Consider the following 43705-nt stretch of genomic DNA (forward strand, 5'->3'; position numbering starts at 1 on the left):
ATTGCGGAAGTAGCTCAGTTGATAGAGCATTAGCCTTCCAAGCTGAGGGTCGCGGGTTTGAGCCCCGTCTTCCGCTCTAGAAAAAGAGGAAAATCAAAAGATTTTCCTCTTTTTTTATATCCTCATGATATCATATACCCGGGAATAATGTCTATTTTAGCCTCCAATACTACAACTACAAATAACAAAAAGAGAGGTGAAAATGGTGAAAGGGATATACGTGTTGCTGACAACGTTCTTATTGATGGGGTGTGCCACAGTAATGAACCCTTATAAAATGGATAACCGGATGCATAAGATAGAGCTAGGTATGACCAAGCAGAAGGTGATATCGATACTAGGAAAGGATTTTGAGTCGGCTGGCGCACGGATAACCCCAGACGGCCCCATAGAAAGTATCAGTTATAAAACAGTAACCATGACGATCGCCGATTACTCAGAAGGCTACTACATCCTAAGTTTCAAGAATGGGATACTAGTGGAGTGGTTCAAGGAGAAAACACCGATCAACAATCATACAGTGAATTAGGGATTCCCCTTTAGGCTGCTAAAAACAAATAAGGCAGATGCCTCTGGGCATCTGCCTTCATTCTTTTACGATTATAAACTTTCTTCGATACATGAATCCGGTTATGACTAACCGGTCTGCCGTGGTTTTCTAACTCGGCCTCACGGCTACCTTTCCTATTAGCCTTTATATACTCGACTAACGAATCTTGGTTTTTTCTCTTTGTCTTCATCGCATTATCGCTTTTACGAAGGCAAAGATACAAAAAGAATTATTTCACCTCGCTATCGTCCCAAGGGTATTTTCTTTTCGGATTCCGAGGGAACCAGCCTTTCTGCACGCGTTCCTCCTGCTCGAAGATCTCCTTGATCGTCCAGAACGATGAGAAGGCGAATACACCGCAAATAGCGGACACAAACACGCTGTCTATAAACAAGGAGGCTATCACTCCTAAAATTCCCAAGATTAGGAATATCCACCAACATTTCGTCCCCCAATAATACTCGGCCTTCACGACTATCGGATGAAACAAGCCGATAATCAAAAATGTAACGATACCAATCAACAAGCCATCAAAATTTATCATATCCATATCTGAGTGTTTATATTCTTACTACTATATACAACAAATGTACGAACAATATTCCATCCAACTAATCATTTCTTTCTATGAAGAAATAAGAAACGTCTATTCATAATAACGGTTCCATATGTATAAAAAGCTTTTTTCATCCTGTGTAATACAGTCTCTTCACTTACAAGAAAAGATTGAGGTACACAGGTACTTTCACTTGCACAAAAAAAGCCATATCCAATTGTTACTGGACATGGCCTCTATATTGTCTTCAAGTAAGATCTTATTTGTTATTTTCCTCTGCCGGAGCAGTCGCAGGAGTTTCCTCTGCCGGAACAGCCGGTTGTTGCGCAGTACCAAAGTCCGGTGCGATTGTACTTGGATCGATAGAGATCGCCTCATTCACTTGTTGTCTGATCTCTGATTGAGTGGATTGTTCAGATCTGGGGATAAACGCAGTTATCACGATACTCAATACGATTACGGCGCCAGCCAAACTCCAAGTTGCTTTCTCCAAAAAGTCTGTGGTCTTACGTACACCCATGATTTGGTTAGAAGAAGAGAATCCCGAAGCTAACCCCCCACCTTTCGAATTCTGGATCAGCACGATCAAGATTAATAGTATAGCGGCGATCAGGATTAAGATAGAAATAAATACGTACATCTTAGTTTTATTTTTTAGTGTTAATAATCAACTTTTCCAAAAATCTAATTTGGTCTGCAAAGTAAACATTTTTTTCTGGATATTTCAAGCTTAAGTTTTTAATAATTTGCAAAGCCTTATCATATCGTTTCTGTTTTATATAAATCCGAGCTAAAGTTTCCGTAAGGCACGAGTCTTCCAGCGACTTGGAACGCTCATCGTTCAATTCTCTCACCGATTCGGGAGTCTCTGCCCGACTGGTTTCCTCATAAATCTCCAATCCACTACCTGGTGTACGTTGCCGATCATTTTTAATGAATGAATCAATCAGGTCATGATGTCGAAGCTTGTTCTCCGTATCCTCGGGCTGCCCCTCATTCCCCCCTCTCGATAAAGACCAAGATATGTAATCTGATGATGCCGATGGCTGAAACAGGAGCGGAGTTTCCTTCCTTGGCTCCGTTTCCTCATTACGGTCGGAAAGGAACGCATCTATCAAGGAAAAAGAATCCTTTTTCCGTATATCCGACTCATGCTCTACAGAAGCAGGGCAAGTATTCAGATCATACTTCTCTCCTTCTATTAACCGAAACAGTTTTTTTCGGTCAGGCAAGAATATTGCCATTTTCTCCAACTCCGAAGCGAAACTCATATCATTTAATACGGCAAGATTCTTCAGATAAAGCATCCGTACCACTTGAAAATACGGGTATTCCTCCACGATACGCCGCAATTCAAGAAGAGTACCCTCGGTCAATCCCGAAGGTTCTTCCATCAAACGATATAAATCCTCTGCCTTCATCCTACCAATTGGCAACCGTAGCATTATAGATTTGGTCAACTATCTCCTCGGTAATCTCCTCGCACAAGGAGCTTTCTACCTGCTGCGGCATCAAGTTACTGTCGAATTCACGGTAAGCGGAGAACGACTGCTCGAAATCTTCATCCGGATTAACCCGGTTTGAGTAACGAACCCGGACCGTGATCGTCAGCCTTGTCTGTGAAGCGATAGCGTCTTCCTTCACGGCCATCGGAGCAAAATCGTAACCGGTTATCTCCCCCTCCAGCTCCAGGTCTCCATTGTCTGAAACCAATTGCAACCGGGTCTGACGGATATAGATATCCTTCAAGTCTTCTGTAAACTCCGGAGCGAGAGTCGGGTTTACATAAGGCGCCTGGTTCGTGAAATCACGGATCGTAATGGTTTTTACCTTCGTATAATCGATAGAAGCACCATTAAACTTATAGGAAATAGAACAAGCCGTTACTAATACTGTCAAAAATGAAAGTATAAGCCAATTGGCTGCCGATAAACGTATATTGACAATCTTCTTTAGCATAACTTATATTATTCCAAATTATATTCTTTGATTTTCCGATATAATGTACGCTCCGATATCTTCAAATCGGCCGCAGCATTTTTCCTTCGTCCATTATGCTTCTCCAACGCTTTGCGGATCATTTCTTTTTCTACCTCTTCCAAGGATAAGGTCTCTTCTTCTACATCCTCGGCATCCTGGATCGTCGGGCGCATGGCGTGAACCGTTGCCGGATGAATCGGATGCGCATAGGGAGAGTCGTCTGTCATCGCAGGCATCTGGATATTCCCTCCCATGATATCATGCACTAATTTCTTTAACTCGTTCACGTCCTTCTTCATATCAAACAACACTTGATAAAGAATCTCCCGCTCACTGTTAAAGATCTTCTGATCTGGATCTTGCTTCACCAATACCGGATATTTCTCCACGTTCAAATCCGGCAGATAAAGACGCAAGACATCTGCTGTTATATCCCGTTTCTCCTCGATCACGGAAATACGCTCCGTAATGTTTTTCAATTCACGTACATTTCCCGGCCAACGGTAAGAGACTAATAATTGACGAGCCTCATCATCCAAGCGGATCGGAGGCATCCGATATTTTTCGGCGCAATCGCTGGCAAACTTACGAAACAATAAAATGATATCTTCCGGACGTTCCCGCAAAGGAGGTACCTGAATGGGTACCGTATTTAAACGATAGTACAAATCCTCACGGAATTTACCTTCCGATACCGCCTGCACTAAATTCACGTTCGTGGCGGCAACAATCCGGACGTTTGTTTTCTGCACCTTAGAGGAACCGACCTTGATAAACTCACCCGTCTCAAGCACACGAAGCAAACGTGCTTGCGTAGGGGTAGGCAGTTCTCCTACCTCATCCAAGAATATCGTTCCACCATCAGCCACTTCGAAATATCCTTTACGATCGGCCAAGGCTCCGGTAAAAGAGCCTTTCTCGTGCCCGAAAAGTTCTGAATCTATTGTCCCTTCCGGGATAGCGCCACAGTTTACAGCTATATATTGTCCATGTTTACGCTGGCTGTTCTGATGAATAATTTGCGGAAAAGTCTCCTTTCCCACACCGCTTTCTCCTGTAATAAGAACAGATAAGTCGGTTGGCGCTACTTGGAGCGCAACATCGATCGCACGATTCAAACCCGGATTATTACCGATAATTCCAAAACGCTGTTTTATCTGTTGTACATCAACCTTCATCGCTCTTTCTCTTTATTAGATCTGTAATTATTTCAGTTACTCTGCCAAAATTACAAATCTTAATTCAAACTTCCATTATTGATAACAGATTCTATCAGTCGTTTCTTATTTTTTAGCACCATACGTACATTTATACAAAAACTCAGCAAGATCCTTGTCTTCCGGGATAGAAGCAATCTTTTCCGGCGAGATAGGCTCACCAATGTATACATCCACTTTCTTTCCACGTTTATTGAAAGCCTCGGCAGGGATACGCAGGGTACGTATTTGCCAACTGATATTCCCTAGCCAATAGAAGAAATGGGTATTCTGAAAATCAAAGTAAACAGGATATACAGGTGCTTTCGCCTTACGAACCAAGCGGATCACGCTATGCGCCCACGATAAATCCCGTATCTGTCTGTCTGTCTTATTGTAAAACGAGATTGCCCCGGCAGGAAAGAAACCCATCGGATGCCCCTCTTTCAAGCGTTGCAGAGAAAGTCGTACTCCATTGACATTCGCCGGATTCGCCCCCCGTTTATGGGAATCGGGTACCACGGATATAAAATTATCCTCCATCGCTCCGATTTTTGTCAAAATACCGTTTACCATCACTTTAAAGTCCGGACGGCGAGAAGCGAAAATATCAATCAATATAATCCCATCCAACGATCCGATCGGATGGTTGGAAACGGTAACAAAAGCCCCCTCCGGCAAGTAGTCCAGAATTTCCTTATTATGAATCTCATAGCGGAGATCAATAAAGGGGTCGCGCAATAAAGCAGAAGTAAACTCAGCACCCCGTAAATGACAATTCCGGGCATGCACCTTATTTACCAGATCCACACGCAGGCACTTTATCAGTGATTTCCCTAACCATGTCCCTACCCTTCCCTTAAAGAAAGGCACCATCTCTTGCAAGTCGTAAATGTCAATTACACTCTTCTTCATACTTTATCTTAAAAAAACGAGGCACACATCTTCTCATGTTTCCTCATCACGACCGCCAATACGATATTCAACACGATGATCTCGTATAGGTAATAAGCCCAGACCTGCCCTGTCAATACAATTACAAACATAACCATCGTCCGGCCATTAAAGGTCAACAAGTCTATGTAACGCATTAAATGACAACTTTGCTTACGGAAATCCACCCGAATATTCTCTGGGATATCATCTCCATACCTCGCATGTAAATCTCGTAACATTTTCTGCAAAGTAGGCGTAGCTTTCACTTGCAACATCGTATACCAACGATACAAGAAATAAAAGAACTTGTTAACACCATACTTCATTTCCTTATGTTTCGCTTCTACTTGCTCCAAAGACTGGAACTCGGCTCCTTTATCCTTGCTAATAAAATAAAGGTGAAGTGTCTTATAATAATCCGTGATATTCGCCTGGACTAAGTGAGACAGGCCGGATAAGACCGCCAAAGCAAAAAACCAATCCGTACCATAATTATGCGAAAGGCGAAGGGCGAATCCGATGTAGATCGAAGCGAACCAAATATCTCCGGCAAAACCGTCCAAGATACGTCCGATAGCGGACTTGATCCCTGTAAGACGTGCCAACTGCCCATCCACGCAATCGAGGATATTAGCAAATACCAACAGCAATATACCACAAATATTATATGTCAGATTATCATGATAAAACATAAATCCGACCGCCGCTCCCACGAAGATTGAGATAACTGTAATCATATTTGGGGTAACTCCCGTGCCTCGCAGCATACGAGCAATGCGAAATCCAATCGGACGGTAAAAAATCCGATCTATCTTATTTTCTGTCTCTATTGATTTTAACGATGCCTCGTATTCCTTATCCAACTCACTCATTTGTTTTTTCATTTATACGAGTAACCGCCATCCACAACGACTACCTCGCCATTAAAATAACTATTCTCTATCAACATTTTGTAAACCTCCGCTAATTCGTCCGGATCGCAGAAACGTCCTAAAGAGACTTTATTTTCTATATTTCGACGAATCTCAGCGGGCTTTGTCTTCTGCCATTCCGTATCGACAAAACCTGGGGCCACAGCATTCACACGCAACTCATAAGGAACTAAGAATTTCACCATATTTTTGACTAGCGCATGAACCGCGCTTTTCGTCACTCCATATGCCAAGGATACAGAATGAGGCTGTATCCCCATCAAGGAACCTGTAAATACCACGCTTCCCCCTTTATCGATCCGTCCGACAATCTTCTGTAAAAGGAAAACAGGAAAATGAACATTAGCAAAAAAAACCCGCTCCCAGTCCTCAAATGAAAGCTTCTCAAAAGGATCGCGGCAGGTCATCCCTGCGTTAAACACGAGTCCATCCAGACGTACCCCCTTCTCTTCCAAAAAGGAATCAATAACCCCGATCGTATCTCGATCCGAGATATCGGCCCGTAAAATAAAAACCTGTATATCGAAGAGATCCATCAATTCGCCGCGTACCTCTTCGGCTACAAACGGATCGGAAGCATAAGTTAATATAAGGTTATATCCAGCTTTTCCTAGGCAGAACGCAATCGACTTTCCTATTCCTTTCGTTCCACCGGTAATTAAAATAAATTTATCCATGAAACCAATCGTTATTTAACGGAGAACCCTTTCACCGTATCCGGCTTCGCCTGGCGTTGAGTCGTCAGGTTCGCCTCATAAGAATCATGTATCGTTTTTTTCAGGTTTGAGGAGGAAACCCCTGTTCCATAAGGGAAATAAAATACCTGAACGCCTAAATCCTTTAAATAATCATACTTCCCGAACCAGTCGTCTCCTACCACGAAAGCATCAATATTCAGTTTCTTCACGATTTCCGTGTGGTCCAAGGAATGTTGTGGTATAACAATATCGGGAGTCTTCAATGCCTCTATAATTTGCAAACGCTCATGGAAAGGAATAATCGGTTTCGCCTTATAAGAAGATACTAACTCGTCCGTGCTAACTCCAACAATCAATATATCTGCCAAACTACGGGCATAATTGATCATCCGAAGATGATTATAATGGAACATATCAAACGTCCCGGATGTATATACTATCGTTTTGTCTTTAAACATAACCGTAATTTTCGTTTTAAACCGCAAACTTACGCAAACTTTTCCTATCTTAAAAGTTTAAGGCCAAAAAGCGTTCCACGCTTGATACAAAAATGTCATGTCAATAACATCCATTCGTTATTAACATGACATTTTATGTATTTATCGAAACTCGTCCGGATAAATTCACTATAATCCGGACGTATCGTCGTCTTTCGTCAAGTCTAATTTCTCATTATCTCCTCCTTTATCGAAATATTGCTTGCGCAATGGATTTGCGGTAGCCTCCTGATACCGCAACCGGTTACGATAGATATCCAATGCCGTATATAAAGCCTGACGGAAAGACTCTTCCGAGGCCACGTTTTGTCCGGCGATATCATAAGCCGTTCCATGCGCCGGAGACGTACGTACGATCGGCAATCCTGCCGTATAGTTCACCCCGTCATCCATCGCCAATGTCTTGAAAGGAGCCAACCCCTGATCATGATACATCGCCAAGACTCCATCAAACTTATCATACATCCGAGAACCAAAGAAACCGTCAGCCGCATAAGGGCCAAAGGACATAACTCCTTTCTTCTCGGCCTCTTGCATCGCCGGAATGATGATTGTCTCCTCCTCCTTCCCTAGCAACCCGGCATCACCCGCATGAGGGTTCAAGGAAAGAACCGCTATACGCGGTTTCACGATTCCGAAGTCTTGCTTCAACGATTGGTTGAAAACACGCAACTTACTCACGATATCGCCCACATTGATGGAAGAGGCAACTTCCGACAATGGGATATGCCCTGTTACCAACGCTACACGAAGATCATCTTTCATCAAGATCATCAAGGCTTTTTTATCTGAATTACCAAAACATTTTTCCAAATATTCAGTATGTCCGGGAAAATGGAAATCCTCGTTCTGGATATTGTGCTTATTGATCGGGGCAGTAAGCAATACATCTATGACTCCCCGCTTAATATCCGTAACCGCCGCTTCCAAGGCTTTGAATGCTGCCTCACCGGCAACCGGTGTAGATTTCGATAGCTCCACCTTGGTCTCATCCTCCACACAATTAATAACGTTCACACGGTTTATCCCGGCATCCTCCGCATGCGAAATAATACTCATATTGATGGGAGGAAGTTCCAACGCCTTCCGATGGTAAGCAGCTATCTTGGATGAGCCATAAATAATCGGCGTACAAAGCTCTGCCATGCGAGTATCGGAAAAGGTCTTTAATATCACCTCATAACCGATACCATTTATATCTCCGTGGGTAATCCCCACCTTAATCAGTCGTTCTTCCATATATTTTGTTTGTTTATTACTTTTTTTCTTTCGGGATATCCAATGTCTCTGTCACCGGCTCATCAAATTCTCCCGGTAAACGCAATGTAAACAAGGCGGCTTCCATCCTACGAATAAAATTACGCTTATCAGTCTCCGGAGCATATACAAATCCCTCAGCCACAACCACACGATTGTTCTTTTCATCCAAGCGGGTATGACTAACGAACGGACCTCCCATCATATCTCCTTCCATTCTCCACAAACCGCGCATCACGCCGCAATATTTACCGTTCAACGTTATCGGCGTATACTCCACTCCCGCACGCTTTTCCGTTTGCATATAAGAGCCAGGGAAAGAACCCGGCAAATTCGCCTTCAATACAGAATCACGTTTCGCAACCAGATATTCTTCCGTAAACGTATCTGGATCGATATAAGGGAATGTATATACAATCAAGTCCATACGGCCTGTGTTAGCATTATTGGAAGACCAAAAGAAATCGGTCGTATCCTTATAGTACGTGAAATTAGCCGGAGCGTTTAACATTACGTTAAAGTCGTTTTTCAGGTTATCCATAACCACCATGCTATATTCCTTTTGCAATTGCTCTATCGCACGGTTCATCTCCATTTTCACGAAGAAATTGACCAACGCTTTCTCATGGCTCTTTGAGTATTCAACGATAGATTCCGTGTCGGGCGCTTTCAACGAAACAACGACTTGTCCCCTAGCCCAGACATTATTCTCGTAACTTACAGAAACTTTCGTATAAATAGCAGGATCTATCGTAACCACCAATATATTTCTGACATAGCGTAGCAAACCTGTAAAATCCTTCGGTTGTACATAAGTTATCTTCAATGAAGGCTCGGCTTGCGGCAATCCGGGCACCGAAGAGGCCAACTCAGACTTTACCGCCTCCCCCGCAGGACCTTTCCAGTCCTTTTGATCCATAACCACGACAACCTCATAAGCGAAGCCTGTAGCCTGAGTCATCACAGAACCTGAATTACATGCTCCCATCAAAATAAGAAGCAGCAACATACTGATGAATAAAGAACGTGTTTTCATACCTGTGTGTTTTATATTATACAAATGTAATATTTTTTGCGGTAGAAAGCATTCCACACGCTGCGAAAATATCCTCTCCTCGCGATGCTCTTATCGTGCATACAATCCCTTTAGTATTTAAGAAATCCCGAAACATTTCCATCTTCGCGATGTCAGAAGTCTCCAAAGGCACATTCGGTATCGCATGAAAACGAATCAAGTTTACCCGGCAAGGAATTCCTCTCAATAAACAGCTCAATGCCTCAGCATGTTTCAAGCTATCGTTTAAATCTTTAAAAACGATATACTCAAAAGAGACTCGCCGTTGATGTGAGAAATCATATTGTTTGATTAAATCAATCACCTCTCTCGCCGGGAATGGCTTTTCGACCGGCATCAATGAAAGGCGTTCTTCCGGATAGGGAGAATGCAAGCTTACAGCCAAATGGCATTCACTCTCCTCCAAGAAACGTCGCAAACCTTTCATCACACCGATGGTTGAAACCGTAATACGTTTCGGGCTCCACGCATACCCATACGAAGCCGTAAGTATTTCCAATACCTTAAAAAGCTCATCCGCGTTATCTAACGGCTCTCCCATTCCCATGAATACGATATTTGTCAACGAATCATTTTCCGGCAAGGACTGAATCTGATTCAATATCTGGTTTGCCGTCAGGTTTGCCGTGAAGCCTTGTTTTCCCGTCATGCAAAACAGGCAATTCATCTTACATCCGACTTGCGAAGAGACACAGAGAGTAGCCCGGTCATCCGTTGGTATATAAACAGACTCCACAAAGTGCCCGGGGCCTGCGGCATATAGATATTTGATCGTACCATCTTTTGATTTTTGATATTCAGACGGTGGATAAGTACCGATCTCGAATGAATCCTCCAATAAGGAACGTTTGGCTACCGCTATATTCGTCATATCGGAAATCCGGGTTATTTTCTTCTTATAAATCCAATCGGCCATTTGCTTGGCCGCATACGCAGGAAGCCCCACCTCGGACGCGACATCTTTCAGTTCAGCCAAAGTCATTCCTAATAATTGCCTTTTATCACTCATGCTATCGATATTTTCTTATTTACAAAAATACGAGAAATATTCCACAAAATAAAAATCCCCTCTTTCGCCGTCGATATGGATTTATACAGACAACGAAAAAGAGGATCTATCTTTAATAAAAATACTCCCTATTAATAGAAGCGGATACGATTATCTTCTACGTCCGCGCTGTTGATCAAGGATTGAATAGCTTGGAAACCTACACGATATGCGTTCGAAGCATCCAACGCACGGATTTCCTCGGCCTCGTTAAACTCCTTACCGTCTTTATTCCTTGCGTACACCTTGAATACATACACACCATTGTTACCCTTAACCGGAGCGCTTACTTGGTCTACTTGGGCCATAGAAATCATAGCGTTCAAATTCGGTTCGATACCGATTCCCGCAATACGGCGGGTACCAAAATTCACGAACTTAACAGAGTCTACCGAAGCACCCATCGCCTCAGCGTATGCCTCAACAGATGTCAAGTTCTTAGCAGCCAATTCTTGAGCGATCTTATCTCCTTTCTTCTGAGCGGCCAATTCAGCCCTCAAAGCCGGAGCGACCATATCAACCGGACGATAGCCTTCAGAAATACTTCCCTCTACTGCGGCCACGACAAACTTATCACTACACTCAAATATCTCAGAGATAGCCCCCTTATCATTTTGGAATGCCCAACGGATCACCGGACGCGAATTCTTAATAGAACCTAACAATTGATCATCCGTAGTAACCGTAGCACCCGAAATCAAGTTATAACCAGCCTCCTTTGCGTTCTCCTCCAATTTAGTCATAGAGTTATTTTTAGAGACGAACTGGTTCAACTCGTTATAAATATTACTATATGTCTTAGAGCTAGGAGATACAGTCATATCAATATCCGCAATCTTATATTTTTCTACGTTTCCTGTTTTCTCCGTTACTTTTATAAGGTGAGTACCATACAAAGACTTCACGGTCACAACCTCATTCAATGGGGTTGAGAAAACCGCCTTCTTAAAATCCTCATTCACACCTCTTAATGCGGTAACTTCTGTAAACCAACCAAGTTCACCACCATTCTCTGCAGCTTGGTCCGCAGAATATTTTTTAGCTAATTCAGCAAAATCAGCACCACCTTTCAATGCGCCCATCAAACTATCGGCCAAAGCTTTTGTCTCAGCCTCAGACTTTCCGGCTAACATGATGTGGCTAACTTTTACAGAATCCGGCGCGACAGTTTTATCCACAAGCTTAAACATTCTGTATTTGTCATTATCGAATACAGGACCATAAACAGCGCCTACCTCTGAAGTCGTCGCAAATTGCTTCATCTCCGGATCCAAAGCCTTCTCCGTAAAGAAAGCATCAACATAAGGAATCTCGGAATTCTCGTTTACGATATCGGCCACTCTTTCAGATGTAGCCAATTCCTCTTTCAGACTCTCGATATCAGCCTGTGCCTTATCATAATCCTCTTTACTTGGACGGATATCTACCGCAATGTATTTTATCACCTTAGATTCCTTTTGCTTGTAAAGCTCTTTACGTTGATTATACAACTTCTCTATCTCGCTCTTGCTTACTTCGATCGTTGAATCCGGAATTGTAGCGTACGATTGCATAGCATAAACAATATCCGAGTTCTCGGCATTGCCATTATAAGCTTCCTTCGCATCCAAAGAATTCGCAGAAATAGCCTTGCTCAATAAAGTCGTATACTTCTGCTCCAAACGTTGACGCTTGATATTCTTCTCCCAGAACAACCAGAAATTCTGAGCCTGAATCAATTGCGCTTGTTGATCTGCCGGGTAACTGGCGATATTATCAGAATCGATTTGCTTCAAGAAATTCAACAGTGCCGCCTTATCAAAAGCACCGGTCTGAGGATTTGTAAACATTTGCATTTGTTGAATCAACGGAGAGATATTCTCACCTTGAACCATATCAAACAATTCTTCCGGGCTTACTCCCATACCTAATTTAGCGGTGGCCTCGTCCAACACAACCTCTTGCACCATCTCATCAAATACAGACTGGCGAATCTGTGTCATATATTCCTCGGGCAGGCTGGTTGAACCGGATTGCATCTTATACATCTCGGTCATCTCATCAACACGACCTTGATAATCTTGAATTTTCACGACCTCTCCATTGATCTCCGCGATCCGCTCTTGCGATTGTCTAAAATAGGTAGAACCTGAATTTAAAAAGTCTCCAATGATAAAAGCGAACAATGCTAAACCCACTACGAGTACTAACAGTCCTGCTTTGCTTCTAATTTTTTCCAGCGTAGCCATTTATCTTTATTATTTTTTTAAGTTTATTATTTCACATTTTAAGGGCACAAAGATATGAAAAAAAGGAAATTCCACAGCATATAATCTTTTTTTTTATCAAATCCCTATTTTCATACGTACGAGTTCGATCTTTGTAGCCGTTACTTTGATTATTTTAAACGAATATTTATCGACTTGGATTGTCTCGTTCAATTTAGGGAATTTTTGATAGAAGTGTAAGATGAAACCAGCGATAGTGACATAATCGTCCGACTCCGGAAGATCTAACCCAAACATCTCATTCAAGGTATCAATCTCTATCCTACCAGACAACAAATACTCATTCTCTGAGACTTTTTTGGCCACATGCGACTTCATATCATGCTCATCCTCAATCTCTCCAAAAATCTCCTCCACCAAATCTTCCAATGTCACGATACCCGATGTACCGCCAAACTCATCCACAACAACAGCCAAGCTCTTCTTCTCTTGCATCAGCAGTTTCATCAGTTTATTCGCCGCCATTGTCTCCGGTACGATCGATACACTGCGGATATGCTGAGTCCAATCTTCCGGGTTCTTGAAAAGTTCAGATGAATGAAGATACCCGATAATATCGTCAATATTCTCATTATACACCAGTATCTTAGATAGTCCGGTCTCAATAAACCGAGTACGCAGTTCCTCTACCGTTGCCGAAGTATCACAGGCCACGATTTCTGTCCTGGGTACGATACAATCTCTCAACCGGACATTCGAGAAATCTAAGGCATTCTGGAAAATCTTCACCTCAGTGTCCATATCCGAATTTTGCGGAGCGTCTTCTAGACTTTGCTGTATAAAATAGTCTAAGTCTACCTTCCCTAATACTTGCGGCGAATATTTCAGGTTCTTTACTCCTCCCAACTTCAAAATCAGGAAAGACAGCAGGGATGAGAATTTTGAGATCGGATACAGGACAATATAGATTATAAATAAGGGTATCGCAAATATATTGAGTGACAAATTAGGATTCAACTTAAATATGGTTTTGGGAATGAACTCCCCCGCAAACAAGATCAAGATCGTAGATATCACAGATTGAAAAAGAACGATCAAAGCCTCATTCGCAACCACTTTAGCAATAAATGGCTCCAACACAATTGCCATCTGAAGGCCATAAACCACCAAAGCGATATTATTTCCTACCAACATGGTAGAGATAAACAAATTTGGATTACGATAAAAAATACCCAGTATCTTACTGGACAGACTACGCTCCTTCTTATCCAGCTCGAAACGGAGCTTATTGGAGGAGATAAAAGCAATCTCCATCCCGGAAAAGAATGCGGAAAATGCGAGGGAAATTAAAATGTAAGTCAGCGTTCCCACCTTAATTGCTTTTTATAGAATCTATTTTCGACACATTCACCCGGATACTATCCCCCTGTTCTGCTTGTACCGTATCGACCGGAGCATCACTGACAGGGAAAATACCTTGTGAGTTAAATATCTTGTACTGAGTCATATTTTGGTTCGACTCGAAACCTATACCTGTTATAATCTTATCTTCTTGCTCAATACGCATATACTTATCGGAATAAACCTTCTCTTTTTTCTGATCCCAGAATAATTGGGAAGTCTCAAAATGCTCTCCTTGCAAGCTTTCCACCTCAACATTGCCAATTAATTCCCAAAGCCCTTTTTTATCATAATAATAAGCAGTATCTGCCTTAATACTTGCCTCGGTTTGGAATAAGGTATCAAACTTCTCCACACAAATTCCTTCCGGGAAATACCAATGAGGTTCTGCCGCCTTTCCATAAATCTGCCATTCCTTCGCTTTCAGGCGATATCTTGTAATACCCGAATCGGAGATCAAGGAAGACACATCGGTAGCTTTCATTGTATAAGTCTTGTCCGGATCAAACACAACATCAACCACCTCCTTATGTTCCTTGCTGCAAGAGGCTGAAAACAAAAGAAGCATAACAACCACCACGAAGGTAGTTGTTATGCCTTTATTTCCCGTTTTACAATGAAAACGATGTACTATCATAATTACCGAATCGTTGTACGCTCTCCGATCCAACCACCGACAGTGAAAGGTTTCCCTTTCTCCAAATCCGGGTGCATGAAGATCTCCTCCGTAGAAGGAAGATGAGCACGATAAGAAGAAATTAATGAGTTAGCTTCCTCCGCAACACTTGGATCTACTTGTTTAGCTTTCTCAAATTTATCGATAGCGGCATTATAAGCAGCTCTCGCCAATACTCCGTCATTGGGATAAACAGACTTAGCAGTAGCCGCATACATCTTACCGATCAACATATAAGGAACTCCGGAAGCAGGGTTCATCTCTGCTGACTTCTGACAATATTGTCTTGCTTTAGAGTAAGAATTTTGCTCGAACAAAAGCAATGCGATCATATAGTAATCATCAGCTTTCGCGGCGTTATCTGTCTCCAAGTTTGCAGCCTCCTCGAAAAACTTGATAGCCGTATCGTAATCCTTAGCTTTTACAGCTTGTTTTCCCAGACCAACCGCAGCGTCAGCACTAGGCTCCAATTTATAAGCATAACCTGAAGCGGCAAAGTAAGCGTCAATCTCTTGGCAACGCATTCTTCTTAACAAAGAAACGACTTGTTTCAAATACTCCAAATTATCTTTGTTTTCTTCAATCTTAGCAGCATATAAGCCTTGCAAGGTCTCACAATCTGCAGCACCACTATTTGCGAAAGCATTATCTACACCCGCCTTATACGCAGTCACAGCATCTGCCTCCTTTTGATTGTTCGCTGCCTGCGCCGCCTTTAGCTGAGCATCCAATCCACCAGAAGCCTTCAAATAATCTTGAATATATTGCTCCTTGAAATTGGGATCGTTTACCATTTTCTTCATTGAGGCAAAAGCATACAAAGAAAGACCTAGAGCCTCCGTATTATCACCCTTCTCATCCACTATTTCTTTTAACCAATCATAAGCTTGGTTGTAATCAGCGTTATCTCCTGTCTGCGCAAAATAGTCCTGGACCTTACGAGCCACAATCCAGTCTTTCCCATATCTACGATCGTTTCCGAAATATTTGACGCGTTTATCATAAACAGCCATCAAATCATCAATAAGAGCCTTTTTCTTTGCGGCATCTTTCTCTTGGGCGATTTTCCAACCCATAATTCTCACACCGTACAAATAGATGTCTTTCGTAGCGGCAGGACACTCATCGTACACGATTTTCCAGAATTCATAGGCGTCTTTGAAGTTTCCGGCTTTCGCGTAAGGAACAAACAAGCTGATATTGGTAATACAGCGTACGCTATCCTCGCCAGAACCAAACTGTGTACCATTATCTACTCCTTTCTGCGCATAAGCACCCAACGTACCCATAGTACATCCAAGCGCTAGTAATAAAACTTTGATCTTCATATCTCTTTCTATTAAAGTTAGCTATAATGTTATATTCCTTCAAAAAAATATCATACTCATTAGACCACTCCGGTCATTCCCGGTTTAATCCACTTTTCGTTTAAAAAACCATAATTCGTTAAATGTATAATTCACCGTAAACCGGAAATACTGCTCATCGATCATCGTCCGTAACTCCGGACGAATTTTCACGTATTCGAATGATAGGTTAACTAATGAACGGTTATCAATCAATGGAAATCCAAAACCTACACTCGCCCCGTACTCATTATAACCATGTCCCTTATAACCATTCTCCTCGGAACGGCTTACTCGCAGGTATGAATTGCTATAATGGAAACCGGCACGATATCTGACTCGCCCTAAATAATTACGATCCTCATAACGAGGAATAAACTCGACACCCGCCGCTACACGTGTACGATTCTTAAATAAGCCTTTCTCATTATCGAAATAAGCATTCGCCCAGTCTTCATACAAAAAATCGGCTGCTAATGTCAATCGGTTCTCTTTCACATAAGAGATACCCGCTCCATAAGAGTTTGGCATATCAAACCGATAATTGTTTATCGTATCATTTCTCGTATATCCGGATACGGACATAGAACCAACAGTCTGAATATCATAAACTGTCGTATTCAACTTTTTGCCGGGAGAGTAAACGAACCCTACCGTGACATGCTCCGTCTTACTCAAAGGATGCGTATACTGAATACCAAAATCTAACTTTAAATCACGAATCTCATAACGTTGGTTTCTATACACATCGTCCGCGCCTGTAGAGCTAGGGAAAATCAAGTTTCGGGAGTGTGTTATATTTCCAAACAAAAATCCGGCGTTCATACCTATAGAAAGACGCTTCTTCCAAATATCATACGAAAGCCCTAAATAGACATCGCTTAAACCTCCTTCACCACTAAAACTCTCAGCCCAACTCAAACCATTTTCGGTGCGACTCTCACCGAAATCATATCCCACATATGAGTAAGGCAATAAGCCAAGACTCATCGCCAGACGCCGGGTAATCGGGAATTGCATAGCGACATATTCCACATTCCCATTCATCTGTCGTTGCTTGTTCGTACCGTCATAGAACCAAGACACTTGACCGGACGCACCAAAATCAAAAAGAAATGTCAACGAATCCATGCAACTATAAGATGCGGGATTTAAAGGGTTTATCTGTTTGGAGGACCTTAATCCATAACCAACTCCACCCATTGCCCTCCCGGCACCAAAAGATCGATCTGCCAGCTCTCCATATCCAAATCGCGTATAAGGCGAGTTCGTGTTATTTTGAGCCCACAACGGCAACTGTGTGAAGATAAGAAAACCTATTATTACTACCTTATTAATTTTCAACATTATACTCTAAGATTCTGTTTAATCCTGTCAACACTAAATTAATGTCTGCAAAGATGGAGTTTTTTAGCCGTCTTTCAAAATAAAACGAATGACCGCCCGTTAAAAAAACCAAAAGATCCGGATATTTTGCTCTTAACTCGTCAATATATCCGTCCATCTCGTAAACAATCCCATTCACCACGCCCGCTTGGATAGCCGTTTCCGTACTTGTTCCGATAAGCGGTACATCATCCTCTTCCGTTACCAAAGGTAGCTTCTTCGTAAAACGGTTCAATGCCTGGAAACGCGTTGTCATCCCCGGTGAGATATTCCCCCCCAAAAAGATCCCCGGTGCCTTTACCACCTCGTACGTAATAGCGGTCCCAGCATCGATAACCAACAAGTTTTTCCCCGGCTGCAAATAATTCGCTCCCACAACAGCGGCCAAACGGTCTTTACCCAGGGTTTCCGGTGTCTCGTATTTCACCTCAATCGGCAGCGCTACATGCTCATCCAGAAAGACAAAACGCTTAAGCTTACTTTTTAAATAAGCGATCAACTCATTGTCTGTATCTATTACCGTAGATAAAATTCCTTGCGTAAAAGCGTACTTCTCAAAAAGAGCAGCAACCACAGATACTCCGAATTGCTTGTATACAAAAGAAGCCTCTATACGCCCATTTTTATATACAGCGACCTTTGATGATGTGTTTCCTTGTTCTATAATAAGATTCACTTTTCTGATATTTTCCGCAAAGAAAAACAAAAATGATGAAATAACACGCAAAAACATCATATAACCTCTAAAATTCTTCTTGAACAAAAGGGTTCGCATCTCTGTTTGAAGAAAAATCTAAATAAAAAAACAAATTATGAATTACGGAATTAGTGTCTTGTTCAGGGCAATTCCACTATTAATGGCCCTCTTTTGTTTCGGTTATGGATTTTTTATCTTTAACTATGGAGTAGACTCCGGCAGATTTGTCGCCGGACCTGTCGTATTCTCTCTTGGCTTTATCTGCATAGCTTTATTCGCGACGGCAGCAACTATCATTCGCCAAATCATCCATACTTATAATAATGTAGCCAAATTCGCCTTGCCTATCCTTGGATATCTCTCGGCCGCCATCGTATTCCTGGGTGGTTTCATCTTATTACTGTCTTCGCCAGCGCCGGCAGACTTTGTCGCAGGCCATGTAATTTGCGGAGTAGGCCTCATAACCGCATGCGTAGCGACAACGGCTACCGCATCTACCCGATTCACGTTAATACAAACAAACGCACAAAGTGACAACTCCGACATACCAGACAAAGCGTTTAATTTCGGACAAGGATTATTCTTGATTCTCGTCGCATCGCTTATATCCATACTCGCATGGATTTGGGCTTACCGATTGTTGATACATAGCGATGAGCATACTCAATATTTCGTAGCCGGACACGTAATGGCCGGATTAGCCTGTATTTGCAGCAGCTTAATCGCATTGGTAGCCACGATCGCCCGACAAATAAGAAACACATATTCTCGTTTGGAGAAAAAACTATGGCACCGTTTTGTCATTTTAATGGGCTCCATCTGCCTGATATGGGGAATCTTTGTTCTAAAAGACAATGATCCCGCTAATGCCTCTTCCGGATATATTATGATCGGCTTAGGACTGGTATGTTATAGCATCTCCAGCAAAGTGATCTTGCTATCTAAAATATGGAGGCAAGAATTCAAGCTTGCCAACCGGATCCCATTGATTCCCATATTTACAGCGTTATTCTGCCTTTTCTTGTCTGCCTTCCTTTTTGAGATGGCAACAGAACATAGTTATTATGCCGTACCTGCCCGAGTATTGGCCGGATTGGGAGCGATTTGTTTCACATTGTTTTCTATCGTCAGCATACTTGAAAGCGGAACTTCTTCCAAATAAAAAAATAGATTCATTGTGGAGAAAAAACATTTTCTTCATGGAGAAACTATTTTTTCCCTATGATGAAAAAAACGATATCTTCAGACGAACCATTCGCCATGAAATCATAAAACATTTTTTAACACCACTAGAAGATCTAGGTTTTCAGTTCTTTAAGTACAAATATCATACCGAAAAAGATAAAAGCACTTGCAAAGTAAAAAATAATATCTACTTTTGCACCCGGGTAAGTCCTACACGGCATGCTCCCTCGGAATCCCCCAGGGCTTGACCGCAGCAAGGGTACTTGGTTGTAGCGGCGCGATGTAGTAAGCTTACCCACTTGCCTCTTTAGCTCAGTTGGCCAGAGCACGTGATTTGTAATCTCGGGGTCGTTGGTTCGAATCCGACAAGAGGCTCAAACAAAATCATCTTAAATAAAGGAAGCTTATACGTAGGCTTCCTTTTTGTATTTTATACATAATATAGTTGTGCATTTATATTAATGTATTAACTTTGCTGATAAGAATTTAAAATAGCAGCATCATGGAAGAGAATAAGAATTTACTTTTAAAAGGCGCTATGACTTATGGTTTGGCCATGGGGATATATTGGGTAGTGAAATATATCTTTTTCATCTTCAGCGTTTCAATCCCCTCCTTGAGCCTTGTCTATTGGCTGTTGACATTAGCCGTTCCCTTCATAGCCTACTACATGACAAAAAGATACCGACAAGATATAGGTGGAAGGATCAGTTTCTTCCACGCATGGAGATTCGGCACGATGTTATACTTCTTCGCCGCATTGATTGTCTCACTTGAATACTTTGTCTTTTATCAGTTCATCGCCCCGCCTGATTTCGTGGCAAACGCAATCGGGCAATTAACGACTGTTTTAAAAGACAACCAAGTTAACTCGGAGGTAATTGACTCGCTCAGCAAGATTCGTATCTCACCAATCCATATGGCTATACAAGGAATATTCAATAACGTATTTTACGGCATCATACTTTCTATACCAGTAGCGGCTTTTTTATGCAGGAACAACTCGACCGATTCCATCATCGAAAACCGCTAAAAAGTTAAATACAGACAAATAATGGACATATCAGTTGTTATCCCGTTGTATAACGAAGCCGAATCTTTACCCGAGTTATTCTCGTGGATAGAGCGGGTGATGAAAGAACATAATTATACCTACGAAGTAATCTTCGTGAATGATGGTAGTACAGACAATTCTTGGGAAGTGATCGAAGGATTGAAACAACGCTCTCCACACGTCCGGGGAATTAAGTTCCGTCGTAATTACGGTAAGTCGCCAGGATTGCATTGCGGATTCCAGCGAGCTAATGGTGATGTAGTCATTACCATGGATGCCGACCTGCAAGATAGCCCAGATGAGATACCCGAACTTTACCGGATGATCACCGAAGATGGGTATGATCTGGTATCCGGATGGAAAAAGAAAAGATATGACCCGCTTTCCAAGACGATTCCCACGAAACTATTCAACGCTACGGCTCGCAAATTCTCGGGAATAAAAAATTTACACGATTTCAATTGCGGATTGAAAGCATACAAAAATGTTGTCATTAAAAATATAGAGGTGTATAATGATATGCATCGTTATATACCCTATTTAGCCAAGATCGCCGGATTCCATAAGATTGGTGAAAAAGTGGTGAAGCACCAAGCTCGCAAATATGGAACAACCAAGTTCGGGCTGGATCGTTTCGTGAACGGTTATCTTGACTTGATTACGCTTTGGTTTACTTCCAAATTCGGAAAGAAGCCAATGCATTTCTTCGGTTTATGGGGAAGCATAATGTTTTTTATCGGTTTTATCGCCTTGGTAATTGTGCTAAGCATGAAGTTGATCTCAATATACTCAGGAGATTTAAGGCCCTTGGTTACTAGTTCCCCTTATTTCTATATATCATTGACAGCGATGATTTTGGGAACCCAGATGTTTTTAGCTGGATTTATCGGGGAGTTGATTTCCCGTAATTCCCCCAATCGTAATAATTATAAAATAGAAAGTGAGATATGAGTTTCTTGGAATTAGTAAGAAAACGTTGTTCTATCCGCAAATATACCCAAACGCCGGTAGAACAAGAAAAGATTGATTATATCTTAGAAGCGGCTCGTTTATCCCCTTCGGCTGTAAATTATCAACCTTGGTATTTTGTGTTAGTCCAAGATTTGGAAGGAAAAGCTAAATTACAGGAGTGCTATCCCCGGGAATGGTTCAAACAAGCCCCTTATTACCTGATTATTTGTGGAGACCATGAGCAATCTTGGAAACGGGGAGACCACAAGGATCACATGGATATTGATGCCGCTATCGCCACGGAACATATTTGTCTGGCCGCCGCAGAGCAAGGCCTAGGAACTTGCTGGGTTTGCAATTTCGATACGGAACTTTGCCGGAAACACTTCAATATACCGGAAACGATCGAGCCTGTCGCATTGATACCGTTCGGTTACCCCTCAGATCCTATGTTGTTCGACGAGACGCCTAAGAAACGTAAGTCCATAGAAGAAATTATTAAATGGGAATCATTTTAGTATGCTATACATTGAAGTTCTGCTACTAGCGATAGGCTTGTCCATGGATAGTCTGGCAGTATCAGTTACCGGCGGTGTAGTTCTCAAGAACAACTGTACCGCCGGTAATATTATTAAGATAGCGGGTGTACTCGGCATATTCCAGGCCGGAATGACCGTGATCGGTTATACAATGGGATTAGGATTTGAAAAATACATTTGTGCTTTCGATCACTGGATCGCTTTTACCCTTTTGCTTTATTTAGGTGGAAAAATGATATACGATAGTGCTAAGGAAGAGGAAGAAGACGGGAAATTTGATCCTTTATGTAATCGCACATTATGCGGATTGGGAATAGCGACAAGTATCGACGCCCTCGCTGTAGGAATATCTCTAGCGATCCTGAAATCTCCGCTCTTGTTACAAGCCTCGACAATCGGAGTCGTCACATTTGTAATCTCGGCTTTCGGTGTCTACTTTGGTAACAGGTTTGGCAAGAGAATCGACCTGAAGCTGGATCTTATCGGAGGCTTGATCTTAATAGGTATCGGCATAAAGATTTTGATAGAGCATCTATTTTTCAGTTAAAGGATTATCTTGATTAAATGAATAACCTTGTATTAACGAATAAACATGAAAAGCCAGCAATTACGAAAACTAGCGCCAGAGCTGGACTCACTCCGGCTAGGCAGCGGTTGGAAAATCGAGGAATTAAGCAAACCGCAAATCATTGTAGAAAGTAGTTACGGACATAGTCATCCGGGAAGTGCCCATTTGAATAAATTGGTAGACGAGGCCGGAATCGGTATAAAGGAAAAAGAAGGGCGTGCCGCAAATTACTTCGTTACCGACATCTGCGATGGAGAGGCACAAGGACACGATGGAATGAACTTCTCACTAGTCTCCCGAGAGATCATGGCAGCAATGATGGAAATCCATATAAAAGCAACTCCTTTCGACGCGGGTGTTTTTATAGCCAGTTGCGACAAATCCGTACCTGCTCACTTGATGGCGATAGCCCGGCTAGACATGCCTGCGATATTCATGCCTGGTGGTATCATGAAAGCCGGGCCTAATCTACTCACGCTAGAACAAATCGGTACCTATAGCGCACAATACGAGCGAAAAGAAATAACAGAAGAGCAATTCATGGTTTATAAGCGTGACGCATGTCCGGATTGTGGAGCTTGTTCTTTTATGGGTACTGCCTCTACAATGCAAGTAATGGCCGAAGCCCTAGGTATCGCTTTGCCAGGCTCTGCTTTGATACCCACGCATTTATCCGAACTAAAAAATATGGCCCGTAAAGCCGGAGAACGTGCGTTAGGACTGGCAGAAGAGGAGTTAAAACCCTCCGATATCATGACAATCCAAGCGTTTGAGAATGCGATCATGGTACATGCCGCCATAGCGGGTTCAAGCAACAGCTTACTTCACCTTCCGGCTATCGCCCATGAACTAGGAATCCAGTTACCGCCAGATTTGTTCGACAAGATACATCGTAAAATCCCTTACCTTCTGAACATACGCCCCAGTGGTTTTTGGCCCGGCGAATATTTCTGGTATGCGGGAGGTGTACCAGCGATCATGGAAGAAATCAAGGAATTTCTCCATCTTGATGTCAAGACGGTTACCGGAAAAACATTAGAAGAAAACCTAAAAGAATTGAAAATTAACGGTTTCTATGAGAATTGCCATAAATATCTTCCGAACCTAGGAGTAAAGGTTAGCGATATTATCAAGCCACTTCACACACCCATCAAGCCACAAGGAGCCATCGCTATATTAAAAGGAAACCTTGCGCCTGAGGGGGCAGTAGTGAAACACTCGGCGATCTCACCCCGTTTGATGCAAGTAACCTTGAAAGCCAGGGTATTCGATTGTGAGGAAAACGCTATTGAAGCTGTATTACAAAAGAGAATCCATCCGGGAGAAGCGGTATTTATCCGTTATGAAGGACCCAAAGGAAGCGGTATGCCGGAAATGTTTTATACGACCGAAGCGATTGCTTCCGATCCCGAGTTGGTAGAGACCATCGCATTGATCACCGATGGCCGCTTTTCCGGGGCAACCCGAGGCCCGGCTATCGGACATGTATCCCCGGAAGCCTCTGAAGGAGGGCCAATCGCCTTGGTTGAAAATGAAGATTTGATCCGTATCGATATTCCCGCGAGAAGATTAGACATAATCGGTATCCATGGTGTTGAGAAAAGCGTAGAAGAGATAAATAAGATACTTTCTGAAAGACGTGAGCATTGGATAAAACCAGAGTCCAAACACACAAAAGGAATTCTTGATATTTATACACATAATAGCGTCTCTCCCATGAGAGGGGCATATATGGAATTTTTTATGTAAGTTCGCGACATAAATCTCCATAAAGATGCGCAAAAACATTATTATATTAGTCAGTCTGTTGATCTTATCGCTTACGGCTTGTTCGGACAACGGCCAATATTTCGAGGAAAGCGGTTCCGTTTTTCATACAAGTTATCACATCAAATACAAAGCCAAGCAAATCTTAACCGATAAGATCGACAGTGAACTGCAACGTTTTAACCTCTCTTTAAATCCTTTCAACCCCAATTCCACGATTGCGAAAGTCAACAATAACGAAGACGTGGAAGTAGATGAATGGTTTACCGAGGTATTCAATAAGGCAGAGGAAATCTCAAAAAAATCCGGTGGAGCTTTTGATATTACTTGTGCTCCATTAGTCAATCTATGGGGATTCGGATTCAGTAAGATGGATAGCGTAACCCCGCAAATGATCGATAGTATTAAAGCCTTTGTCGGCTATCAAAAAGTAAAACTAGAGGGGAAAAAAGTCATTAAAGAGGATCCCCGAATCTTATTGAATTGCTCTTCCATCGCCAAGGGCTATGCTTGCGATGTCATTGCCCGCTTGCTGGAAAAAGAAGGTGTAAAGAATTATATGGTAGAAATAGGAGGCGAAGTCACCATGAAAGGCGTAAATCCACAAGGAGATTGTTGGCGTATCGGTATTAACAAGCCGGAAATAGGGACTAGCGGCGTTACGAATGATGTAGAGGAGATTGTACAATTATGCAAAAAAGGAGGTGTAGCCACTTCCGGTGACTATCGAAACTTCTATATCAAGGATGGAAAGAAATATGCCCATACGATCAATCCCGCAACCGGCTATCCCGCCGGGCAAAATATTCTCAGCGCAACGATCGTGGCAGAAGACTGCATGACAGCGGATGCTTACGCTACGACTTTCATGGTTTTGGGAGTCGAGAAAGCGAAGCTACTGGCTCAATCTACCCCCCAAATAGAATATTTCATTATTTATACGGACAACAATGGACAACAGAAAGTCACCTATTCTAAAGGTATGCTAGAATACCTTCCTAACAGAAAAACATTGGCTATCCTCGAAAATCCTTAAGTGCCTACATGAAGCGTTATTTAAATCAACTTGAATGCAAACTACTAAAAGCCGGAGATTCCCTGTTTAATACCGCAATCATGGATAATCTACTGATCTTTGTATTTTCGGGGAAACTCATCATCTATAGTCAAGAAGGGATACATATAGCGGAAGTACCAAAAGATCATTTCATGCTACTTGCCCAAAACACCAATCATAAGGTTATTGCCTCAACCCCTACCCGCCTTATCCTAATACATGCAGGTATCCTCTCCGACATGATCATAAACGATCCGGAATGGAACGCGGAGAAACCAGTCGTCTTACCAATCCCCCCAACCTTAGCGCACACATTAAGTCAAATAGAATATTATATGAAGGATAAATACTTTACCTTGAACTGAGACTAAAAACATTTCAATTCCTGATAAAGCTTTTGCACCGGCAATCCCATCACGTTATAAAAACTACCATTGATAGCCTCCACCCCGATATAACCGATCCATTCCTGAATACCATATCCACCAGCTTTATCATAAGGCCTATACTTATCCAGATAGTAATTAATCTCCTCATCTCCCAATTTAGCGAAACAAACCGCTGATTCTACGGAAAAGCCAACATTTTTCTCTTTTGTCATAATACAAACACCCGTTATTACTTGATGTACATGATCCGACAAAGAGTGAAGCATGGCATAGGCTTCCTCCCGATTCGTAGGTTTTCCCATAACTCCATCAAACGTCCAGACAATCGTGTCTGCCGTAATCAGCAATTCATTATCTGCCATAGTTGATTTATAAGCCTCGGCTTTTGAACGGGCAATATATAAAGGAATCTCCATGGAATCAATCGAATCCGGGTAAGATTCGTCAATATCCGGAATTATTCTCACCTCAAAGTCAATATCCAGACCAGATAACAAATTCCGTCGCCTCGGAGAATTAGAGGCTAAGACGATCTTGTACTTTTTTAAATTTTCTAACATACCCTATTCGATTAAGCATTACACATTCACCTAAATTTCACCATCCAAAAGCTTCCTCTCCGAACCAGTGTCCTTGTGCCCGCATCGTTTGTTCGATCACGTCTCTAGCTACACCTTCACCACCTCTCCGAGAGGATATATATTTCGCTATCTCCTTGATCTCTGGAGCCGCATCCGCAGGAGCTACCGGTAATCCGACTTGTGTCATTACCTCGTAATCCGGAATATCATCGCCCGCATACATAACCTGTTCAGGAGACAAGCCTGTTTTTTCCATGAAATCCTTAAAATCATGCACCTTTATAGCGCTACGCATATAAATATGTCGTATCCCCAAACGAGAAAAGCGTATTTGTACGGCTTCCGTATATCCACCCGTGATTATAGCGACCTCATAACCTTTTTTCACGGCCAATTGCAAGGCGTAACCATCTTTAATATTGACAGTACGCATCGGATCACCATTTGGATGAAGTGGAATCACATCACAAGACAATACTCCATCTACATCAAAAACAAAAGCCTTTATTTTTGTCAAATCATAATTTATACTACTCATGCCGGGCCTCCTTATGTATACTTCGGCTTATCAACTCGTAAATATCCCGCATATCAGGATCTTCAAGCATAGCCATATGTTTGTTTATCACATTTTCATCGTATCGTATAGCAGGACCAGTCTGGGCTTGAGCCGGTGGCATCATATGCACCTTCGCCGCTGTCTCATCAATCAATGGCAGCAAGACCTCTCTCGGTATTTGCTGTCCTGCCAAAATCTTTTCAGCCAACGCATATATGTGATTCGTGAAATTACAGGCGAAAACTGCCGCTAAATGTAAATTCTTTCGCTTCTCGGACGAAAGGAAACGAACATCGCAAGAGAGTGCTCTAGCTACCTTCTCCAGTACCTTTTCGTCTTCAAGGGAATTCGCTTCCAAAAAGAACGGTATCTTCTTGAAATCTACCTCCCTGTTCTTACTAAATGTTTGTAACGGATAAATTACTCCATATTTTGGTGTAAACCCTTCAAATACAGAAATCGGCATACTTCCCGCAGTATGTACCCACAAACCGTTGTTGGGCTTTACACGGGCAATAACTTCTTGGAGTACGGCATCTTTCAAAGAGAAAACATACAAGTCGGCATCATCTACGATCTTTTCCGGAAACACAGTCCAGCCACATCCCAATTTATCAGCCAAAGTCTCAGCATGTTCCTTTGTGCGACTATAGACTTGACTGATATTCATTCCAGCCTTACGCATTTCCAATGAAAGCCGGGTGGCTAAATTTCCCGCACCAATAAATACGACATTCATTCTTCCATCCCCTTCTTCTCCTCCGGAAGAGAAAACTTTCCTATATGTATTTTCTCCCATTGTAAATGAGATTCATCAAAAGGCTTACGAACCTGATCCTTATAACCAATGCCGATAATAGATAAGACATCCAATTGATAAGGTATATCCAACAGGGAACGGACATAGTTACTCGAATCTGCCTCATCCTCCGTAACTCGGTTCCGTATCTGGCACCAGCAACTACCCAGCCCTAAATCCTCCGCTTGCAATTGCATATAAATAGAAGCGATCGAAGCATCCTCGATCCAAACATCGCTTTCCATTACATTCGCCAAGACAACCACGGCTAAGGCACAACCTTCCAAAAAGGCAGAGCCGTTTTTCTTGCATCCGGCAAGTTTCTTCAACATCTCCTTATCTTCCACCACAACAAATTGCCAAGGATTACTGCGCTTCGAGGCCGGAGCCATCAACGCCGCCTTTAAGATCAATTCCACTTGCTCGGGTGAAAGTAATTGTTCAGTAAACTTACGGGTACTTCTTCTATTTTGTATAAGTGTTGCAAAACTCTCCATTTTTTTCGTTCTTTGTACTCTTTTAATATTAAGATATCGCAAATATAAATATAATTTTTGCACCTATATATACGTATCATTCTTTTTTCTCGTTAGTATTTTTATAATTGAACAATAGATTATGAAGATTCGTGCGATAGCTGCGCTGCTATTTATATTTATTTCCGTGAGCGCCTTCGGTGAAGGCCGCATTAAAATCACCGGTTATGTCCGTGATGCCGACGGTAATCCTCTGGAATTAGTGAATGTCCGGGTTAAGAATACGTTGATCGGTTCCATGACCAACGAGAAAGGATATTATTCCTTTTCCATATCACCGGGAGACTCTATCTCCGTGATTTATTCTTGCCTGGGGTACAATAAAGCCGAGCGTATCATACCCTCGGCGCAAGCAGACATACGCCTGAATGTACAGATGAACTATACCTCATTTGATTTAGGGGAAGTATCCGTTACGGCCATCCGTAAGCAGACCACGACCATGGAATCTTTAAACGCAGACAAGATCAAGTTACTACCCGACCCATCCGGAGGCAGTATAGAAAGCTTGGTCGTAACGTTTGCCGGGGTATCGTCGAATAATGAGTTAAGTTCTCAGTATTCCGTACGTGGAGGTAGTTACGACGAAAATATCGTGTATGTGAATGGAATCGAAGTGTTCCGTCCACTTCTGATTCGCTCAGGACAGCAAGAAGGCCTTAGTTTTATCAATCCGGATTTGACGGAGGCTGTCAATTTCGCCGCCGGTGGATTTGAGGCCCGCTACGGAGACAAGATGAGTTCCGTGCTAGATATTACTTATAAAAAACCAAAGATGTTCGAAGGTTCGGCTTCCGCAAGCTTGCTGGGTGCGAATGCCTATGTAGGCAGTTCTATCGGTAAGTTTACCCAAGTAACGGGTTTCCGCTTTAAAAGTGGCCGGTCTATTTTAGGTACCATGGATACGGACGCTGAATACGACCCTAAATTTATCGATCTACAAACTTATATAACATACCAATTAGCACCTAAATGGGAAATCAATTTCTTAGGAAATCTCGCAAACAATAATTATAAATTCACACCTTATAGCAGGGAAACTTCTTTCGGTACAACCGAACATCCTAAGAACTTCAAGGTATATTTCGATGGTAGAGAAAGAGACCGTTTCCAAACTTTATTCGGGGCACTCACATTGAAGCATACCCCTAACGAGAATACGGAGTTAGGGCTTCAAGCCTCCGCTTTCAAAAGTAAGGAGGAGGAGGGGTACGACATCGCCGGAGAATATTGGCTGAGCGAGAATGGAGCGGAAAACCCAGACGACGACGCATCAGCGGCTATGTCTGTAGGCCGTTATCATGAGCACGCACGGAACCGGCTGAACTCGACGATCATGAATGTCGGACATTATGGGGTAGCCCGCCTTTTGAATAACACCCTAAAATGGGGAGCCACGGTACAAATGGAAAAGATCAATGATAAAATCAGCGAATGGGAAAAAAGGGATTCTTCCGGCTATTCTTTGCCTCAAACCGGTAATAACGTAAGCGTATACTCAAACCTATTCTCCGATAATCAAATAGAAAGTACACGTTTCTCTGCTTATGCGCAAGATGCGTTTAAGTTCAGGACCAAACAAGGCCTATTTACATTAGTCGCAGGAATCAGAGGCAGCTATTGGACTTACAATAAAGAGTTTCTTTTCAGCCCCCGTGCCTCATTGGGGTTTATTCCGAACTTCGATCAAGATTTAACGCTTCGATTCGCAACCGGATTATATTATCAATCACCCTTTTACAAGGAATTGCGTAGAGTCGAGACAGATGAGAACGGCAATAATATCACGGTATTGAATAAAAACCTAAAATCACAACGTTCCATCCATTTCATCTTGGGAGGAGACTACACATTCCGTGCGGTAGATCGGAATTTCAAGGTTACGGCCGAGATGTATTACAAAAAATTGGACGATTTGAATCCTTACACCGTAGACAACGTCAAGATCCGTTATTACGGCGAGAACTGTGCCAAAGGTTACGCCATGGGGCTTGATGTTAAATTCTTCGGTGAATTCGTACCGGGTACCGACTCATGGATCAGCTTCTCTTTGATGAAAGCCCAACAAACAATCCGGGAAACAACAACCGTGCCTATGGCTAATAGCCAAGGCTATAATATCTCACTTTTCTTCCAAGATTATTTTCCCGGATACAAACGAGTCAAGCTAAATCTTAAAGGAGTTCTCTCCGGAGGACTCCCCCAAACAATCCCGGGTAAAGGATACGAAGCCGGCTATTTCCGGACTCCCACATATAAACGTGTGGATATTGGTCTCTCCTATCAATTGGCCGGAGGCACGGACGCTATCATGGATAGAGGTTTCTTCCGTCATCTGAAAAATATTTGGCTAGGGCTAGATGTTTTTAATATATTGGACATCAAGAATGTTAGTTCCTATTATTGGATAACGGACGTGTATAATGTTCAATATGCAGTTCCAAACTATTTAACCGGACGCCAATTGAATGTACGCTTGATTGTGGATTTTTAATAATCCGATTATAGATTTTCAATAAAATATATTTTTAAACACATTTACTGCGAGATAAAAATAAAGAATTATTTCTTCATTCATAAAAAGTAGTGTACATTTGCACACAATAGAAACAAACATTTACTAAATCTTTAAATTATTATTGACATGGAACTTACACATATCGAACATTTAGGTATCGCAGTGAAGAGTATCGAAGCTTGTTTACCCTATTATGAAGGCGTTCTTGGATTAAAATGCTATAATATCGAAGAAGTAGCTGACCAAAAAGTAAAAACCGCATTTTTCAAAGTAGGCCAGACTAAGATCGAATTACTAGAACCGACCAGCGAAGACAGCACGATCGCTAAATTTATCGAGAAAAAAGGTGAAGGTATCCACCATATCGCATTCGCCGTACCCGATGTACAGGCCGCATTGAATGAGGCAGAGGAAAAAGGTGTCAAATTAATTGATAAAGCTCCTCGCGGTGGCGCAGAAGGCTTGGATATCGCTTTCCTTCACCCGAAATCAACATGCAGCGTATTGACAGAACTTTGCATGCCGGGCAATAAATAATTAAATCCGTTCATTTCTAACAACAAATCAAAATACAATGAGTAACCAGCTTGAAAAAGTAAAAGAGCTCATCGCACTTCGTGAGCAAGCTCGCTTGGGTGGAGGAGAGAAAAGAATCGAATCACAGCACAAAAAAGGCAAATATACCGCTCGTGAGCGTATTGCCATGTTGCTTGACGAAGGTAGTTTCGAGGAATTCGACATGTTCGTCCAACATCGTTGTACGAACTTCGGTATCGAGAAAACCAAATACTTAGGCGACGGTATCGTAACGGGTTATGGTACGATTGACGGACGTCTGGTATATGTCTTCGCTCAAGATTTCACCGTATTTGGCGGGGCTTTGTCTGAAGCATTAGCTATGAAGATCTGTAAAGTAATGGACCAAGCCATGAAAATGGGCGCTCCCGTTATCGGTTTGAACGATTCGGGTGGGGCTCGTATTCAAGAAGGAGTAAACGCATTGGCAGGATATGCGGAGATTTTCCAACGTAATATCTTGGCCTCTGGTGTTATCCCTCAAATTTCCGGAATCTTCGGTCCTTGCGCAGGTGGAGCCGTTTATTCTCCGGCATTGACAGACTTCAACATCATGACACGTGGTACTAGCTACATGTTCTTGACAGGTCCGAAAGTCGTAAAAACCGTAACAGGTGAGGACGTAACCCAAGAGCAATTGGGGGGAGCCAGCGTACATACGACAAAATCAGGAGTAGCCCATTTCGCCGTTGATACAGAAGAAGATGGTTTGCAACTGATCCGTAAATTGCTCAGTTTCTTACCACAGAACAACCTTGAGGAAACTCCATTGGTTGAGTGCAAAGATCCTATCGATCGTCTGGATGATGTATTGAACGATATCATTCCTGATAACGCAAATCAATCCTACGATATGTACGAGGTTATCGGAACGATTGTCGATAATAATGAATTCCTTGAAGTTCATGCGGATTACGCAAAGAATATCATCGTAGGTTTCGCTCGTTTCAACGGGCAGGCCGTAGGTATCGTGGCCAACCAGCCGAAGGTTATGGCAGGATGTTTGGATAGCAACGCATCTCGTAAAGCAGGCCGCTTTGTTCGTTTCTGCGACGCTTTCAATATACCTTTGGTAACATTGGTTGACGTTCCGGGATTCCTTCCGGGTACAGGTCAGGAATACAACGGTGTAATCCTTCATGGCGCCAAATTGCTTTATGCTTATGGCGAAGCGACAGTACCTAAAATTACCGTCACATTACGTAAATCTTACGGTGGAGCTTATTGCGTGATGAGTTCTAAGCACTTACGCGGTGACATGAATTACGCATGGCCGACAGCCGAGATCGCTGTTATGGGTCCGAGTGGTGCCGTAGAGGTTATTTTCGCAAAAGAAGTAGCCGCTTCCGAAGATCCGAAAGCATGCGCAGCAGAGAAAGAAGCTGAATATAAGAAAGCTTTCGCTAATCCTTATAACGCAGCTCAATACGGCTATATCGATGATGTTATCGAACCGCGTAACACCCGTTTCCGTATTATTCGTGCTTTGCAGCAATTGCAGACTAAGAAGCTAAGCAATCCTGCTAAGAAACATGATAACCTGCCTCTATAATCCGTAAAACAGGAGATGAATATGATAAATAAGAAAATAGGGGTATTACTATTGTTCGCTTTGCTCATTTCATTCGGGGCAAAGGCACAGAGTGCGACCTCCATGCGAATTAATGAAGTATTGGTTATCAACGAGGATAATTTCGTTGATGACTATGGTAAACGTCATGGCTGGATCGAGTTGTTTAACTCTTCGGCGGGAACGGTAAATATCGCAGGATGTTATCTGACAGATGACAAAAACAATCCTATGAAATATCCAATCCCGAAGGGGGATGTCCTAACTCAGATCCAACCTCGTCAGCACACATTATTCTGGGCAGATGGGCAACCTGACCGGGGTACTTTCCACGTAAACTTCATATTGGATCCGTTTAAAGAGAATTATATCGCTCTGTATGATGCAGATGGTAAAACATTGATCGACGAGGTAACGATCCCCGCCGGACAATTGGCAGACATCAGCTACGGTAGAGTTATCGATGGTAAAGAAGAGTGGGCTCAATTAAAAAAGGTTACTCCCAGCACGAATAATTTGACGCTGGATTCTAACGATAAAATCGATAACTTCAGGCAAAACGACTCTTTTGGTATCGGTATGACCGTTACCGCTATGGCTGTTGTATTCTTGGGCTTATTCTTGTTATACATCATTTTCAAGCAAATCGGTAGATTATCGATATCCGCTAGTAAACGTAACGCACAAAAAGCCGCAGGAACTACAAGTATATCTGTTGATGCCGGACAAGAATCCGGAGAGCTTTTCGCTGCCATAGCTACCGCTTTATATGAGATGAGTGACGACAATCATGATATAGAGCACACGGTTCTAACGATCCACAAGGTACAAAGAACTTATTCTCCTTGGAGTTCAAAACTCTACGGTTTGCGTCAAACCCCACATAAGTAATTATCTAAAAACGAACAAAGAATGAAAAGTTTTAAATATACCATTAACGGTAATGTATATAAAGTACACATCAATTCTGTAGTGGATGACATCGCAGATGTTGAAGTAAATGGTACACCTTATCAAGTAAAATTAGAGAAACCGGCCAAGAAACAAATGGTTACATTGAAACGTCCGGCTCAAGCGCCGACAACCGCAAGTGGTGATCCTATTGTAACTCGTCCGGCAGCCTCTACTACACAAGGTGCCGTAAAGACTCCGCTACCAGGTGTTATCTTGCAAGTTAAGTGCAATGTAGGTGATACCGTGAAGAGAGGTCAGACATTGATTATCCTCGAGGCCATGAAGATGGAAAATAATATCAACGCTGACCGCGACGGTAAGATTATAGAAATTAAAGTACACAAGGGAGACTCTGTGCTAGAAGGTGCTGATCTCGTAGTAATCGGATAAGACTATGCAAGAGAGCTTTTTAACATTTTTAGGTGAGAACTTACAACTGTTCCTTACCTATACAGGTGTATACAACGCCACTCCAGGACATCTTATCATGATCTTGGTAGGTTTGTTGTTTATATTCCTGGCAATTAAGTATGAGTTTGAACCTATGCTTTTGATCCCTATCGGATTTGGTATCTTGATCGGTAATATTCCTTTCAAGGACGCTGGTCTTCAGGTAGGTATTTATGAGCAAGGCTCTGTACTTAACATCCTTTACCAGGGTGTGACCTCCGGATGGTATCCACCATTGATCTTCCTCGGTATCGGGGCCATGACCGATTTTTCCGCATTAATTTCCAACCCGAAATTAATGTTGATTGGTGCGGCGGCCCAGTTCGGTATCTTTGGTGCCTACATTATCGCTCTTCAAATGGGATTCGAGCCGAACCAAGCAGGAGCTATCGGTATTATCGGTGGTGCCGACGGTCCGACCGCAATCTTCCTTTCTTCTAAGCTAGCGCCTAACTTAATGGGTGCGATTGCGGTATCCGCTTATTCATACATGGCGCTGGTTCCTATTATCCAACCGCCATTCATGAGATTGCTTACGACTAAGAAAGAACGTTTGATCCGTATGAAACCGCCAAGAGCCGTTTCTTCCACAGAGAAGATCATTTTCCCGATCGTCGGTTTATTACTGACTTGCTTCTTGGTTCCGTCTGGATTGCCATTGTTAGGCATGTTATTCTTCGGAAACCTATTGAAAGAAAGTGGTGTGACTCGTCGTTTAGCAGAGACAGCCCGTGGTCCGCTGATCGATACAATCACGATCTTATTGGGTATAACGGTAGGTGCTTCTACTCAAGCGACTCAATTCTTGACATTGAACTCTATCAAGATTTTCGGTTTGGGAGCATTATCTTTCGTAATCGCTACTTGTGCCGGAGTATTGTTTGTTAAATTGTTCAATTTAATATTGAAAGACGGTAATAAGATCAACCCGCTTATCGGTAACGCCGGAGTATCTGCGGTTCCCGACTCTGCTCGTATCTCTCAAGTAGTAGGTTTGGAATACGACCCAACTAACTATTTGTTGATGCATGCTATGGGTCCAAACGTAGCAGGTGTAATCGGTTCCGCAGTAGCGGCTGGTATCTTGTTAGGATTCCTGGGTTAACAATTAATGATCCATATAAAAAGGCGAGATCCGTAATAGATCTCGCCTTTATTATTGACCTTAGATAGTCTGCTCTACAGGAACTGGGGAAATCTCCATGCTCGTATCTTCCACCAATGTTGTCCCAAGGAACAGCCAGATCATTAAAAGAATTATAGCGACAACCACACCAAATACCAATAGTGTATTTACACTTTTCTTACTCATCTCTTTAACTCATTTATTCATTTTAGAATAAACAACCAGACAGTGGATTTAGTTGCGTCTCTTTTTTTATTTATTCTTCCCTAATGCCTCGTTCAGTACTTTATTCTTTGCGATTGTCGCTTGGAACTCTTTCAAATAGAAAGGTTCGAAATAAGCTACATTCTCAAAATGCCCTTCATCAAACGCCTTTTTCGATAAAGAGGCCATATTTACCGCTAACGGATGAATATCATTCATGAAGCATGCGTTCGGAGAAGTGATCACTTCCTTACATTTATCGGCCCCATCCCCAAAGAAACACACTTTGCTTTTTTCCAAGAAAGATACATATGAATTGGCATCTATGATATCAGCAGTCACAGCACGTATCATATTAAGACGAGAATCATAGATCGCAGAATAGACTTCCATTCGACGAGCATCCAACATTGCACAATATAAACAATCGGCCTCCTTTCCATTTTTCCGGATAGCGGCAGATGCCAAGATATCCAACGTATGGATACCAATTAAAGGAATGTCATATCCAAAACATAATCCCTTGGCAACAGATACACCGATACGTAATCCCGTATAAGACCCCGGACCGCTACTTACCGCCACAGCATCCAGTTTTATTCCTTTCGATTTCGCTGCCTTTAACGCCTCTTCGATATAAACACCCAATAATGTCGCATGAGACGGTCCTTCAAACGAAGCCTTCTCAAAAACGATCTCCTCTCCTTCCGACAGGGCTACTGAACATACGGAAGTGGATGTCTCAATATTTAAAATCAATGACATAATAATTAACTATTAACAATTGGTAATTGAATGAAAAAACAATCTCAACCCCTCAATCTGATTATGCTGCGAAGGTAGGTAAAAAATTCTTTATACTATTAAAATGCTATTTTTAAAGCTATATTCAACACACAGACTTTTCAAAGAATATGTTTTAAAGATGAAGGTAGCCCCATGAGAGACATCTATTTATACGAAAATAAATATCAAATCTAAAAGGAAAGCACTATCTTTGCGCAAACTTTTGAAAAAAATGATACAATCAATGACTGGGTTCGGTAAGGTTACAGCCGAGCTCCCTTCAAAAAAAGTAACCGTAGAGATAAAGGCTTTAAATAGTAAGCAATTGGATTTGTCCACCCGCATTCCTTCTCTATATAAAGATCGGGAAATGGAGCTTCGAAGCCTGTTACTTCAATCTTTGGAGCGTGGAAAAGTTGAGTTCAATATCTTTATAGAATATATAGGCAAAGATACTCCTACACAGATTAATTTTGCTGCGGTGGAGAATTACTATAACCAAATCAAGGCAATCGCTTGGAAATTAGGAATAGATGTACCGACGGATTGGTTCCAGACATTGCTTCGAATGCCAGACGCGATTAAATCCGAAAATGTAGAGCCAGATGAATCCGAATGGGAAGTGGTTTCAACAGCGGTAAAAGAGGCTATCGAGCATTTGTGTGATTTCCGTATTCAAGAAGGAGCTATGTTACAGAAACTCTTTGAGCAAAAGATAGCCAATATCGCCGCTCTATTGAAAGAAGTGGAAAAATACGAGGGCGAACGTATAGAAAAGATCAAGGCTCGTATCACGGATAACTTGCAAAAGGTTGCTGATAAGGATTACGATAAGAACCGGTTCGAGCAAGAAATGATCTATTATATTGAAAAACTGGATATCAACGAGGAAAAGAACCGGTTGGACAACCATTTAAAATATTTCATATCTACCATGGAATCCGGTCACGGACAAGGTAAAAAGCTGGGCTTTATCGCACAAGAAATGGGACGAGAGATCAATACACTCGGTTCAAAGAGTAATCACGCCGAGATGCAAAAGATTGTGGTTCAGATGAAAGACGAGTTAGAACAAATAAAAGAACAGGTTTTAAACGTACTATAAAAGATTAACAGGAATGGCTGGAAAATTAATCATCTTCTCCGCACCTTCGGGTTCCGGAAAATCAACCATTATTAATTATCTTTTAAAACAGGATTTGCATCTTCGTTTTTCCATCTCGGCTACCAGCCGAGCTCCCCGGGGTACAGAAAGGAACGGCGTGGAATATTATTTCCTTACGCCGGAAGAGTTTCGTACCCGGATAGCGAATGGCGATTTTTTGGAATATGAGGAAGTATATACCGATAAATATTACGGCACATTAAAGAGCGAGGTGGAGCGTATATTGAATGAAGGAGATAACGTGATTTTCGACGTGGATGTGGTAGGTGGATGCAATATCAAAAAATTCTATGGAGACCGTGCCCTTTCGGTCTTCATTCAGCCTCCTAGCATTGCCGCACTTCGGGAACGACTGGAAGGTAGAGGAACAGACAGCCCGGAAGTTATCGAAAGCCGTATCGCCAAGGCTGAGTATGAGCTGGGTTTCTCAGGACAATTTGATAAGGTGGTCGTAAACGATGATCTGGAGATCGCTAAAAAAAATGTGTTGGAGATTATTCGTGAGTTCTTAAACAAATAGCCTATGCCTAATATTTTCAAGAATACCCGTTTTATGATGGGGCTTTCTATCGTTTGCGGGATAGCAAGCCTTATAGTAGGCGGTATCAGCCTGTATTATAAAGAATACATCATCGGAGGAGCCTTGATATTCAACATATTCATTTGTTTCATCAACTATAAGGGTTGGAAAAAAAAGGTTAAATAAAAATCTGATGGGACTCAAGACCGGAATTTACAGTGGATCGTTTAATCCCATTCACATAGGCCATCTCGCTTTAGCGAACTGGCTGTGTGAATTCGAGGGACTGGATGAAGTATGGTTCGTGATCACACCTCACAATCCCTTGAAGAAAAAGAACGAGTTACTTGATGATTCTTTGCGCTTAGAGATGGCTAAGGCCGCTATCTCCGGATATCCGAAATTCAAGGTAAGCGACATTGAATTCCATCTTCCGAAACCTTCTTATTCCATTGATACCCTACGAACATTATCCCACGATTATCCGGATAGGGACTTTTATTTTATCATGGGAGCCGATAACTGGCAACTTTTCCCCCGATGGAAAAACTTCGAGGAAATCCTCAATAATTATAAACTATTGGTTTATCCCCGCCAAGGTTTCGAGATCTCGATCCCGGAGATTTACCCCAATGTAAAAAAAGTAAACGCTCCCCTAATGGAAATATCTTCCACTTTTATTCGTAATGCATATCAATCCGGTAAAGATGTCCGTTTCTTCCTTCCAGAAGGGATACGTTCCTATTTTAAGACGGAGTAATCCATCTCCATACAAGTTATTTTAGTTTCTTACACACGAAACATTTACCCCGTCACAACGAAACAGATGTTCCCTTTGAAATTTCTCTTAGGAGGAAAGCCTTTTACTATATAAGTCAGAAATATTTTGTACTTTTGCGCTGTATTATACAAAATAATAGCATAATGAATCTATTAGAACTGAGTGAACAGGAAATAATAAGACGTAATAGCATGGAGCAGTTACGTCAGATGGGGATAGAGCCTTATCCCGCAGCTGAGTATGTAACGAACGCATTTTCCAAAGAAATAAAAGAGACATTCAAAGATGACGCTGAACCACGCCCGGTAAGTATTGCCGGCCGTATCATGAGCCGTCGTATTATGGGCAAGGCTTCCTTTATGGAATTGCAGGATTCCGAGGGTAGAATACAAGTCTATATCTCTCGCGATGATATTTGTCCGGATGAGAATAAAGACACCTACAACGTCGTTTTCAAGAAATTGTTGGATATTGGCGATTTCGTCGGGATCAAAGGATTTGTTTTCCGTACTCAGATGGGAGAGATTTCCGTTCACGCACAAGAATTGACAGTTCTGTCTAAATCACTCCGTCCGTTACCTGTTGTCAAATATAAAGATGGTGTCGCTTACGATGGTTTTAATGACCCGGAGCTTCGTTATCGTCAACGTTACGTAGACCTAGTAGTAAACGAGGGTGTAAAAGATATTTTCATTAAACGCGCGGCCATTATCAAGACCATGCGTATGGTATTGGATGAGGCAGGATACACAGAGGTAGAGACCCCGATCTTGCAATCTATCGCCGGAGGAGCCAGTGCACGCCCATTCATAACACATCACAATTCCTTGGATATTGATTTGTATTTACGTATTGCCACTGAATTGTATCTGAAACGACTGATCGTGGGAGGTTTCGAAGGCGTATACGAAATCGGAAAGAACTTCCGCAACGAAGGCATGGACCGTACGCATAATCCGGAATTCACCTGTATGGAGCTTTATGTTCAATACAAGGATTATAACTGGATGATGAGTTTCACAGAGAAGCTATTGGAGCGTATCTGTATTGCCGTTAACGGTACGAGCGAAAGTACGATCGACGGTAAAACGATCAGCTTCAAGGCTCCTTTCCGTCGCTTACCGATCTTGGAAGCGATCAAGGAAAAGACAGGTTACGACTTAGAAGGCAAGACCGAGGAAGAAATCCGTGCGATTTGCAAAGAATTGAAAATGGAGATTGATGACACAATGGGCAAAGGCAAATTGATTGATGAGATCTTCGGGGAATTCTGCGAAAGCACATTTATCCAGCCGACCTTTATTATCGACTACCCGGTAGAGATGAGCCCGCTGACCAAGATGCACCGTAGCAAACCAGGATTAACCGAGCGTTTCGAGCTGATGGTAAACGGAAAGGAATTGGCGAATGCCTATAGCGAGCTGAACGATCCGATCGACCAAGAAGAACGTTTCAAAGAGCAATTACGCTTGAGTGAGAAAGGTGATGACGAAGCGATGTTCATTGATCAAGATTTCTTGCGTGCCCTACAATTCGGTATGCCTCCGACATCGGGTATCGGCATCGGAATCGACCGTCTGGTAATGTTGATGACAGGGCAGACAACGATCCAAGAAGTATTACTTTTCCCGCAAATGCGCCCGGAAAAAACAGTCAAGAAAGACAACGCTGATAAATACGTAGCTTTAGGGATTTCCGAAGAGTGGGTTCCTGTCTTGCAAAAAGCCGGCTACCTAACGGTTGACACATTAAAAGTAGCGAACGCAAATAAATTAAGACAAGATCTTTGCGAGCTTAATAAAAAATACAAATTAGAACTGCAAAATCCTACGATCCAAGAAGTAGAAACCTGGATCGCCAATGTAGGAGAATAAAAGCGTGATACTATGGATTTGCCCGGAAAAATCGCGATAATGGGAGGTGGTAGCTGGGCTACCGCCTTAGCCAAGATCGCACTTTCAACTCAAGATAGTATCAACTGGTACATGCGTAGGCCTGACCGTATCGAAGAATTCAAGCAGTTGGGACACAACCCGTGTTACCTTACCGCCGTAAAATTCGATACGAATAAAATAAACTTCTATTCCAATATCAATCAAGCGATCAAGGAATCGGATACTTTGATCTTCGCCACGCCCTCCCCTTTCTTGAAACAACACTTGAAGAAGGTGAAGACCTCGTTGAAAGATAAGTTTATCATATCGGCGATCAAAGGAATCGTACCAGATGAGAACATGTTGATTACGGACTACTTCGCAGAGTATTACAAGGTTCCAACAGAAAATATAGCAGTTATCGGTGGTCCCTGTCATGCGGAAGAGATCGCTTTGGAACGGCTCTCATACATTACGTTGGCCTGTTCCGACATAGAGAAAGTCCGTACGATATCCCCCGTTTTCAAGAATCAGTACTTAAAGAATTCCTTCTGTAAGGATGTGACCGGTATCGAATATGCCGCCGTTTTAAAGAACGTATACGCTATCGCCGCCGGTATTTGTCATGGGATGAAATATGGTGATAACTTCCAAGCCGTATTCATCTCGAACGCTATCGAGGAGATGCGTAATTTCGTAGATGCCGTACACGGGCTGGAACGAGACATCACCGACTCCGTCTATTTGGGAGATTTGTTGGTTACCGCTTATTCCCGGTTCAGCCGAAACCGTACTTTCGGAACCATGATTGGTAAAGGATATTCCGTGAAGACAGCGCAACTGGAAATGGAAATGATCGCCGAGGGATACTACGGAACCAAATGTATGCGCGAGATTAATGAGAAATATAAAGTAAACATGCCGATACTAGACGCTGTTTATAATATATTATACGAGAAGAAATCACCAACAACGGTCATTCGTCAATTAACGGAAACGTTTAAATAAAATAGCATATGAAAAACATCAGTTTAAACATCGACAAAGCTCTGGGCACTGTCACTAAGGAACAGGTTTACGCTCAAGAGGCCAAGGCAATGGAATGTATTGCCACATTACATAACGGTAATGGAGCAGGTAACGACTTTTTAGGTTGGTTGCATCTCCCTTCTTCTATCACGGACGCAGAGTTGGCTGATATTGAGAATACGGCGAATGTGCTTCGTTCTAAATGCGAGGTGGTAGTAGCCATTGGTATCGGTGGTAGCTATTTGGGTACCAAAGCGGTAGTAGAAGCGTTGAATAATAGCTTCGACTGGTTACAAAATGACCGTAAAAACCCGGTTATGTTATACGCCGGACACAATATCGGGGAGGATTATCTTTATGAATTAAGCGAAATCTTGAAAGGTAAACAATTCGGTATTATCAATATCTCCAAGTCTGGTACGACTACAGAGCCTGCTTTAGCTTTCCGTATCTTGAAAAAGCAACTGGAAGATGCTGTTGGCAAGGAAGAGGCCAAACATCGCATCGTAGCAATCACAGACGCTAAGAAAGGAGCTTTGCGTACCTTAGCGGATCAAGAAGGCTATAAGACTTTCATTATCCCGGATAACGTAGGTGGACGCTTCTCTGTTTTGACACCGGTAGGTTTACTTCCTATCGCCGTGGCTGGTATCAGTATCCGTGACTTGGTTGCCGGAGCGGTCTCCATGGAGAAAGCCACAGATGCAAGTGTTCCTTTCGCTGATAATATGGCCGCTATCTATGCCGCTACTCGTAATGAATTATATAAGAGCGGTAAAAAGATTGAGATCTTAGCGAACTTCCATCCGAAATTACATTATATCGCAGAATGGTGGAAACAACTCTACGGTGAGAGCGAAGGTAAGGACGGTAAAGGTATTTATCCCGCATCTGTAGATTTGACAACAGATCTGCACTCTATGGGGCAATGGATACAAGACGGTGAGCGTTCGATCTTTGAGACAGTTATATCCGTAGAAACCACAAACCATAGTGTATTGGTTCCTACAGACGAGGCAAACTTAGACGGATTGAATTTCTTGGCTGGCAAGCATGTAGATGAAGTGAATAAGATGGCAGAACTAGGAACTCAGCTAGCCCATGTAGACGGTGGTGTTCCTAATATCAAGGTAACGATGCCGGAAGTAAGCGCATTCTATATCGGTCAGTTATTCTATTTCTTCGAGAAAGCTTGTGGTATCAGTGGTTATATGTTAGGGGTTAACCCATTCAATCAACCGGGTGTAGAGGCTTACAAGAAGAATATGTTTGCTCTGCTGAATAAGCCGGGATACGAAAAAGAGAGTGAAGCGATCAAAGCACGTTTATAATACGATTTACCCTATAAAAAAACGGTTTTCTCATCACGAGGAAACCGTTTTTTCGTTTGAATAGTTTTTTATTACTCATTTAGCTCTTTAAGTAAATCGCTCCCGGCCCTGAATTTAACCGAGACACGTGGAGTGATCATTACGCCTTCTCCTGTTTTCGGATTACGAGCCAGTCGCTCGGATTGCTGCCAAGGTACAAAAGAACCGAATCCTTTCATGGAAATAGATTCTCCTTCTCGTATCCCTTTCGCTACAACTGTAGGTAATGCGTTAACTACAGTTCTGACAACACTCCTTGGTAATCCTGTTTCTTTCACAAGAGATTGTACTAATTCTCCTCTATTCATACTAGATAATAAATATATCATTCTTCACCGGAAAAGAGTCCGGTGAGAACT

48 protein-coding genes and 2 tRNA genes are annotated in these 43705 nt (G+C 42.3%); 24 read left to right on the forward strand and 26 right to left on the reverse strand.

Going from position 1 to position 43705, the window contains the following annotated elements; genetic code table 11:
• The first annotated feature begins 3 nt into the window (after positions 1 to 3).
• Together Q0110_RS16175 and Q0110_RS16180 are read left to right on the forward strand one after the other, a co-directional pair.
• Positions 4 to 76: transfer RNA gene (locus Q0110_RS16175), tRNA-Gly, on the forward strand.
• Positions 77 to 196: 120 nt separating this feature from the next.
• On the forward strand, positions 197 to 529 hold the full coding sequence (locus Q0110_RS16180) for a hypothetical protein (RefSeq protein ID WP_366139693.1): 333 nt from the start codon (positions 197 to 199) through the stop codon (positions 527 to 529).
• Between the two features lie 10 nt (positions 530 to 539).
• On the opposite strand, the gene Q0110_RS16185 is transcribed toward Q0110_RS16180, so the two are convergent.
• The 19 genes from Q0110_RS16185 to Q0110_RS16275 all read right to left on the reverse strand — a co-directional run bounded on the left by Q0110_RS16185 (position 540) and on the right by Q0110_RS16275 (position 18516).
• Positions 540 to 740: a hypothetical protein gene (locus Q0110_RS16185; protein WP_297908795.1), complete on the reverse strand. Its 201-nt coding sequence runs from the start codon at positions 738 to 740 to the stop codon at positions 540 to 542.
• 39 nt (positions 741 to 779) lie between these two features.
• Positions 780 to 1100, reverse strand: a complete 321-nt coding sequence (locus Q0110_RS16190) for a DUF4491 family protein (RefSeq protein ID WP_297908798.1) — start codon at positions 1098 to 1100, stop codon at positions 780 to 782.
• A 265-nt stretch (positions 1101 to 1365) separates the two neighbouring features.
• Positions 1366 to 1746 (reverse strand): preprotein translocase subunit SecG, encoded by a 381-nt coding sequence (gene secG, locus Q0110_RS16195; protein ID WP_297908801.1) that lies wholly within the window; start codon positions 1744 to 1746, stop codon positions 1366 to 1368.
• 7 nt (positions 1747 to 1753) lie between these two features.
• Complete coding sequence (locus Q0110_RS16200; RefSeq protein ID WP_366139694.1) at positions 1754 to 2527, reverse strand: hypothetical protein; 774 nt, start codon at positions 2525 to 2527, stop codon at positions 1754 to 1756.
• A 1-nt stretch (position 2528) separates the two neighbouring features.
• Positions 2529 to 3065, reverse strand: a complete 537-nt coding sequence (locus Q0110_RS16205; RefSeq protein ID WP_297908806.1) for an LptE family protein — start codon at positions 3063 to 3065, stop codon at positions 2529 to 2531.
• Between the two features lie 8 nt (positions 3066 to 3073).
• Positions 3074 to 4264, reverse strand: coding sequence for a sigma-54 dependent transcriptional regulator (locus Q0110_RS16210; RefSeq protein WP_297908809.1), 1191 nt, complete (start codon positions 4262 to 4264; stop codon positions 3074 to 3076).
• Between the two features lie 105 nt (positions 4265 to 4369).
• On the reverse strand, positions 4370 to 5197 hold the full coding sequence (locus Q0110_RS16215) for a lysophospholipid acyltransferase family protein (protein WP_297908812.1): 828 nt from the start codon (positions 5195 to 5197) through the stop codon (positions 4370 to 4372).
• A gap of 8 nt (positions 5198 to 5205) precedes the next feature.
• A complete protein-coding gene (locus tag Q0110_RS16220; protein WP_297908814.1) occupies positions 5206 to 6090 on the reverse strand; it encodes a CDP-alcohol phosphatidyltransferase family protein in 885 nt (294 codons plus the stop codon).
• Positions 6091 to 6098: 8 nt separating this feature from the next.
• Positions 6099 to 6827: an SDR family oxidoreductase gene (locus Q0110_RS16225; RefSeq protein WP_297908818.1), complete on the reverse strand. Its 729-nt coding sequence runs from the start codon at positions 6825 to 6827 to the stop codon at positions 6099 to 6101.
• 11 nt (positions 6828 to 6838) lie between these two features.
• The gene (locus Q0110_RS16230; RefSeq protein ID WP_297908821.1) at positions 6839 to 7306 is read right to left on the reverse strand and encodes an adenylyltransferase/cytidyltransferase family protein; all 468 of its coding nucleotides are present in this window, start codon (positions 7304 to 7306) and stop codon (positions 6839 to 6841) included.
• Between the two features lie 168 nt (positions 7307 to 7474).
• Positions 7475 to 8584, reverse strand: coding sequence for a 4-hydroxythreonine-4-phosphate dehydrogenase PdxA (gene pdxA, locus Q0110_RS16235; RefSeq protein ID WP_297908824.1), 1110 nt, complete (start codon positions 8582 to 8584; stop codon positions 7475 to 7477).
• A gap of 16 nt (positions 8585 to 8600) precedes the next feature.
• Positions 8601 to 9638, reverse strand: coding sequence for a DUF4837 family protein (locus tag Q0110_RS16240; RefSeq protein WP_297908827.1), 1038 nt, complete (start codon positions 9636 to 9638; stop codon positions 8601 to 8603).
• 16 nt (positions 9639 to 9654) lie between these two features.
• A complete protein-coding gene (gene rlmN, locus Q0110_RS16245) occupies positions 9655 to 10686 on the reverse strand; it encodes a 23S rRNA (adenine(2503)-C(2))-methyltransferase RlmN (protein ID WP_297908830.1) in 1032 nt (343 codons plus the stop codon).
• A gap of 131 nt (positions 10687 to 10817) precedes the next feature.
• Positions 10818 to 12953: a SurA N-terminal domain-containing protein gene (locus Q0110_RS16250; RefSeq protein WP_297908833.1), complete on the reverse strand. Its 2136-nt coding sequence runs from the start codon at positions 12951 to 12953 to the stop codon at positions 10818 to 10820.
• Positions 12954 to 13049: 96 nt separating this feature from the next.
• Positions 13050 to 14303, reverse strand: a complete 1254-nt coding sequence (locus tag Q0110_RS16255; RefSeq protein ID WP_297908837.1) for a hemolysin family protein — start codon at positions 14301 to 14303, stop codon at positions 13050 to 13052.
• A 1-nt stretch (position 14304) separates the two neighbouring features.
• Positions 14305 to 14970, reverse strand: coding sequence for an LPS export ABC transporter periplasmic protein LptC (gene lptC / locus Q0110_RS16260; protein ID WP_297908840.1), 666 nt, complete (start codon positions 14968 to 14970; stop codon positions 14305 to 14307).
• Positions 14971 to 14972: 2 nt separating this feature from the next.
• Positions 14973 to 16337 (reverse strand): tetratricopeptide repeat protein, encoded by a 1365-nt coding sequence (locus Q0110_RS16265; RefSeq protein WP_297908842.1) that lies wholly within the window; start codon positions 16335 to 16337, stop codon positions 14973 to 14975.
• Between the two features lie 84 nt (positions 16338 to 16421).
• Positions 16422 to 17702, reverse strand: a complete 1281-nt coding sequence (locus Q0110_RS16270; protein WP_297908845.1) for a hypothetical protein — start codon at positions 17700 to 17702, stop codon at positions 16422 to 16424.
• Complete coding sequence (locus Q0110_RS16275; protein ID WP_297908848.1) at positions 17689 to 18516, reverse strand: type III pantothenate kinase; 828 nt, start codon at positions 18514 to 18516, stop codon at positions 17689 to 17691. The genes Q0110_RS16270 and Q0110_RS16275 overlap by 14 nt, the downstream gene beginning before the upstream one ends.
• 37 nt (positions 18517 to 18553) lie before the next feature.
• On the opposite strand from Q0110_RS16275, the gene Q0110_RS16280 reads away from it, so the two are divergent.
• The 9 genes from Q0110_RS16280 (at position 18554) to Q0110_RS16320 (ending at position 25924) form a co-directional block, all read left to right on the forward strand.
• Positions 18554 to 19600 carry a DUF2776 domain-containing protein gene (locus tag Q0110_RS16280; RefSeq protein ID WP_297908851.1) on the forward strand — a complete coding sequence of 349 codons (1047 nt, stop codon included), beginning with the start codon at positions 18554 to 18556 and terminating at the stop codon, positions 19598 to 19600.
• Between the two features lie 324 nt (positions 19601 to 19924).
• Positions 19925 to 19998, forward strand: a tRNA-Thr gene (locus Q0110_RS16285).
• Between the two features lie 127 nt (positions 19999 to 20125).
• Positions 20126 to 20656: a DUF4199 domain-containing protein gene (locus Q0110_RS16290; protein ID WP_297908853.1), complete on the forward strand. Its 531-nt coding sequence runs from the start codon at positions 20126 to 20128 to the stop codon at positions 20654 to 20656.
• A 21-nt stretch (positions 20657 to 20677) separates the two neighbouring features.
• Entirely contained in the window at positions 20678 to 21628 is a 951-nt protein-coding gene (locus tag Q0110_RS16295; RefSeq protein WP_297908856.1) for a glycosyltransferase family 2 protein, read from the forward strand.
• Positions 21625 to 22146, forward strand: a complete 522-nt coding sequence (locus Q0110_RS16300) for a nitroreductase family protein (protein WP_297908859.1) — start codon at positions 21625 to 21627, stop codon at positions 22144 to 22146. The genes Q0110_RS16295 and Q0110_RS16300 overlap by 4 nt, the downstream gene beginning before the upstream one ends.
• 1 nt (position 22147) lies before the next feature.
• Positions 22148 to 22714 carry a manganese efflux pump MntP family protein gene (locus Q0110_RS16305; protein ID WP_297908862.1) on the forward strand — a complete coding sequence of 189 codons (567 nt, stop codon included), beginning with the start codon at positions 22148 to 22150 and terminating at the stop codon, positions 22712 to 22714.
• Between the two features lie 45 nt (positions 22715 to 22759).
• Positions 22760 to 24484, forward strand: coding sequence for a dihydroxy-acid dehydratase (ilvD, locus tag Q0110_RS16310; RefSeq protein ID WP_297908866.1), 1725 nt, complete (start codon positions 22760 to 22762; stop codon positions 24482 to 24484).
• Between the two features lie 25 nt (positions 24485 to 24509).
• The gene (locus tag Q0110_RS16315) at positions 24510 to 25538 is read left to right on the forward strand and encodes an FAD:protein FMN transferase (protein WP_297908869.1); all 1029 of its coding nucleotides are present in this window, start codon (positions 24510 to 24512) and stop codon (positions 25536 to 25538) included.
• Between the two features lie 80 nt (positions 25539 to 25618).
• Positions 25619 to 25924, forward strand: coding sequence for a hypothetical protein (locus Q0110_RS16320; RefSeq protein WP_297908871.1), 306 nt, complete (start codon positions 25619 to 25621; stop codon positions 25922 to 25924).
• Positions 25925 to 25926: 2 nt separating this feature from the next.
• On the opposite strand, the gene Q0110_RS16325 is transcribed toward Q0110_RS16320, so the two are convergent.
• Genes Q0110_RS16325 through Q0110_RS16340 form a run of 4 tightly spaced genes read right to left on the reverse strand, consistent with a single transcriptional unit; the run spans position 25927 to position 28384 of the window.
• Positions 25927 to 26508, reverse strand: a complete 582-nt coding sequence (locus tag Q0110_RS16325) for a Maf-like protein (protein ID WP_297908874.1) — start codon at positions 26506 to 26508, stop codon at positions 25927 to 25929.
• 37 nt (positions 26509 to 26545) lie between these two features.
• Entirely contained in the window at positions 26546 to 27067 is a 522-nt protein-coding gene (locus tag Q0110_RS16330; RefSeq protein ID WP_297908879.1) for an HAD-IIIA family hydrolase, read from the reverse strand.
• A complete protein-coding gene (locus Q0110_RS16335; protein WP_297908928.1) occupies positions 27060 to 27827 on the reverse strand; it encodes a DUF2520 domain-containing protein in 768 nt (255 codons plus the stop codon). Before Q0110_RS16335 ends, Q0110_RS16330 begins: the two co-directional genes overlap by 8 nt.
• Positions 27824 to 28384 carry a nitroreductase family protein gene (locus Q0110_RS16340; RefSeq protein WP_297908882.1) on the reverse strand — a complete coding sequence of 187 codons (561 nt, stop codon included), beginning with the start codon at positions 28382 to 28384 and terminating at the stop codon, positions 27824 to 27826. Before Q0110_RS16340 ends, Q0110_RS16335 begins: the two co-directional genes overlap by 4 nt.
• Positions 28385 to 28505: 121 nt before the next feature.
• On the opposite strand from Q0110_RS16340, the gene Q0110_RS16345 reads away from it, so the two are divergent.
• The 6 genes from Q0110_RS16345 (at position 28506) to Q0110_RS16370 (ending at position 35596) form a co-directional block, all read left to right on the forward strand.
• Complete coding sequence (locus Q0110_RS16345) at positions 28506 to 30917, forward strand: TonB-dependent receptor (protein WP_297908885.1); 2412 nt, start codon at positions 28506 to 28508, stop codon at positions 30915 to 30917.
• A 150-nt stretch (positions 30918 to 31067) separates the two neighbouring features.
• Entirely contained in the window at positions 31068 to 31478 is a 411-nt protein-coding gene (gene mce, locus Q0110_RS16350) for a methylmalonyl-CoA epimerase (protein WP_297908888.1), read from the forward strand.
• Between the two features lie 37 nt (positions 31479 to 31515).
• A complete protein-coding gene (locus Q0110_RS16355) occupies positions 31516 to 33069 on the forward strand; it encodes an acyl-CoA carboxylase subunit beta (protein ID WP_297908892.1) in 1554 nt (517 codons plus the stop codon).
• 21 nt (positions 33070 to 33090) lie between these two features.
• Positions 33091 to 33978 (forward strand): OadG family transporter subunit, encoded by an 888-nt coding sequence (locus Q0110_RS16360; protein ID WP_297908895.1) that lies wholly within the window; start codon positions 33091 to 33093, stop codon positions 33976 to 33978.
• A 21-nt stretch (positions 33979 to 33999) separates the two neighbouring features.
• Entirely contained in the window at positions 34000 to 34431 is a 432-nt protein-coding gene (locus Q0110_RS16365; protein WP_297908898.1) for a biotin/lipoyl-containing protein, read from the forward strand.
• 4 nt (positions 34432 to 34435) lie between these two features.
• Positions 34436 to 35596: a sodium ion-translocating decarboxylase subunit beta gene (locus Q0110_RS16370; protein ID WP_297908901.1), complete on the forward strand. Its 1161-nt coding sequence runs from the start codon at positions 34436 to 34438 to the stop codon at positions 35594 to 35596.
• A gap of 60 nt (positions 35597 to 35656) precedes the next feature.
• On the opposite strand, the gene Q0110_RS16375 is transcribed toward Q0110_RS16370, so the two are convergent.
• Complete coding sequence (locus tag Q0110_RS16375) at positions 35657 to 35803, reverse strand: hypothetical protein (protein WP_297908903.1); 147 nt, start codon at positions 35801 to 35803, stop codon at positions 35657 to 35659.
• Positions 35804 to 35869: 66 nt separating this feature from the next.
• On the reverse strand, positions 35870 to 36586 hold the full coding sequence (tsaB, locus tag Q0110_RS16380; RefSeq protein WP_297908906.1) for a tRNA (adenosine(37)-N6)-threonylcarbamoyltransferase complex dimerization subunit type 1 TsaB: 717 nt from the start codon (positions 36584 to 36586) through the stop codon (positions 35870 to 35872).
• A 253-nt stretch (positions 36587 to 36839) separates the two neighbouring features.
• Between tsaB and Q0110_RS16385 the strand changes: the two genes are divergently transcribed.
• From Q0110_RS16385 to Q0110_RS16415, 7 genes are all read left to right on the forward strand, one after another.
• Positions 36840 to 37712 (forward strand): YicC/YloC family endoribonuclease, encoded by an 873-nt coding sequence (locus Q0110_RS16385; protein WP_297908908.1) that lies wholly within the window; start codon positions 36840 to 36842, stop codon positions 37710 to 37712.
• Positions 37713 to 37725: 13 nt separating this feature from the next.
• Entirely contained in the window at positions 37726 to 38292 is a 567-nt protein-coding gene (gene gmk, locus Q0110_RS16390; protein ID WP_297908911.1) for a guanylate kinase, read from the forward strand.
• Between the two features lie 3 nt (positions 38293 to 38295).
• A complete protein-coding gene (locus Q0110_RS16395) occupies positions 38296 to 38478 on the forward strand; it encodes a hypothetical protein (RefSeq protein WP_297908914.1) in 183 nt (60 codons plus the stop codon).
• A gap of 7 nt (positions 38479 to 38485) precedes the next feature.
• A complete protein-coding gene (gene nadD, locus Q0110_RS16400; RefSeq protein ID WP_297908916.1) occupies positions 38486 to 39052 on the forward strand; it encodes a nicotinate (nicotinamide) nucleotide adenylyltransferase in 567 nt (188 codons plus the stop codon).
• Positions 39053 to 39216: 164 nt separating this feature from the next.
• Positions 39217 to 40947: a lysine--tRNA ligase gene (gene lysS, locus Q0110_RS16405; RefSeq protein ID WP_297908919.1), complete on the forward strand. Its 1731-nt coding sequence runs from the start codon at positions 39217 to 39219 to the stop codon at positions 40945 to 40947.
• A 12-nt stretch (positions 40948 to 40959) separates the two neighbouring features.
• On the forward strand, positions 40960 to 41955 hold the full coding sequence (locus Q0110_RS16410; RefSeq protein WP_297908922.1) for an NAD(P)H-dependent glycerol-3-phosphate dehydrogenase: 996 nt from the start codon (positions 40960 to 40962) through the stop codon (positions 41953 to 41955).
• Positions 41956 to 41963: 8 nt separating this feature from the next.
• Positions 41964 to 43307 (forward strand): glucose-6-phosphate isomerase, encoded by a 1344-nt coding sequence (locus Q0110_RS16415; protein WP_297908924.1) that lies wholly within the window; start codon positions 41964 to 41966, stop codon positions 43305 to 43307.
• A gap of 71 nt (positions 43308 to 43378) precedes the next feature.
• On the opposite strand, the gene Q0110_RS16420 is transcribed toward Q0110_RS16415, so the two are convergent.
• A complete protein-coding gene (locus Q0110_RS16420) occupies positions 43379 to 43654 on the reverse strand; it encodes an HU family DNA-binding protein (protein ID WP_297908927.1) in 276 nt (91 codons plus the stop codon).
• Positions 43655 to 43705 lie beyond the last annotated feature (51 nt).

It is taken from the genome of uncultured Parabacteroides sp., from assembly GCF_947855115.1.
Classification (GTDB): Bacteria; Bacteroidota; Bacteroidia; order Bacteroidales; family Tannerellaceae; genus Parabacteroides.

Bases quoted from the DNA above. Each gene is read 5' to 3' on its own strand.
- Q0110_RS16185 (WP_297908795.1), bottom strand. From the start codon at position 740: ATGAAGACAAAGAGAAAAAACCAAGATTCGTTAGTCGAGTATATAAAG.
- Q0110_RS16190 (WP_297908798.1), bottom strand. From the start codon at position 1,100: ATGGATATGATAAATTTTGATGGCTTGTTGATTGGTATCGTTACATTT.
- secG (WP_297908801.1), bottom strand. From the start codon at position 1,746: ATGTACGTATTTATTTCTATCTTAATCCTGATCGCCGCTATACTATTA.
- Q0110_RS16200 (WP_366139694.1), bottom strand. From the start codon at position 2,527: ATGAAGGCAGAGGATTTATATCGTTTGATGGAAGAACCTTCGGGATTG.
- Q0110_RS16205 (WP_297908806.1), bottom strand. From the start codon at position 3,065: ATGCTAAAGAAGATTGTCAATATACGTTTATCGGCAGCCAATTGGCTT.
- Q0110_RS16210 (WP_297908809.1), bottom strand. From the start codon at position 4,264: ATGAAGGTTGATGTACAACAGATAAAACAGCGTTTTGGAATTATCGGT.
- Q0110_RS16215 (WP_297908812.1), bottom strand. From the start codon at position 5,197: ATGAAGAAGAGTGTAATTGACATTTACGACTTGCAAGAGATGGTGCCT.
- Q0110_RS16220 (WP_297908814.1), bottom strand. From the start codon at position 6,090: ATGAGTGAGTTGGATAAGGAATACGAGGCATCGTTAAAATCAATAGAG.
- Q0110_RS16225 (WP_297908818.1), bottom strand. From the start codon at position 6,827: ATGGATAAATTTATTTTAATTACCGGTGGAACGAAAGGAATAGGAAAG.
- Q0110_RS16230 (WP_297908821.1), bottom strand. From the start codon at position 7,306: ATGTTTAAAGACAAAACGATAGTATATACATCCGGGACGTTTGATATG.
- pdxA (WP_297908824.1), bottom strand. From the start codon at position 8,584: ATGGAAGAACGACTGATTAAGGTGGGGATTACCCACGGAGATATAAAT.
- Q0110_RS16240 (WP_297908827.1), bottom strand. From the start codon at position 9,638: ATGAAAACACGTTCTTTATTCATCAGTATGTTGCTGCTTCTTATTTTG.
- rlmN (WP_297908830.1), bottom strand. From the start codon at position 10,686: ATGAGTGATAAAAGGCAATTATTAGGAATGACTTTGGCTGAACTGAAA.
- Q0110_RS16250 (WP_297908833.1), bottom strand. From the start codon at position 12,953: ATGGCTACGCTGGAAAAAATTAGAAGCAAAGCAGGACTGTTAGTACTC.
- lptC (WP_297908840.1), bottom strand. From the start codon at position 14,970: ATGATAGTACATCGTTTTCATTGTAAAACGGGAAATAAAGGCATAACA.
- Q0110_RS16265 (WP_297908842.1), bottom strand. From the start codon at position 16,337: ATGAAGATCAAAGTTTTATTACTAGCGCTTGGATGTACTATGGGTACG.
- Q0110_RS16270 (WP_297908845.1), bottom strand. From the start codon at position 17,702: ATGTTGAAAATTAATAAGGTAGTAATAATAGGTTTTCTTATCTTCACA.
- Q0110_RS16275 (WP_297908848.1), bottom strand. From the start codon at position 18,516: ATGCGAACCCTTTTGTTCAAGAAGAATTTTAGAGGTTATATGATGTTT.
- Q0110_RS16280 (WP_297908851.1), top strand. From the start codon at position 18,554: ATGAATTACGGAATTAGTGTCTTGTTCAGGGCAATTCCACTATTAATG.
- Q0110_RS16290 (WP_297908853.1), top strand. From the start codon at position 20,126: ATGGAAGAGAATAAGAATTTACTTTTAAAAGGCGCTATGACTTATGGT.
- Q0110_RS16295 (WP_297908856.1), top strand. From the start codon at position 20,678: ATGGACATATCAGTTGTTATCCCGTTGTATAACGAAGCCGAATCTTTA.
- Q0110_RS16300 (WP_297908859.1), top strand. From the start codon at position 21,625: ATGAGTTTCTTGGAATTAGTAAGAAAACGTTGTTCTATCCGCAAATAT.
- Q0110_RS16305 (WP_297908862.1), top strand. From the start codon at position 22,148: ATGCTATACATTGAAGTTCTGCTACTAGCGATAGGCTTGTCCATGGAT.
- ilvD (WP_297908866.1), top strand. From the start codon at position 22,760: ATGAAAAGCCAGCAATTACGAAAACTAGCGCCAGAGCTGGACTCACTC.
- Q0110_RS16315 (WP_297908869.1), top strand. From the start codon at position 24,510: ATGCGCAAAAACATTATTATATTAGTCAGTCTGTTGATCTTATCGCTT.
- Q0110_RS16320 (WP_297908871.1), top strand. From the start codon at position 25,619: ATGGATAATCTACTGATCTTTGTATTTTCGGGGAAACTCATCATCTAT.
- Q0110_RS16325 (WP_297908874.1), bottom strand. From the start codon at position 26,508: ATGTTAGAAAATTTAAAAAAGTACAAGATCGTCTTAGCCTCTAATTCT.
- Q0110_RS16330 (WP_297908879.1), bottom strand. From the start codon at position 27,067: ATGAGTAGTATAAATTATGATTTGACAAAAATAAAGGCTTTTGTTTTT.
- Q0110_RS16335 (WP_297908928.1), bottom strand. From the start codon at position 27,827: ATGAATGTCGTATTTATTGGTGCGGGAAATTTAGCCACCCGGCTTTCA.
- Q0110_RS16340 (WP_297908882.1), bottom strand. From the start codon at position 28,384: ATGGAGAGTTTTGCAACACTTATACAAAATAGAAGAAGTACCCGTAAG.
- Q0110_RS16345 (WP_297908885.1), top strand. From the start codon at position 28,506: ATGAAGATTCGTGCGATAGCTGCGCTGCTATTTATATTTATTTCCGTG.
- mce (WP_297908888.1), top strand. From the start codon at position 31,068: ATGGAACTTACACATATCGAACATTTAGGTATCGCAGTGAAGAGTATC.
- Q0110_RS16355 (WP_297908892.1), top strand. From the start codon at position 31,516: ATGAGTAACCAGCTTGAAAAAGTAAAAGAGCTCATCGCACTTCGTGAG.
- Q0110_RS16360 (WP_297908895.1), top strand. From the start codon at position 33,091: ATGATAAATAAGAAAATAGGGGTATTACTATTGTTCGCTTTGCTCATT.
- Q0110_RS16365 (WP_297908898.1), top strand. From the start codon at position 34,000: ATGAAAAGTTTTAAATATACCATTAACGGTAATGTATATAAAGTACAC.
- Q0110_RS16370 (WP_297908901.1), top strand. From the start codon at position 34,436: ATGCAAGAGAGCTTTTTAACATTTTTAGGTGAGAACTTACAACTGTTC.
- Q0110_RS16375 (WP_297908903.1), bottom strand. From the start codon at position 35,803: ATGAGTAAGAAAAGTGTAAATACACTATTGGTATTTGGTGTGGTTGTC.
- tsaB (WP_297908906.1), bottom strand. From the start codon at position 36,586: ATGTCATTGATTTTAAATATTGAGACATCCACTTCCGTATGTTCAGTA.
- Q0110_RS16385 (WP_297908908.1), top strand. From the start codon at position 36,840: ATGATACAATCAATGACTGGGTTCGGTAAGGTTACAGCCGAGCTCCCT.
- gmk (WP_297908911.1), top strand. From the start codon at position 37,726: ATGGCTGGAAAATTAATCATCTTCTCCGCACCTTCGGGTTCCGGAAAA.
- Q0110_RS16395 (WP_297908914.1), top strand. From the start codon at position 38,296: ATGCCTAATATTTTCAAGAATACCCGTTTTATGATGGGGCTTTCTATC.
- nadD (WP_297908916.1), top strand. From the start codon at position 38,486: ATGGGACTCAAGACCGGAATTTACAGTGGATCGTTTAATCCCATTCAC.
- lysS (WP_297908919.1), top strand. From the start codon at position 39,217: ATGAATCTATTAGAACTGAGTGAACAGGAAATAATAAGACGTAATAGC.
- Q0110_RS16410 (WP_297908922.1), top strand. From the start codon at position 40,960: ATGGATTTGCCCGGAAAAATCGCGATAATGGGAGGTGGTAGCTGGGCT.
- Q0110_RS16415 (WP_297908924.1), top strand. From the start codon at position 41,964: ATGAAAAACATCAGTTTAAACATCGACAAAGCTCTGGGCACTGTCACT.
- Q0110_RS16420 (WP_297908927.1), bottom strand. From the start codon at position 43,654: ATGAATAGAGGAGAATTAGTACAATCTCTTGTGAAAGAAACAGGATTA.